This window comes from Micromonospora sp. NPDC005174, assembly GCF_040608495.1.
Lineage (GTDB): Bacteria > Actinomycetota > Actinomycetes > Mycobacteriales > Micromonosporaceae > Micromonospora.
The window spans coordinates 1-41,388 of sequence record NZ_JBEXIJ010000046.1 but is presented as its reverse complement, the minus strand read 5'-3'; the positions used below and the strand labels follow the sequence as shown (position 1 = coordinate 41,388).

36 protein-coding genes and 1 pseudogene are annotated in these 41,388 nt (G+C 71.0%); 23 read left to right on the top strand and 14 right to left on the bottom strand.

Annotated elements, in window-relative coordinates:
* Nucleotides 1-1,980: type VII secretion protein EccCb (gene eccCb, locus ABZU91_RS30825; protein WP_355248185.1), on the top strand; the 1,980-nt coding region annotated here is incomplete at its 5' end.
* A gap of 13 nt (nucleotides 1,981-1,993) precedes the next feature.
* Here eccCb and ABZU91_RS30820 read toward each other — a convergent pair.
* The 3 genes from ABZU91_RS30820 to ABZU91_RS30810 are packed head-to-tail and all read right to left on the bottom strand — an operon-like array spanning nucleotide 1,994 to nucleotide 3,103.
* On the bottom strand, nucleotides 1,994-2,518 hold the full coding sequence (locus ABZU91_RS30820) for a hypothetical protein (protein ID WP_355248182.1): 525 nt from the start codon (nucleotides 2,516-2,518) through the stop codon (nucleotides 1,994-1,996).
* Entirely contained in the window at nucleotides 2,515-2,784 is a 270-nt protein-coding gene (locus ABZU91_RS30815) for a hypothetical protein (RefSeq protein WP_355248179.1), read from the bottom strand. Before ABZU91_RS30815 ends, ABZU91_RS30820 begins: the two co-directional genes overlap by 4 nt.
* Before the next feature lie 52 nt (nucleotides 2,785-2,836).
* The gene (locus ABZU91_RS30810) at nucleotides 2,837-3,103 is read right to left on the bottom strand and encodes a helix-turn-helix transcriptional regulator (RefSeq protein ID WP_355248177.1); all 267 of its coding nucleotides are present in this window, start codon (nucleotides 3,101-3,103) and stop codon (nucleotides 2,837-2,839) included.
* Nucleotides 3,104-3,204: 101 nt separating this feature from the next.
* Here ABZU91_RS30810 and map point away from each other — a divergent pair, with 101 nt between their 5' ends.
* Entirely contained in the window at nucleotides 3,205-4,023 is an 819-nt protein-coding gene (gene map, locus ABZU91_RS30805; protein ID WP_355248174.1) for a type I methionyl aminopeptidase, read from the top strand.
* Between the two features lie 159 nt (nucleotides 4,024-4,182).
* Here the strand turns inward: map and ABZU91_RS30800 are convergent.
* Together ABZU91_RS30800 and ABZU91_RS30795 are read right to left on the bottom strand one after the other, a co-directional pair.
* Nucleotides 4,183-4,599 (bottom strand): annotated as a pseudogene (locus ABZU91_RS30800) (response regulator transcription factor); the annotation flags it as partial.
* Between the two features lie 43 nt (nucleotides 4,600-4,642).
* Nucleotides 4,643-5,470: a PIG-L family deacetylase gene (locus ABZU91_RS30795; protein ID WP_355248171.1), complete on the bottom strand. Its 828-nt coding sequence runs from the start codon at nucleotides 5,468-5,470 to the stop codon at nucleotides 4,643-4,645.
* Nucleotides 5,471-5,664: 194 nt separating this feature from the next.
* Here ABZU91_RS30795 and ABZU91_RS30790 point away from each other — a divergent pair, with 194 nt between their 5' ends.
* Nucleotides 5,665-6,558 (top strand): alpha/beta hydrolase, encoded by an 894-nt coding sequence (locus ABZU91_RS30790; RefSeq protein ID WP_355248168.1) that lies wholly within the window; start codon nucleotides 5,665-5,667, stop codon nucleotides 6,556-6,558.
* Nucleotides 6,559-6,602: 44 nt separating this feature from the next.
* Here the strand turns inward: ABZU91_RS30790 and ABZU91_RS30785 are convergent, their stop codons facing one another.
* From ABZU91_RS30785 to ABZU91_RS30775, 3 genes are all read right to left on the bottom strand, one after another.
* Nucleotides 6,603-7,988 (bottom strand): glycoside hydrolase family 43 protein, encoded by a 1,386-nt coding sequence (locus ABZU91_RS30785; RefSeq protein ID WP_355248165.1) that lies wholly within the window; start codon nucleotides 7,986-7,988, stop codon nucleotides 6,603-6,605.
* A gap of 135 nt (nucleotides 7,989-8,123) precedes the next feature.
* Entirely contained in the window at nucleotides 8,124-8,786 is a 663-nt protein-coding gene (gene prfH, locus ABZU91_RS30780) for a peptide chain release factor H (protein WP_355248162.1), read from the bottom strand.
* Nucleotides 8,783-9,964, bottom strand: a complete 1,182-nt coding sequence (locus tag ABZU91_RS30775; RefSeq protein ID WP_355248159.1) for an RNA ligase RtcB family protein — start codon at nucleotides 9,962-9,964, stop codon at nucleotides 8,783-8,785. The genes prfH and ABZU91_RS30775 overlap by 4 nt, the downstream gene beginning before the upstream one ends.
* Before the next feature lie 270 nt (nucleotides 9,965-10,234).
* Between ABZU91_RS30775 and ABZU91_RS30770 the strand changes: the two genes are divergently transcribed.
* Nucleotides 10,235-12,835, top strand: coding sequence for a LuxR C-terminal-related transcriptional regulator (locus ABZU91_RS30770; RefSeq protein WP_355248156.1), 2,601 nt, complete (start codon nucleotides 10,235-10,237; stop codon nucleotides 12,833-12,835).
* A 77-nt stretch (nucleotides 12,836-12,912) separates the two neighbouring features.
* Here ABZU91_RS30770 and ABZU91_RS30765 read toward each other — a convergent pair whose 3' ends face one another.
* Genes ABZU91_RS30765 through ABZU91_RS30755 form a run of 3 tightly spaced genes read right to left on the bottom strand, consistent with a single transcriptional unit; the run spans nucleotide 12,913 to nucleotide 15,471 of the window.
* Nucleotides 12,913-13,518, bottom strand: a complete 606-nt coding sequence (locus ABZU91_RS30765) for a hypothetical protein (protein ID WP_355248153.1) — start codon at nucleotides 13,516-13,518, stop codon at nucleotides 12,913-12,915.
* Nucleotides 13,519-13,522: 4 nt separating this feature from the next.
* The gene (locus ABZU91_RS30760) at nucleotides 13,523-14,131 is read right to left on the bottom strand and encodes a hypothetical protein (RefSeq protein WP_355248150.1); all 609 of its coding nucleotides are present in this window, start codon (nucleotides 14,129-14,131) and stop codon (nucleotides 13,523-13,525) included.
* Complete coding sequence (locus ABZU91_RS30755; RefSeq protein ID WP_355248148.1) at nucleotides 14,128-15,471, bottom strand: hypothetical protein; 1,344 nt, start codon at nucleotides 15,469-15,471, stop codon at nucleotides 14,128-14,130. The genes ABZU91_RS30760 and ABZU91_RS30755 overlap by 4 nt, the downstream gene beginning before the upstream one ends.
* A gap of 98 nt (nucleotides 15,472-15,569) precedes the next feature.
* On the opposite strand from ABZU91_RS30755, the gene ABZU91_RS30750 reads away from it, so the two are divergent.
* Together ABZU91_RS30750 and ABZU91_RS30745 are read left to right on the top strand one after the other, a co-directional pair.
* Nucleotides 15,570-15,743 (top strand): hypothetical protein, encoded by a 174-nt coding sequence (locus tag ABZU91_RS30750; protein ID WP_355248145.1) that lies wholly within the window; start codon nucleotides 15,570-15,572, stop codon nucleotides 15,741-15,743.
* A gap of 54 nt (nucleotides 15,744-15,797) precedes the next feature.
* Nucleotides 15,798-16,100: a hypothetical protein gene (locus ABZU91_RS30745; RefSeq protein ID WP_355248143.1), complete on the top strand. Its 303-nt coding sequence runs from the start codon at nucleotides 15,798-15,800 to the stop codon at nucleotides 16,098-16,100.
* A 7-nt stretch (nucleotides 16,101-16,107) separates the two neighbouring features.
* Here the strand turns inward: ABZU91_RS30745 and ABZU91_RS30740 are convergent, their stop codons facing one another.
* Complete coding sequence (locus ABZU91_RS30740; RefSeq protein ID WP_355248141.1) at nucleotides 16,108-16,758, bottom strand: methyltransferase domain-containing protein; 651 nt, start codon at nucleotides 16,756-16,758, stop codon at nucleotides 16,108-16,110.
* Between the two features lie 132 nt (nucleotides 16,759-16,890).
* Between ABZU91_RS30740 and ABZU91_RS30735 the strand changes: the two genes are divergently transcribed.
* Nucleotides 16,891-17,643 carry an NAD(P)H-binding protein gene (locus ABZU91_RS30735; RefSeq protein ID WP_355248138.1) on the top strand — a complete coding sequence of 251 codons (753 nt, stop codon included), beginning with the start codon at nucleotides 16,891-16,893 and terminating at the stop codon, nucleotides 17,641-17,643.
* Nucleotides 17,644-17,651: 8 nt separating this feature from the next.
* Here ABZU91_RS30735 and ABZU91_RS30730 read toward each other — a convergent pair whose 3' ends face one another.
* Nucleotides 17,652-19,847 (bottom strand): hypothetical protein, encoded by a 2,196-nt coding sequence (locus ABZU91_RS30730; RefSeq protein WP_355248137.1) that lies wholly within the window; start codon nucleotides 19,845-19,847, stop codon nucleotides 17,652-17,654.
* A 176-nt stretch (nucleotides 19,848-20,023) separates the two neighbouring features.
* The gene (locus ABZU91_RS30725) at nucleotides 20,024-20,950 is read right to left on the bottom strand and encodes an AraC family transcriptional regulator (RefSeq protein WP_355248135.1); all 927 of its coding nucleotides are present in this window, start codon (nucleotides 20,948-20,950) and stop codon (nucleotides 20,024-20,026) included.
* Nucleotides 20,951-21,033: 83 nt separating this feature from the next.
* On the opposite strand from ABZU91_RS30725, the gene ABZU91_RS30720 reads away from it, so the two are divergent.
* From ABZU91_RS30720 to chvE, 16 genes are all read left to right on the top strand, one after another.
* On the top strand, nucleotides 21,034-22,002 hold the full coding sequence (locus ABZU91_RS30720) for an SDR family NAD(P)-dependent oxidoreductase (RefSeq protein ID WP_355248132.1): 969 nt from the start codon (nucleotides 21,034-21,036) through the stop codon (nucleotides 22,000-22,002).
* A 95-nt stretch (nucleotides 22,003-22,097) separates the two neighbouring features.
* Nucleotides 22,098-23,297 carry an FUSC family protein gene (locus tag ABZU91_RS30715; protein ID WP_355248130.1) on the top strand — a complete coding sequence of 400 codons (1,200 nt, stop codon included), beginning with the start codon at nucleotides 22,098-22,100 and terminating at the stop codon, nucleotides 23,295-23,297.
* A gap of 79 nt (nucleotides 23,298-23,376) precedes the next feature.
* Nucleotides 23,377-23,904, top strand: a complete 528-nt coding sequence (locus ABZU91_RS30710; protein ID WP_355248127.1) for a hypothetical protein — start codon at nucleotides 23,377-23,379, stop codon at nucleotides 23,902-23,904.
* 56 nt (nucleotides 23,905-23,960) lie between these two features.
* Nucleotides 23,961-24,803, top strand: coding sequence for a DUF4097 family beta strand repeat-containing protein (locus tag ABZU91_RS30705; protein WP_355248124.1), 843 nt, complete (start codon nucleotides 23,961-23,963; stop codon nucleotides 24,801-24,803).
* A gap of 33 nt (nucleotides 24,804-24,836) precedes the next feature.
* Complete coding sequence (locus tag ABZU91_RS30700) at nucleotides 24,837-25,814, top strand: ATP-binding cassette domain-containing protein (RefSeq protein ID WP_355248121.1); 978 nt, start codon at nucleotides 24,837-24,839, stop codon at nucleotides 25,812-25,814.
* Nucleotides 25,811-26,599 carry an ABC transporter permease gene (locus ABZU91_RS30695; RefSeq protein ID WP_355248118.1) on the top strand — a complete coding sequence of 263 codons (789 nt, stop codon included), beginning with the start codon at nucleotides 25,811-25,813 and terminating at the stop codon, nucleotides 26,597-26,599. Before ABZU91_RS30700 ends, ABZU91_RS30695 begins: the two co-directional genes overlap by 4 nt.
* 651 nt (nucleotides 26,600-27,250) lie before the next feature.
* Entirely contained in the window at nucleotides 27,251-28,933 is a 1,683-nt protein-coding gene (araB, locus tag ABZU91_RS30690; protein ID WP_355248115.1) for a ribulokinase, read from the top strand.
* The gene (locus ABZU91_RS30685; RefSeq protein ID WP_355248112.1) at nucleotides 28,930-29,622 is read left to right on the top strand and encodes an L-ribulose-5-phosphate 4-epimerase; all 693 of its coding nucleotides are present in this window, start codon (nucleotides 28,930-28,932) and stop codon (nucleotides 29,620-29,622) included. Before araB ends, ABZU91_RS30685 begins: the two co-directional genes overlap by 4 nt.
* A gap of 120 nt (nucleotides 29,623-29,742) precedes the next feature.
* A complete protein-coding gene (locus ABZU91_RS30680; RefSeq protein ID WP_355248109.1) occupies nucleotides 29,743-30,735 on the top strand; it encodes an ABC transporter substrate-binding protein in 993 nt (330 codons plus the stop codon).
* A gap of 189 nt (nucleotides 30,736-30,924) precedes the next feature.
* Complete coding sequence (locus tag ABZU91_RS30675) at nucleotides 30,925-32,466, top strand: sugar ABC transporter ATP-binding protein (protein ID WP_355248106.1); 1,542 nt, start codon at nucleotides 30,925-30,927, stop codon at nucleotides 32,464-32,466.
* Entirely contained in the window at nucleotides 32,463-33,533 is a 1,071-nt protein-coding gene (locus tag ABZU91_RS30670) for an ABC transporter permease (protein ID WP_355248104.1), read from the top strand. Before ABZU91_RS30675 ends, ABZU91_RS30670 begins: the two co-directional genes overlap by 4 nt.
* Nucleotides 33,530-34,522 carry a galactofuranose ABC transporter, permease protein YjfF gene (gene yjfF, locus ABZU91_RS30665; RefSeq protein ID WP_355248101.1) on the top strand — a complete coding sequence of 331 codons (993 nt, stop codon included), beginning with the start codon at nucleotides 33,530-33,532 and terminating at the stop codon, nucleotides 34,520-34,522. Before ABZU91_RS30670 ends, yjfF begins: the two co-directional genes overlap by 4 nt.
* Nucleotides 34,523-34,548: 26 nt before the next feature.
* Nucleotides 34,549-36,051, top strand: coding sequence for an L-arabinose isomerase (araA, locus tag ABZU91_RS30660; protein ID WP_355248098.1), 1,503 nt, complete (start codon nucleotides 34,549-34,551; stop codon nucleotides 36,049-36,051).
* A gap of 357 nt (nucleotides 36,052-36,408) precedes the next feature.
* Nucleotides 36,409-38,544, top strand: coding sequence for a family 43 glycosylhydrolase (locus ABZU91_RS30655; protein WP_355248096.1), 2,136 nt, complete (start codon nucleotides 36,409-36,411; stop codon nucleotides 38,542-38,544).
* A gap of 391 nt (nucleotides 38,545-38,935) precedes the next feature.
* Complete coding sequence (locus ABZU91_RS30650) at nucleotides 38,936-39,925, top strand: LacI family DNA-binding transcriptional regulator (RefSeq protein ID WP_355248093.1); 990 nt, start codon at nucleotides 38,936-38,938, stop codon at nucleotides 39,923-39,925.
* A gap of 217 nt (nucleotides 39,926-40,142) precedes the next feature.
* Nucleotides 40,143-41,288 (top strand): multiple monosaccharide ABC transporter substrate-binding protein, encoded by a 1,146-nt coding sequence (gene chvE, locus ABZU91_RS30645; RefSeq protein WP_355248090.1) that lies wholly within the window; start codon nucleotides 40,143-40,145, stop codon nucleotides 41,286-41,288.
* Nucleotides 41,289-41,388: the final 100 nt, after the last annotated feature.

Sequence of the window (41,388 nt, the reverse complement as noted above, 5' to 3'; positions counted from 1 at the left end):
GAGGAGGGCAAGCTGCGCGGTCTGGACACGCACCTGTCGTACCGGATCGGGTTGCGGACCTTCTCGGCGGTGGAGAGCCGGATCGTGCTCGGCGTGCCGTACGCGTACGAGCTGCCCAACGCGCCGGGGCACGGCTACCTGAAGACCGAGAACTCCACGATGGTGCGGTTCCGGGCGACCTATGTGTCACGACCGCCCACGCTGGGCAATGCCGACCCGGGCACTGCCCTGGCGGAACCCGGTGCGACGGTGCTGGACCTGGTGGTGAACCAGCTTCGTGGCCGGGGGCTCCCGGCGCACCAGGTCTGGCTGCCGCCGCTGGCCGAGCCGCCGACCCTGGGTGAGCTGCTGCCAGCCCTGAGCCTGCACCCGCATTTCGGGCTGTGCACCGCGGAGTGGGCCGGCCGAGGTCGGCTCACCGTGCCGGTCGGCGTGGTCGACCGCCCCTACGAACAGCGCCGTGAGCCGATGATGGTGGACCTCGCCGGGTCGGGTGGCAACGTGGTGATCGTGGGCGGGCTGCTCAGCGGCAAGAGCACCCTGCTGCGGTCGATGATCGCGGCGCTCGCCCTCACCCACACCCCGCGCGAGGTGCAGTTCTTCTGCCTGGACTTCGGTGGTGGCGCGCTGCGCAGCCTGTCCGAGCTGCCGCATGTGGCCGGGGTGGCCGTGCGACGGGACACCGAGAGGGTTCGCCGGACGGTGGCCGAGGTGGTCGCCGCGCTCGACGACCGGGAGACGCGTTTCGCGCGCGAGGGCGTCGACTCGATGGCCGACTACCGGCGTCGGCGGGCGGCCGGCGAGTTCGCCGACGACCCGTTCGGTGACATCTTCCTGGTCGTCGACGGCTGGAACACCCTGCGTCAGGACTACGAGGAGCTGGAACAGACCATCACCTACCTGGCCAACCGCGGGTTGAGTTTCGGTATCCACGTGGTCGTCACCGCCGTGCGCTGGGCAGAGGTCAGGATCGCCATGCGCGATCTCCTCGGCACCAGACTCGAACTGCGACTCGGCGACGCGGCCGAGTCGGAGATCGACCGGCGCGCCGCTCAGAATGTGCCGGCCGGTTCGCCCGGTCGCGGCGTGACGCCCGACAAGATGCACTTCCTCGCGGCGCTTTCGCGCATCGACGCGCGGCGAGACATCGAGGACCTCGGCGAGGCGTCGGTGGCGCTGGCCCGGCAGGTGGCGGCGAGTTGGCCGGGCCCCGCGGCCCCGGAGGTACGTCTGCTGCCGCAGAAGCTGACCGTCGCCGAGCTGGCCAAGGTCGTCGACCGGTCCGCGCCGGGGCTGCCCATCGGCGTCAACGAGTCGGCGCTGGCACCGGTCAACCTCGACTTCGCCGTCGAGCCGCACCTGACCGTCTTCGGCGATGCCGAGTGTGGAAAGAGCAACCTGTTGTGGCTGATCGCCCGGGGCATCGTGGAGCGATACACGCCGGCCCAGGCCCGACTGGTGATCGCCGACTACCGACGGAGCCTGTTGGGCGCGGTCGAGGGGGAGCACCTGCTCGACTACGCCGCGTCGAACAAGGTGTTCGGCGAGAGCATGATGTCCATTCGCGGTGCCCTGCAGAACCGGCTGCCCGGCCCGGAGGTGACCCCCGCGCAGCTGCGCGAGCGGAGCTGGTGGAAGGGGCCGGACCTCTTCGTCCTCATCGACGACTACGACCTGGTCGCCTCGGGCGGCAGCAACCCGGTCAGCGCCCTGCTCGAACTGCTGCCCCAGGCCCGCGACATCGGCCTGCGTCTGATCGTCACGCGCCGGGTCGGTGGCGTGGCCCGCGCGCTCTACGAGCCGGTCCTGCAACGCCTGCGCGAACTCGACTCGCCGCTGCTGCTGATGTCCGGCAACCGGGAGGAGGGCGCCGTCGTGGGTAGTCTGCGGCCCAGCCCGCAGCCGCCGGGTCGTGGCACGCTGGTGCGCCGCAGCGACGGTCAGCAGCTCATCCAGACGGCGTTGGTCGGGCCGGTTTGACCACCTCCGCGCATCAGCGGGGGTGAGGCGCGGGAATGTCCGCGTACTCCTCGGATGCGCGCCGCTCGGCGGCCGCCGCCTGGTCCGTCGCGTCGGCGATCCGGGCGGTCAGCCGGCTCGCCGCCGCACGCACCGCCATCGGCGCGGTGGTGGCCGCATCGGACGCGGGGACGACCTCACCCTGAGGCGTGACCACCAGCCCCGCGAGGCGCGCGTCGGCGGCGGCCGCGAGAGCGAGCCGACGTGCCCGGCTCAGGTCGTCGTCGCGAGCCGTTACCGCGCCGGCGATCCGAGCGTACGCGTCGTGCGCGTCGTCGAGGTGGCGCGCCAGCCGCCGAAGGACCTCGTCGGTGTCCTGCTGGGCCGAGCCTGCCCGCCAGTGCCCGGCCAGCAGGCGATGCAGCCGCCGGAGTTCGTCGGCTGCCTCGCCGAGCGCCTGCGCGGCCTGGCTCCATCGCTCGCCCCGGTCCGCGTCGCCGGTCGGCGGCGCGGCCACCAACCGCGCGTAGGGCAGGGCCGCCGTGTCGTCGGTCGTCATCCGTCACCACGGTGCGCGAAACGGCGCGCCATCTCGTCGTCGGCGACCGAGACCGAAGCCACGACGGTACGGATGGCATCGGCGACCTGACGCAGGTCCTCGCTGATCCGCGGTAGCTCGTCGACCCACTCGAGGACGGCGGCAGGGGCCGTCTCGTCGGCGACCAGGGCTCCGACCGCGTGGATGCGGTTCGCGAGCGTGTCGATGTCGCGGGCGACGTCGCGGAGGTTCTCGGGATCCATGTCGAGGGCACTGCTGCTGCTCATCGGTCGCTCACCTCCCACGGCAGACGGCCACCGGCGTGCCCCGGTCGAGCGCTCAGGACGCTCTGCGGACGCCCAGGTCGGCGAGCCACACCTCGGCGAGGTCGCTGAGTGCGACACCGAGGACCTCGCTGAGGCAGACCACGGTGCCGAACGCCGGTGCCGGAAGCCGACCCACCTCGATCTTGCGCAGGGTCTCCGGTGAGATGCCGGCTGCCAGGGCCACCTCGACGAGGCTGCGGCTGCCTCGCGCGACCCGGAGCGCCGCGCCGAGGCGTTGCCCCGCGGCGATCTGTGCCGGAGTGAGTGGTGGCCGAACCATGTGAGCAGGATAGTTCCGCCCTCGTGGACCGGCAATGTCGACCCGCTGGTCGTCCGGACGACGTGGTATAAATATACCGCATCGGATGGGGAGGATTGATCGTGATCGAGCTGAAGTCCGCCGCGGAGATCGATCGGATGGCCGTGACCGGCCAGTTCGTCGGTGAGCTGCTGGCCGAGCTGCGGGCGGTCGCCGCCGTCGGCGTCAACCTGCTGGACATCGAGCACCACGCCCGCAGCCGCATCTCGGAGCAGGGTGCCGATTCCTGCTACTGGGACTACACACCGTCCTTCGGTCGTGGGCCCTTCCGCAACGTCCTGTGCCTCTCGGTCAACGACGCCGTGCTGCACGGCCTGCCGCACGACTACGTCCTGCGCGACGGTGACCTGCTGAGCATCGACATGGCGGTCCAGATCGACGGCTGGGCCGCCGATTCAGCGCTGTCCGTCGTCGTCGGCACCCCCGCCCCGGCCGACCTGAAGCTGATCGAGGCCACCGAGGTCGCGCTGGAGGCCGGCATCGGTGCCGCACGGCCGGGCAACCAGCTCGGCGACATCTCCGCCGCCATCGGCGAGGTCGCCCACCGCTACGGCTACCAGGTCAACAACGAGTTCGGTGGGCACGGCATCGGCCGCACCATGCACGAGGCCCCGCACGTGCCCAACAACGGCCGTCCCGGCCGGGGCATGACACTCAAGCCCGGCCTGACGGTGGCGATCGAGCCGTGGTTCTGCCGCACCACCGATAAGATCAAGTTCGACCAGGACGGCTGGACGATCCGATCCGCGGACGGCTCGCGCTCGGCCCACTCCGAGCACACCGTCGCGGTCACCGAGACCGGTCCCCGCGTACTGACGCCTCGGCCGGGGCAGGTCGCAGGGCCGGGCAGCCGCAGCGGACAGTCGGCCGTGACGTCCTGACGATGGGCGCGTGCCCGCGCCGATCATTCGGGCTCGATCGGAATCGTGACGGTGACCCGCGTCGGGCCGCCGACCGGGCTGTCGACCAACAGGCGGGCGTCGATGGCGTCGAGCCGGCCGGTGATACCGCGTAGGCCGGTGCCACCGGGTCCGGCTGTCGAGCAGCTTCGACACCACCGTGGGGTCGAGGGCGGTGCCACCCGCGGCGACCCGGCGGACCGCGTCGACGAACTCACCGAGGTCGGACACCCGGTCCTTGAGCAGGTAACCGATTCCGCCGTGGCCGTCGGCCAGCAGTTCCCGCGCGTACAGTCGCTCCACGTATGCCGAGAGCACCAGCACCGGAAGGCCCGGCACCTCGGCCCGCGCCGCGAGCGCGGCCCGCAGACCCTCGTCGGTGTACGTCGGAGGCAGCCGTACGTCGACCACTGCCACGTCGGGTCGACGGTTGACGAGTTCGGTCAGCAGATCCGGCCCGGTGCCCACGGCGGCGACGACCTCGAAACCGTGTGCCTCCAACAGCCGGATCAACCCGTCCCGCAACAGCACCAGGTCTTCCGCCACCACCACCCGCACACCGCAGACGGTAGCCGGCCGACCCGCCCGGCGTGGGAACGCGTCAGCGGAGGCCGGCGAAGAGGTCGTCCTCGGGAACGGGCGCGTCGGTGTTGTCCCGCACCCGGACGAAGGTCTCCACGCCCATCAGCTCGGTGAACCGCTCCTGGCCAAGTTGGAGGAAGAAGATGTTCTCGGTCTGGCTGGCGTGCGCGGCCAGGGCCTCGAACTTCTGGGCACCGTGGTCGCGGGTGTCGACCCAGGTGGTGATCTCGTCGTCGGGAAGACCCAACTCGGGCATGTCCGACGACTCGTCCGGGTCGGCCCACTCGATGCCGAGCTCCTTCATCACCCGGCCGAACTCCGCGAACGCCGTCCGGGGCACCGTCGTCCAGTAGACCTTCGCGGGGACGTCGGTCTGTGCCACGGCGGCCATGGTGATGCGGTGCGCCTGGATGTGGTCGGGGTGACCGTAGAACCCGTTCTCGTCGTAGGTGACGATGACGTCGGGTCGGTACCGTCGGATCAACTCGCCCAGCCGGTCCGCGGCCTCGGCCACCGGCGTGGTCCAGAAGGAGCCGGGCTGGTCGTTCGTCGACCAACCCATCATCCCGGAGTCGCCATAGCCGAGCGTCTCCAGGTGGGTGACCTTCAAGGTGGCGGCGCTGGCCTCCAGCTCGGCCTGGCGCATGGCCACGACGGCGGCCGGGTCGTGGCCGGGCTCGCCGGGCTTGACCCCGCCGGGCCCGTCGCCGCACCGCCCGTCGGTACAGGTCACGAGGACCGTGGTGACGCCCTCGGCGGCGTACCGGGCGAGGACGCCGCCGGTGCTCGTCGCCTCGTCGTCGGGGTGCGCGTGCACCGCCATCAGGGTCAGGGATCGCTCAGCCATGTCACCACCCTACGACCAGCGTCGCATCCGGTCTGGCAGCGACCGCATCCTAGCCATTCGCCGGACGGCCCTGACGTCCTTGCCGAAGCCGCTCGCGGGCGACTCGGGGCTCCCTACGCTTCTCCGGGGGCGGCGTCGGCGCACTCAGGGTGCGCCCGACAGCCTCGAACCAGGCGACGAAGGGGACCGGTTCCATGGCGGTGTTCGATGACGTGCGACAGATCGACGCCGGCGTCCTGAACGTCGGGTACGTCGATGCCGGGCCGCCGGACGGGCCCCCCGTGATCCTGCTGCACGGCTGGCCGTACGACATCCACAGCTTCGTCGACGTCGTGCCGCTGCTCACCGACGCCGGCCACCGGGTCGTGGTGCCGTACCTGCGGGGTTACGGCACGACGCGCCTCCTCGCCGACGACGCCGTCCGCAACGGCGAGCCGGCCGCGATGGGACTCGACCTCATCGCTCTCCTGGACGCCCTCGACATCGACAGCGCGAAGCTGGCCGGATTCGACTGGGGCGCGCGTACGGCCGACGTCGTGGCCGCGTTGTGGCCCGAGCGCTGTTCCGGTCTGGTGTCGGTCAGCGGCTATCTGATCGACGGTCAGGAGTCGGGCCGTACGCCGCTGCCGCCGAAGGCCGAGTTCTCCTGGTGGTACCAGTACTACTTCGCCACCGAGCGCGGCCGGCAGGGGTACGACCGCAACCGCCGCGACTTCGCCCGGCTGATCTGGCAGACGGCATCGCCGAGGTGGACGTTCGACGACGCGACGTTCGACCGTAGCGCGGCCGCGTTCGACAATCCCGACCACGTCGACATCGTGATCCACAACTACCGGTGGCGGCTCGCCCTGGCCGAGGGCGAACCGCAGTACGCCGAGGTGGAGGAGCGCCTGGCCGGCAAGCCGAAGATCACGGTTCCCAGCATCACCCTGGAGGGTGACGCCAACGGCGCGCCCCACCTGGACCCCAGCGTCTACGGCAAGCAGTTCGCCGGCCGGTACGAGCACCGGATCGTCGGCGGTGGCATCGGGCACAACCTGCCCCAGGAGGCGCCACGGGCGTTCGCCGACGCGATCCTGGAGGTGTGAGCCGTCTCCGGTGCCCCGTGCCGCGCGCCCCGGCCCGCGAGCCCCTACGAGGTGATCCGGAAGGTGGCGTCCTGTCGATCCGTGGCGCTGGAGCTGGCGCTCAGCGGGTCGATGCGCAGCACGTAGTTGTAGTGCCGGAGGTAGCGGGTCGGGTAGTTGTAGGAGCGGAACGACGTCCAGGACGCGTCGGCCAGGCCGGCGGTGCGGTAGAAGGTCGCGTCGGCCCGGAACGCCGAACTGTTGTCGTTGGCCTCCAGCCGTACCTCGTAGTTGTAGTGGCGCAGGAAGAGGCCGGGCTTGTTCACCGACTCGAACGACACCGCCGCGGCGTCGGCGAGACCGGGAACCATCCGCCACAACTGGTCCTGGTACGGATCGAACGGGTACGTGTCGACGCGGGCCACGTAGTTGTAGTGCCGCACGTAGCGGTCCGGCAGGTTGGAGGACTTCAGCCGGACCCAGTTCGGCGTTCCCCAACGCGCGACGAGACCGGCGTACTCGGCGTCGCTGATGCCGGTCATCGACCCGTGTTTCGCGTTCGACGGTGGGGTGTAGTCGCGCTGGTTCAGCGGCGTCCAGGAGTTGGCGCCGATGGCGGTTGTCGACCAGGCGTAGTAGTCGTTGTTGACCGGGCTGTACGAGTCGCCCCACAGTCGCCAGCCGCTGCCGTCGACGGCCTTGACCAGCAGCGGCGCCTCGATACCGCTGCCCTGTAGAAGCCCCGAGGTGTACGTGGTGAAGCTGTTCGGCGCGCCGCTGCCGGACCGGGCGCCGTAGAGGTTCCCGTTGGCGAGGTTCTTGTAGTACAGGTAGGTGGTGCCCCCGTCGACGACGACGTCGCCGTCGAGAACCCCGAAGCCGGGGCTGAAGAACACCTGCGGCGAGCTGACCGTCCGGAAGTCGCTGGTGTAGTTGACCAGGAACACGTCCTGACCGTTGTTCGCCGAGTAGACGATGGCGTACTGCCCCCGGGCCGCGTCCCAGAACGCGGTCGGCGCCCACGTGTGGGTGTTCAGCGTGTGCATCCGGATTCGGCGGTAGCCGGTGAGACTGGTCAGGTCGGCCGAGTCCCACACGTGCAGGTACTGGCTGGTCTGGTTCCAGTTGGTGCCCTTGAGATCCGTGGCCAGCACCACGAAGGTGCCGTCCTGCTTGCGGAGGACGAACGGGTCCCGCAGGCCCAACTGCCCGGCGGTCGGTGTGACGACGGGGTTGTTCTGGTTCAGCGGCGTCCAGTTGAGACCGTCGCGGCTGACGGCGAGGTGCAGTCCGTAGTCCGCGCCCAGGCCCTGTGGGGACTCGGTGAAGTAGGCCATGGCGTACGAGGTGTTCGGCGCGGCGAGGGCGGTGCGCGGCAGGCTCAGCGCGCCGGTGGCGGCAGCGGCGGTGGACAGCGCGCCCAGGGTGAACGCGCGTCGGGTCAGAGGCACGGTCGGTGGCCTTTCTGCGGCGGGACGGGTCGCGGCACCAGACGCTTTGCATCCGTGCTTATCGATGTGATCGCTAACGTACGACGTCGGCGACACGCCTGCAACCCCTCGTGACCGCCGACCCGAGGCCCGCTCTCACCGGCCGGAGGCCGCCCGCCCACGCCGTTGCCGACGCGGCGCGGACACCGGCTCCGGGCGTTCGACGCGGGTCGGGTCGCCCCGCACGAGGTCGTCGTGGATGCGCCAACGGGCGACGGCGACCGCGCGCCGGGCCGCCTCGTCGCCGCGCTCGACACGCTGGCGCAGCAGTTCGAGGGCGATACGCCGGTTCAGGCTGAACTGCCGTTCGTCGTCCACCACCACGACGAGGCCCGAGGGACGGTGGGTGGCGCGTACCGCCGTGCTGGCCTTGTTCCGGTGCTGGCCGCCGGGACCGCCGGTGCGGCAGCCGACGATCTCCACGTCGGCCTCGGCGAACGTCGTCGTCGGCGCGTCGCTCGGCGGCGGTTGCGCCGTCACGTACCAGTTCTTACGACCCACGCCCGCCCGGTAGGGGCTGGGCGCCTGCCAGCAGAGCGTCCCCGTCCAGGAGGCCGCGAACGCCTCGGCGTCGGCGCCGGACATCCGGATCAGCGCCGACCGACAGGTGCCGAGCCCGTCGCCAGGGGCCACCTGGACCCGCTGGACAGTCACGCCCTGCCGAACGGCGTCACCCTCCAGACGGCGCAGCAGCTCGGCCAGCGCCCACGCGCACTCCCGCGGCCCACGGCCGGCGGAGAGCAGCAGGTACGCGCTCACGACCGACCCCGCCCGCGACGCTGCTCACGCCGGTCCGACCGGGCCCCGACGTCCGGCGTCTTGTAGGTGACCAGGGGGATCGTGGTGGCCACCGGCGTGGCGAGCCGATGCTCGACGAGGTCGCCGATCACCTGCTCGATCCGCTTGTACGCCGTAGGCGCCTCCTCGAAGAGCAACTGGCGGTCGCCGCACACCACGAGCGAACCCACCGGGGTACGCCGCAGCTCCTCGACCGTGTGCTTGGCGCGGCCCCGGCGCAGGGCGTCGGCGCGGGACATCTTGCGACCCGCGCCGTGCGCCACCGAGTGGTTGGCGTCCGCCCCCGCGTGGGCCGCCACGAGGTAGGACGCGGTGCCCCGCGTACCGGCGACCAGCACGTCGCGGCCGTCACCGGGTGCCGCCCCCTTGCGGTGCAGGTAGACGCCGTCGCGCACCTCGACCAGGTTGTGGCACTGGTCGACGACCGGCTCGGTCGGCTCGGCGCCCAGAGCGTAGGCGACCCGGGCGGCCAGCAGCCGCCGGTTGAGCGAGCCCCAGCGCACCGCCTCGTCGTGTCGGGCCAGGTATGCGGCCGGGTCGGGAGCGGGACCCGCACCGTGCACCTCGGTGTGCGTACGCAGGATCCGCTCACCCAGACCCCGCGACCCGCTGTGCACGACGAGGACGAGGTCACCGGTCGCGAGCCCGAGACGCTGTGCGTGCTCCGGCGCGAAGACGGTGTCGACGCGGGCCAGCTCGACGAAGTGGTTACCGCGGCCGACCGTGCCGAGTCCGTCCCGATAGTCGCCAGGAACGTCACCCGCGACAACGGCCCACGCCGGGTCGTCGGCGCCCCGCTCGCTGTCGAGCGGACGGTCGAGGTCGGGGAACCGCGCGGCCAGCCGTTCGGGTACGACGCGCCGGAGTCGAATGGGGAACACGGCGATACCGCATCCGATGTCGGAGCCCACCAGGAACGGATACAGCACGGTCGACGCCATGGCCGCGCCGATGGGGGCACCCTTTCCGGGGTGCAGGTCCGGCATGCCGGCGACGTGGACCATGCCGTCGAGGGCGGCCACCTGCCGGCACTGGTCGAGCGCGGCGGACTCGATCCAACTCGCGGCGGACGCGAACACCGTGACGGTGGCGGGGGCGGGCGGGGACAGGGACTCCCGAGGGAGGTGGTACTCGGACAATGACGCTCACTTCTCGCTGGATCGCAAGGAACGGACGGAGGTACGGCACCGGGCGGCGCGAAGCGGCCTCGGCGCGGTGCTCGGATGGTGTCCGTCAGTACGTCATGGGCACCACTCTGGCGACGTCCGTCGCAGGCGGCAACCGATTAACGTGGGGCCGCGACACCCGAGGCCCCGGTGCGCGACGTCTGGTCGGCAACGATTGACGCCGTACGACATCTGTCGGATGGGCGATGGCCGGAGGGGCCGGTGTCCCGTCATCATCCGGGGATGCTGACGGGGCGTGACGGCATGCTCGCGCAGGCCCGCACCGCGCTGGTGCGGGCCGACGGCGCTGTCCTCATCGGTCCGGCGGGGGTCGGTCGCACGGCCCTCGCCCGGGCGGTCGTCGCCGAGTTACCGCCCCGACTGTTCGCCATGGTGTGGATCACCGCCACCGAGGCGAGCAACGAGGTGCCCTTCGGCGCGCTCGGGCAACTCCTCACCGGGGGTCACCCAGCCCTGCACCCGGCCCTGGTGCACAGCAGTGTGCGGGCCAGCCTGGTCGAGCGGTGCGGTCCTACCCGTACACCCGTCCTGGTCGTCGACGACGCGCACCTGCTCGACGGGCCGTCGGCCGGCGTGCTTCTCGGCCTCGTGCAGGCGCGTGCGGTCCGGGCCCTGGCCACCGTCCGGTCGGGAGTGCCGGCGCCGGACGCCGTCGTCGCGCTCTGGAAGGACGCGGGGCTCTGCCGGCTGGTGGTACCCGCCCTGACCGAGGCCCAGGTCGGCACGCTGGCGACCGAGCGGCTGGCCGGCCCGGTCAGCCGGTCCACCACCCACCTGCTGTGGCAGTGGACGGGCGGGTTACCGCATCTGGCGGTGGCGTTGGTCGACCACGGGCGCGAGGTCGGTTCGCTCGTGCGCGACAGCGACCAGTGGCGCTGGCGCGCCGGCTTGGCGGTGCCGGCGCAGGTGGCCGATCTGCTCGACCGGGAGCTGGACCGCGTCGGCCGCCCCGGCGAGGAGGCGCTGGCCGCCATGGCGCTCGGCGGGCCTCTGCCGCTGGCCGTGGCGGAGGCCGCCGCGTCGCCGGAGCTGCTCGCCGATCTCGAACAGCTCGGCATGATCCGCAGCGAGGAGCGCGGCGACCAGGTCCTGGTGCGGTTACGCGATCCGATGCTCGGCGCGGCGGTCCGTCGGCGGATGTCGCCCGCGCGGCGTCGACGCGTGTCCGCCGCGCTGCTGGCCGGTACCCGCCAGGCCAGCCCGCGCGGACCGCAGGGTGTGGCCAGCGCACTCTGGGCGGTGCACGCCGGCCAACCGGTCGGGCCGCCGGAGTTGATCAGGTCGGCCGGCCTCTGCCTGTACGTCGACCCGGCCGCCTCGGAACAGCTGGCCCGTCGCGCCTGGCACGAGGGTGGCGGCGCGCCGGCGGCGGTCGCGCTCGGTGCCGCGCTGGTCGAGCAGGGACGCGCCGTCGAGGCGTACGAGACGCTGGACACCGCCGCACGGGACGCGGAGGCGGCCGGTGACCGGACCGCCCGGGTGACGGTGGGCATGGCCGTGGCTGCGCACCGCCTCTGGGTCGGGCGCGAGCCCCGGCAGGCGTACGACGACCTGCGGCGGCTGCGCGCGGACGCCGCAGCGGCCGGTGACCTGGCCGGCCAGGCGGAGTTGGCGGCTCTCGGTGTGGTGGTCCAGTTGTTCAGCGGCGAGGCGGCGCAGGCGCTGACGAGCGCTCGCCAGCTGCTGGGGGAGGCACTTTCGCGCGGCGCGCGCCTGCGGGTCACCCTGGCGTCGGTTGCCGCGCTGGTGCTGGCCGGCCACACCGAGGAGGCGGTACGGGTGGGCCGCGCGGCTGTCGAGACGGTCGAGCGGTCCGGCTCGTCGGCGTTGCCGCAGGTCCGCGGAATGGCCGGCGCGGCGCTTGCACTGGCCGAGCTGTGGCGTCAGCCCACCCCGACCGGTCCGCTCACCGACCCGGCCGCCGGGCGGTGGCCGCTGCCGCCGGACCCGCTCGTCTCCGGGCTCTCCCACACCGCCTGGCCCCTGTTCGACGGCTACGCCCAGCGGGTCAGCGGGGATCGGGCGGGCGCCATCAGCCGGCTCCGGGACGCCGTCGCCCAGCAGGCCGGCGGCAACGGGATGTTCCGCTCCGAGGCCACCGGTTGGCTGGCCGTCACCCTTGCCGAGGACGGCCGCCCGGACGAGGCGGAGGCGGTGTTGCGGGACCACCGGGTCGACGCGGTCGCGCTGATACCGGGGCTGCGCCCATGGGCGCAGGCGGCGGTCGCTGCGGCGTCCGGCCGGCCGGCGCGAGCCGGCGGACTGATGGACGAGGCGATCGTCGTCGCCCACGCGTCCGGGAGTTGGCTGGTGGAGCTGGGCTACCTCATCTACGCCGCGCACCTGGACCCGGTCGCCGGTCCCGCCCGCTACGCGGACCGCATTGCCGAGGCCATCGGCCACGTGGACGCCGAGCGGCTCGTCGCGGCCGGGCGGGCGGTGATCGCGCTGGCCGGACGCGATCCGACCGTGATCCTGGAGCACGCGCACCGCCTCGTGGACATGAACATGACCGGTCAGGCGCTGAAGGTGGCCGGCGAGGCCGGTCGTCGATCCGGGGCGACCGACACCGGCGGGCTCGCCGTCGACCTGCGCGCCCGGCTGCGATCGGCGGTACACGACGGCCCGGCGAGGGTGGCGGGGCTGACCGCGCGCGAGAGGCAGATCGCCGGGTTCGCCGCCCGGGGCCTGTCCGACCGGGAGATCGCCGAGGCGTTGGTGCTGTCGGTGCGTACCGTGCAGACACACCTGGGACGGGCGTACCGCAAGCTGGCGGTGACCTCGCGGCGGGACCTGTCGGACGCGTTACGGCCGACCGGCTGAGGACGCGGCGGCGGCCGTGGCGCGACAAGCGCCACGGTCACCGCCGCGTCCTCGGCTCGACCGCCCTTATGAAACGGCTAGGAGTTCTTCGTGTAGCAGGTGACCCTGCCGTTGGAATCCTCGCGGCAGTCCGCGCCCTTGGCGCCGAGGACGTTGATCGTGCCGACCAGGAGGGTGAAACCCAACCCGGTCAGGATCGCCGTGCCCACCTTCTTGGCCACCTCGGCGAAGTTGGCCGTGACGTCGAGCCGGAAGCTGACCGGCGCGTACCGGATCTGCTCCCACAACTCGGCTATGCGCGGGTCGTGACCGGTGATGCTGAAGTCGTCGCTGCTGTGGTCATCGGTCACCCGGCCGGTGGCGATGGCCACGAACACGTTCCTGTGCTGGTCCACGACGTTCGGCCCGGCGGCGAAGCTCCAACTGTGGCTGAGGAAGCCGTTCTCGTGCACGTGCCCCTGGAACCAGTAGTGACCGTCGCTGGCCATCCGCAGCCAGGCCGTGCCCTTGACGCTCGACGGCAGCAGGCTGCCGGAGAACGTCTCGGTCCACTCCTGTTCCAGTCGGTCCATCGCCACCCTCGTCGACCCGCCGGAATGCCCGACCTGCGTACCCACCTGACGCAGCGTCAGCGGCGCACGGATGTCGAGGTACTGGGCGGCGGCGGTACGGACGCTGGTCATGACCTCACTCCCTCGACTTCCAGAAATGGGTGGTCCCGTTCTCGTCCTTGTACGCGTGGACCTTGCCCGGCTGGCCGAAGAACGCGATCCACCCGGCGACCACCGCGCCGAAGAGCACCACCGGGATCCACTTCAGGATGTTGCCGATCAGCTGCCCCACGTTCATCGTCACGCTCAGCCGGAAGTTCACGCTGGCGGTGCTGAGTTGATCCCAGTACTGCGCGATCCGCGGGTCCTGCCCGTGCTCGGAGAAGTCGTCGCTGCTGTGGTTGTCCGACACCTTGCCGCTCGCGGAGAAGACGAAGGCGTTGCCGTCGTCGTCCACGAAGCCCGGCGTGGCGACCATCGACCAACTGTGCGCGACGGCGCCGTTCTCGTGCACGTGCCCGTCGAACATGTAGCCGCCGTCGCTGAACAGCCGCAGCCACGCCGAACCCTTGACGCTGGAGGGCAGCAGGCTCCCGGAGAACCACTCGCTCGACGTCTGTTCGAGTTGCACGAGCAGCCGCCGGGTGGAGCCGGTGGGGTGGCCGAGCTCGGTGCCGACCTCCCGTACCGTCATGGGCGCCTCGAAGCGCAGGTACTTCCCGGCGGCCTGACGCAGACTGGTCATGACGTGGTCACCAGGATCGGCACCAGCGCCCGACCGGTCGGCAGCGGCCCGAGCGCCTTGCCCAGGATCGCCCCGACCGCCTTGAGCGGGTCGGCAACCCGCATCGCGTGCCCCCGGGTGGGGGACGTGGTCAGCAGGTCGCCGGGGCGCACCGCGCCGTGCGTCGCGTCGACCAGGCAGTAGACCTTGCCGGCCAGGGCCAGCGGGCGGCGCTGGTCACTGTCCGGACGGCGGTCCAGCACCATCGCCGGCGCGAAGCTGCCGGCCCCGGAGACCACGCCGGCCACCGCGCTGTCGTACGGCTTGTCGGCCAGCTCCAACGCGCCGGTCTCTCCGATCACGAGCACCGCGCCAGGGATCGCCGTGTGCAGGTGGTCGGCTGCGACGTCGAACTCCTCGGCCAGGTCCGCGTTGGCGAGCGAGATGTCGCCGTGCACACCGTCGATGACCACGGTGTACGCCCGGGTGTCGGGGTTGGCGAAGGACATCGAACTCTGGTCGCCGCTGATCGCGACCGTGTAGGTGCGGGTCTTGCTGTGGCAGAACTTGATGTGGTTGTTGACCCCGTCGAGGTCGACCTCGTTCGCCGCGACGACCTTCGAGTTGACCGCGTTCGTCGCGGACACGGTGGTCGCCGTGACAGTGGGGCTGTTGACGTTGTTGGCCGCCCACAGGTCACCCGTCGTGCCGTTGAGCAGCAGCTTGTACTGCCGGGTGTCGGGGTGGGCGAACGACATCGAACTGTGCTCGCCGTCGATGCCGACGGTGTACGTACGGGTCTTGCTGTGGCAGAACTTGACGTGGTTGTTCGGGCCGTCCAGGTCGACCTGGTTGGCGCTGAGGCTGCGGCTGTTGACGTTGTTGGCCGCCCACAGGTTGCCGTTCTGCCCGTCCAGGATCGTCGTGTAGGCGCGCTTGTCGTTCGCGAGGCTGATGGTGCTGGTGCCACCGTTCATCCCGATCGTGTACGCACGGGTCGTGAAGTTGGTGAGCACCAGCGCGTTGTCCGCGCCGTCGAGCACGACGGCGCGGGCGGCGACCGTGTCGGCGGTGATGGTCGTCGGCGGCGCCGGCGTGGGTGTGGCCGGTGCCGCCTGTGCGTCGCCCTTGGCCGCCGGCGTCGCCGTGTCGGGCGGCCCGTCGGCGCGCTGTGCCTGCTCCGCCTGGCGGTCCTGGGTGGGTGCCCGGACCGGCGGCGGTGCCGGTGCGGCGATGTCCGCTCGGGCCGGGGCGTCGTCCGTGGTGGTTCGCTGCGGTGGCGTGGTCGGTGGTGTGGTGGGCCGGGCGATCGCCTCGGCGCTGTCCGGGTTGCTGGCCTTCGCGGCCTCGTTGCTGGTCATGTGTCCATTGCAGCCGCCGGCCAGCCGTCGAGCGTCCGCAGTCACTACGTAGGTTGGCCGGCCCGACTACGTAGGCGCCGGCGGCGTACGCTGCCGCGATGACCGCACCGCGTCGCATCCTGGTCTACGGGGTGTACGGCGCGGGCAAGTCCACCCTCGCCGCGCGGCTGGCGCAGCGCCTCGGTGTGCCGTGGTATCCGGTGGACGACCTACTGTGGCTGCCGGGGTGGGTCGAGGTGCCGGTGGCCCAGCAGCGCAGCCGGATCGAGTAGATCTGCCGCCGGGACAGCTGGATCCTCGACGGCGCGTACCGCGGGTGGCGGGACGTGCCGCTGGCGCGCGCCGACCTGGTGGTGGCCCTGGACTACCCGCGGTGGCGCTCGTTCGGGCGTCTGCTGCGTCGTACGCTGCGTCGCCTGGGCACGGGCGAGGTGATCTGCAACGGCAACCGCGAGTCCCTCGGCAGCGTGCTGTCCCGCGACTCGATCCTGCTCTGGCACGTCGCCGCGTTCGGCCGGGCGCGGCGGCGGATGCGGGCCTGGCAGGCCGATCCGGACGGGCCGCCGGTGCTGCTGTTCACGCACCCCGCGGCTGTCAACGACTGGCTGGCGAGCCTGCCGCCCCGGTGAGCGGCGCTCAGCCCGCCTGCTGTTCCCGTCGGGTCGCCCGGCCCACGACGCACGGCGAGGAAGGGCTTGAGCTGCCGGCCGGGAACTGGAAACGTCGCAGCTCCTCGACGACGAACCCGGCTGCCTCGATGGCGGCCGTGGTGTCGCGGCCGGTGTGGCAGCCGGCGAACAGTTTCGGCCAGAGCGTGGCGTCGGAGAGCCGCTGGACCCGACGCAGGCGGCTGTGCTCCTCGGCCGCGACGTGCTCGAAGAAGCGCAGTTGCCCGCCGGGGCGCAGCACGCGGTGGATCTCGGCGAGTGCTGCCGCCTGGTCGGGCACCGTGCACAGCACCAGCGCGACCACGGCCGCGTCGAACTCGCCGTCAGCGGCGGGCAACGTCTCGGCCAGGCCGTCGACGACCGTGATCGGCACCGGTGCGGCCGTCGCCGCCCGGACGGCGGCGGTACGCAGGCGGCGTTCCGGCTCGACCGCGACGACCTCGGTCACGGCCGGAGGGTAGTGGGCGAACATGCGCCCGTTGCCGGCGCCGACCTCGATCACCCGGCCGGTCAGGTCGGCGGCCAGGTCGTGGCGGAACTCGGCGGTGCCGGCACGGTCCATGGCGACGCTGAGCCGTTCGTAGACCCGGGCGAACACCGGGTGGGACACAGCGGCCACGTCGACCTCCGGGATTCGCGGGCAACGACCACAATCATGAGCGGCGATGTCAACCGCGCCGGTGTGGCGTGCTCCGTAGGCTGGTTTTGTCCTGCGATTGTGCGCGTCGCCCCAGACGGGAAGTGTCCGCTCATGAAGATCGTCGTCATCGGCGGGAGTGGCCTCATCGGCTCCAAGGTCGTCCAGAACCTCGGTGGGCAGGGCCACGAGGCGGTGGCGGCGTCGCCGAGGACCGGCGTGAACACGCTGACCGGCGAGGGGGTGGCCCGGGCGCTCGACGGCGCCGCTGTCGTCGTGGACACCTCGAACTCCCCGTCATTCGAGGACACCGCCGTACGGGAGTTCTTCGAGACCTCGACGCGGAACCTCCTCGCCGCCGCCGTGACCGCCGGCGTGCGGCACTACGTGGTGCTCTCGATCGTGGGCTCCGACCGGCTCCCGGAGGGCGGGTACATGCGGGCCAAGGTCGCACAGGAGAGACTGGTGGCCGCATCCGGTCTGCCGTACTCGGTCGTTCAGGCGACCCAGTTCTTCGAGTTCGTCCAGGGCATCGTCGACGCCGCCACGGACGGCGACACGGCACGGCTGGCGCCGGTGCTCATCCAACCCATGGCAGCGGACGACGTCGCGTCCGAGGTGACAGCGGTCGCGCTCGGCGCACCGGTGGACGGCACCGTCGAGATCGCCGGCCCGGAGCAGTTCCGCCTCGACGAGTTGGGTCGGTCGTTCCTCGCCGCCCGCCACGACTCCCGTTCGGTGGTGACCGACCCCGGCGCGAGGTACTTCGGCGCCACCCTCAAGGAGCGCTCTCTCGTCCCCGCCGACGGCGCACGCATCCCCGGCACACGCCTGGACGACTGGCGTGCCTCCCAGCCGGCACGCTAGCCGTGGCGTCACCGGGGCGGCGCGTTCCGCAGGCGCCGCGCCAACTCCCGTACCGCGTCGATGTACCGCTCGTCGGACTCGGACGGCCAGTGCCCCTGTATGGGTGGGGGAACGCTGTCGCCCGGCGGGGTGACCACCGCGCTGGGGTCGACCTCGCGGCGGTCCACCGCCGTGGCCGGGTCACCGTCGGACCCCGCTGGCCCCCGGTCGGCGAAGACGCGCCCGCCGATCGGGTCGGTGTCCCGCCAGAGGTTGACCCACCGCCAGCCGACCCTCCTGCCGATCTCGTGCAGCACCGCGTCGTCGATGTACGCGGGGAACAGCCGAGCGTAGAGGCGGCGCAGTGGGGACCCGTACGTGAGCAGCGCGACCCGGCTGCTGATCCGAGGTGGCAGCTCAAGGACCGCCGCGGCGAGCAGAACCGACCCGTGGCTGTGCCCGGACAGCAGTACGGCGTTGCCACGTTCGACCAGGTAGGTGATGCGTCGCGTCAGCTCCGGCACCGCCCGTTCGGCGTAGCAGGGCGGCGCGAACGGGTGGGCGGCCCGGGGCCAGAAGGTCCCGAGGTCCCAGATGACGCCGACGTGCCGCCGGAACCCTTCCGTGCGGTAGGCGAAGATCCCTCCGAGGATCAGGCCGAGGAGGGCCACCGCTTTCACCCAGCTCGTGAACGCGATGCTGAAGGTGATCGCCTCGGCGGGTAACCGTGTGTACCGCTCGACGACGTCGCCCGGAAACAGCCCCAGCAGGCCGAGGCTGGTGGTGGCGGCACCGACGCCGGACAGGCAGCCGAAGATCACACCCAGCAGCACGAGGCGTTCGGTGAAGCTGGCCCGGGCCAGCGCGTCGCGCACCTGGCGCAGTCGCGGCCCGGCCTCCGGCGGGGCGTGCGGATAGTCGCGGGCCACGATCGCCGTCGCGCGACGGCGGCGACCGGGTCGGGAGATCACGACGACCAGGCCGGTGACGAGGACCGTGACCACCGCCGTACGGAGGAAGCCGAAGATCGCCCAGGTGAACGCCCGGGGTGGTCCGGTGGCTATTCCCTCCCCGGTCGGCAGGTCGCGGTCGAGGTAGTCCGCCACCCGGTAGACCAGTTCGGCGGAGTACCCCACCGCCGCGCTGATCGCCGCGGCCGTGATGACCAGCGCTCCCAACCCGAACAGAGGGCTGCCTCTGCGCCGCCAGAGCAGGGCCACGGCGAGGGCGACGAGCAGCGCCGTCTGGACGGCGAACAGCCAGGTGAGCGTCCTGTCGAAGCCGGGCAGCGCGCCGTCCTCGCGCCAGTTCGCAGGGCTTGTCACCAGGTGGACCGCGACCACGACGGTCAGGATCATCGCGGTCGTCCGCAGGGCGGTGGTGACCGCGTCCAGCCGCCGATCGGTGGGGGACCGGTCCATCAGCGCGGGCGTACAGAGCAGCGCCACGCAGGCCACCAGGACCACGCCGGTGACCACCGCCAACACGACCGTGACGACCGAGCCGCCCTTCGCGGCGCGGGCGGCGAGCAGGACGAGGCACAGCGTCCCGAACGCCGCGGCGACGTGCACGGACCGTAGCCGTCCGACCAGCGGTTCGGCGTCCCACGTACCGACCGTGCTGAGCCGATGCCCGGAAACCTCCTCGTCGGGCGCGCGGAACGCCTCGAACGACCGTCCAGGCCGGTTGCTGAGCCGCCAGACCAGGCCGATCGCGACGACCGGGACCAGCGCGAACACCGCCAGCCGCCGCCCGACCGGCTGCCCGCTGAACCAGGACAGCCAGCTGCGACCGGCCAGACAGCGGGGCGAGTTCAGGCAGTGCCAGGCGAGCAGGTCGAGGGCCACGCCGGCGATGGCGAGCACGTAGAGCACCGTGAGCGTCAGCGCCAGCAGGCGGCACAGGGACTTGACCACGCTCTCCGAGCGGGGGTTCGCCGGGCGCATCCAGATCGCCACGTTGACCAGCAGGAATGGCAGCAGCAGAACCAGCGCCAGGGTCCGGGCCACGGTCCCGGAGGGCAGATCACCCCAGCGGTACGCCTCCAGCGTCACACCCCGCGCCTCGGGCGTCGCCCAGCGGGGCCGGACCCGGACGAAGCCGCCCATGCGGTCGCCGGCGACCTGCACCGTGCGCGCCAGGCCGAGCACCTGCTCGGTGCTCGCGCCGGAGACACCGTGCACCCGCAGCTCCACGACGTCCGAGGCGGTCTCGGGCCCGCTCACCCGCGCTGATCCATCCGCCATCGCCCCCCGAGACACCTCGTCCGCCCGGGGCCGGCGATCCGGCCGCGGGTGGCCCACCACCGGTCTGTGGCGGACCGGGGTCTACCCCGCCGGGACGCGCCCAATCGCCCGGGGTGACGCCGCAGCCCCGGCGGTCGCCGGCGCTGCGGCGTCGCCTACCCGCTCGCGGCGCCCCCGGCCACCTGGCGGCGATACGCGCGTGGCGACACGCCGGTGACCCGTTTGAAGGCCACGCTGAGGGCGCTCTCCGAGCCGTATCCGACGGCCCGGGCGATGGCGGCGACGGAGTCGGAGCCGTGACGGATGCGGTCGGCCGCGAGTTCGATCCGCCATCCGGTGAGGTATTCCAGCGGACCCACGCCGACGACCCTGCGGAAGCGGGCGGCGAGCGTCGACCGGGAGACGGCGGCGGCGCGGGCGATCGCGTCCACCGTCCAGGGCTGTGCGGGTCGCGCGTGCATCGCCCGCAGCGCGGGGGCGACCACCGGGTCGGCGAGCCCGGCGAGCCAGCCGGACGTGTGCTGCGGGTCGCGGGCGAGGTGCACCCGCAGGACCTGGATCAGCAGCACGAGCGCCAGGTGTTCGGCGACGAGCCGCGACCCGAGCTGAGGCCGCCGCAGCTCGGTGTCGATCTCGTCGAGGGCCCACCGGATGGTGCCGGCCCCGGGGGCGTCGGCGGGTACGTGGATGACCGGCGGAAGGCTGTCGAGCAGGAGGCTGCGCCCCCTTTCGCCAAGCGAGAACGCGCCGCCGATGAGGAACATGTCGTCGCCCTCACCGGCGTGCGCCACGCCGTCGGCGGCGGCCGCGAAGATCGGGTACGCCGGCTGGACCGGCGCGTCGGAGTCGCTGAAGAGCGTGTACGCCACCGGCCGGGTCAACAGGTAGCAGTCGCCTTCGGCGAGGCCGATCGGCTCCGGCTCGCCCTCGACCTGGAGGAAGCAGCGGCCGCGTCGGATGGCGTTGAACTTGGGGCCGGCGGGCGGCTCGAACCGCACCGCCCAGCGCCCGCCGGCGACGAGGCCTGCGGACACGTGCGCGGTGGCGCCGAGCAGCGCCAGCACGTCTTCGAGAGGATCCATCCCGCCCTGTCCTGGACGCTGGCGAAAGTATCAAGGACTCCAGACTATAGGCAGTCCAGTACGACGAACATAGCGTGGTGGACATGACAGCGCACGCACGCCTCACCACTCCCTTCACCGCCCGCACCACCGCCGCCGAGATCCTCGATGGCGTGGACCTGACCGGGCGTCGAATGATCGTCACCGGTGGCACCTCCGGCATCGGGGTCGAAACGGTCCGCGCCCTGGCCAACGCCGGCGCGGAGATCACCGTCGCGGTCCGCGACCCGGCCCGGGCGACCGGGCTCGTCGAGGGATTCGCCGGCGACGCCACCCGGGGCGGCGTCCGGTCGGCCGTGCTCGACCTCGCCGACCTGGCGTCGGTCGACGCGTTCGTCGCCGCCTGGGACGGTCCGCTCGACGCGCTGGTCGCCAACGCCGGCATCATGGCGCTCCCGACCCGCCAGCTCTCCGCGCAGGGCTGGGAGCTCCAGCTCGCGACCAACTATCTGGGCCACTTCGCGCTGGCCGTCGGACTGCACGACAACCTGCGGGCGGCCGGCGCGGCGCGGGTCGTGGTGGTCAGCTCCGGAGCGCACCTGGGCGCCCCGTTCGACGTCGAGGATCCCCAGTTCGAGCGGCGGCCGTACGACCCGTGGTCGGCGTACGGGCAGTCGAAGACGGCGGACGTCCTGCTGGCGGTGGGTATCAGCCGGCGGTGGTCGGCGGACGGGATCACCGCGAACGCCCTGAACCCCGGGTACATCCACACCAATCTCCAGCGCCACCTCGACGACGACACGATGCGCGCGCTCGGCGCGATGGACGAGGCGGGCGACCTCGTGGTTCCGGACTACTACAAGACGCCCGCCCAGGGCGCGTCGACCACGGTCCTGCTCGCCGCGTCACCCCTGCTCGACGGCATCGGCGGCCGGTACTTCGTCGACAACCAGGAGATGGCTGTGGTTCCCGGTGGACCCGACGCCACCGACGGGGTCGCCGACCACGCGGTCGACCCGGTGGCGGCGGACCAGCTCTGGGCGTACGCCGAGAAGACGCTCGCCGCGCGCTGAGCGCGACCCGCCGTCGGACGCCGGCCCGGCACGGACCCGCGTGGTCGTGCCCGGCGGCCAGGATTGATCGGGGTACGGCGGGGTAGCCGCCCGCCATGGTCGCTGCCGGTCGACCCGGTACGGAGGGGGACGCGCCGGCACGCGCTGGCGCGGGAGCGCAGTCCGGCCCGACGTCGACCGGCGCCCGCCTGTGGGGCCGGCTGTCGGAGACGCTGCGGGCCCGGGGGCGGCGGGTTCGAGGCATCGGCGGTCTGGCCCTGCAGGCCGGCCTTGCCGCGGCGCTGTCCTGGCTGGTGGCGCACCAGGTGCTGCACGTCACGCAGCCGGTGTTCGCGCCGATCTCCGCGGTCTCCACCCTCGCGGCGTCGGTCGGTCAACGCCTGCGTCGCACCATCGAACTGATCATCGGTGTCACCGTGGGGGTGCTGGTCGGTGACCTGCTGCTCGGGGTGATCGGCACCGGGTGGTGGCAGCTCGCGCTGATGGTCGTGCTGGCGATCCTGGTCGCGTTGTTCCTCGCCGGCAGCGCGGCGGTGGTGATCCAGGCCGGGGCCACGGCCGTGCTCATCGCCACGTTGAGTCCGTCCGTGCGGGACCTGGAGATTCCCCGCTTCGTGGACGCCCTCGTCGGGGGCACGATGGCGCTGCTGGTCACCGCCGTCCTGTTGCCGTTGAGCCCGCTGCGGGTGCTCAACCGGGCCGCCCGGCCGGCGCTGGACCTGCTCAGCGACCAGCTCGAGGCCACCGCCGGCGCGTTGGCCGACCGTGACATCGCCCGCGCGCTGACGGCCCGGGCGAAGTTGCGCGACAACAAGGACGAGCTGGGGGCCCTCGTCGAGGCGACGCAGGGTGCCCGGGAGGCCAGCACCCTCTCGCCCGTGCACTGGCACGAGCGGCAGGGGCCGGTGGCCCGGTACGCGCACACGGCGGAGCCGATCGACCGGGCGATGCGCAACACGGGAACGCTCATCCGTCGGGTGGTGACACTCATCGAGGACGGTGAGTCCGTCCCGGAACGGATGCCCACGGCCGTCGCCGACCTTGCCGAGGCGGTACGCCTGCTCAAGCGGCAGTTCGCCGCCGGTCAGGAACCCGTTCAGGCGCGGGAGCGTGCTCTCGCGGCGGTCTGCGCCGCCGGTGACGCCTACCGCGAGGGGGTCGGTTTCTCCGGTGCCGTCGTGGTGGCGCAGGTGCGGACGACGACAAGTGACCTGCTGGTGGCCACCGGGCTGAGCCAGGAGGTCGCCAACCGCCTGGTCCGCCGCGCCTTCGGAGGGGCGGCGCACCGGCGGTGAACTGCGACGACGTTCGTCATGGCAGCAGAGTGAGCCATACCTGTTGCATCGTGAGCCAAAGTGGTGCCATGATGGTGCCATGGACTTGAGGCCGTACGTCGAGAATCTGCGCAACGAGTTCGCCGTGGCCGCCGAGGGCGTGGACCCGGAGGGTCGGGTGCTGGCCGAACGGCTCTTCACCCAACTCGAAGCGGCGACTCACCTCACGCTGCTCGAAGCGCTCTCCGACGCCGCCGACGAGATCACCCGTGATCTCGCCCCCGGATCGGTGCACGTCCGGCTGCGCGGACGCGAGCCCGACTTCGTGGTGGCACCCGCCACCCCGCCCACGGACGGGCCGGGCCAGGCCGGTGAACCGCCGGCGGCCCCGGCGCCGCTGGTGCCGCCCGAGGGTGACGAGGGCGGCACGTCCCGGATCAACCTCCGCCTTCCCGACCACCTCAAGGCGGGCGTCGACGAGGCCGCGAGCCGCGCCGGGCTGTCCGTCAACGCCTGGCTGGTGCGCGCCGTCGCCAGTGCCGTCGGGGCCGGCGGCCCCGACCGCCAGCCGCCACGCCGGCCGGAACCCCCGAGGTCCGGCCAGCACGTCACCGGCTGGGCGCGCTGAACCGCGCCTGTCCGCACCTCCTTCCGCCTTCGCTGACACCCTCCCGGGAGACCACCATGCCTGTTTTCGACACACCAGAACCGATCTCCGTCCAGGTCGAGCTGCCCATCGGGGACGCCTGGATCGCCGCGACCGACCGCACCGACACCGTGGTACGGGTACGGCCCCGCGACCCGTCGAGCAAGTCCGACGTGAGCGCGGCGGAGCAGACCACAGTCGAGTTCGCCGCCGGGCAGCTGCGCATCAGGGTGCCGAAGAGCTGGCGTCGGTACGGCTTCGGCTCCGGACCGTCCGTCGACGTGTTGATCGAGGTGCCGAGCGGCAGCCGGCTGCATGCCGAGGCGGCGTGGGCGGTCTTCCGCGGCGAGGGACGGCTCGGCGAGTGCCGCATCAAGACCGGGAGCACCATCCGCCTGGAGGAGGCCGGCTCGCTGGAGATCGACAGCAGTCACGGCGAGGTCGCGGTGGAGCGCGTCACCGGTTCCGCCCGGGTGAAGGCATCGTCCGGCAAGGTGCGCCTCGGCGCGGTCGACGGCAATGTCGAGATCAAGAACTCGTCCGGTGACTGCTGGATCGGCAGCAGCGGCGGTGACGTCCGGATCAACACCGCGTACGGCGACATCACCGTCGACGCGTCGACGGCCTCGGTGGTAGCACGGACCGCGTACGGCAACGTGCGGTTGGGCCAGGTCGTACGCGGGGCGATCGAGTCGCAGACCTCGTACGGGGCGATCGAGGTCGGGGTCCGGCGCGGCACCGCCGCCTGGCTCGACGTCAGCTCCCGACACGGCCGTGTACACAACGCCCTCGAGACGACCGACGGTCCGGCCGAGACCGACGAGACGGTCGAGATCCGTGCCAACACCTCGTACGGCGACATCACGATCCGCCGCGCCTGATCCGCCCCGACCCCCACCGCAAGCGAGGAGACCATGAACGGCAGCAGGAAGCCCGCGATCGTCACCACCGACCTACGCAAGTCCTACGGCGACAAGGTCGTGCTCGACGGCATCGACCTCATGATCACCGAGGGCACGATCTTCGCGCTGCTCGGCCCCAACGGCGCCGGCAAGACCACCACCGTGCAGATCCTCTCCACCCTCCTGCCGGCGGACGGCGGCCTCGCCCGCGTCCTCGGGCACGACGTGACCCGCGACGCCGACGCCGTACGCGAGTCGATCGGTGTCACCGGCCAGTTCTCCGCCGTGGACAACCTGCTCACCGGCCGGGAGAACCTGCACCTCATGACCGACCTGTGTCACCTGGACCGGGCGGCGGGTCGCCGACGGATCGCCGACCTGCTCGACCAGTTCGACCTGGGCGGAGCGGCGGACAAGCCGGCCGCGACGTACTCCGGCGGCATGCGCCGTCGACTCGACCTCGCGATGACGCTGGTCGGCAATCCCCGCGTCATCTTCCTCGACGAGCCGACGACAGGGCTCGACCCGCGCAGCCGCCGCGCCATGTGGCACATCATCAAGGCGCTCGTCGCCGAGGGCGTCACCATCCTGCTGACGACCCAGTACCTGGAGGAGGCCGATCAGCTCGCCGACCGCGTCGCCTTCCTCGACCACGGCCGACTGATCGCCGAGGGCACCCCGCACGAGCTGAAGCGGCTCATCCCGGGCGGTCACGTCGTCCTGCGCTTCGCCGACCAGGAGGGGCTCGACTCGGCGGCCCGTACGTTCACCGCCGCCACCCGGGACGACGCCGCGCTGACCCTCCAGGTGCCGAGCGACGGTGAAGTGGGCTCGCTGCGGTCCCTCCTCGACGACCTCGACCGGGACTCCATCACCGTGGCCGGCCTCGCCGTGCACACCCCCGACCTCGACGACGTCTTCCTCGCCCTCACCGGCCAACCCGACACCCGAGCCGGGCGGCTCGGCCACGAAAGGGCTTCAGCGCGATGAGCACCCTCACCCTCGCCCTGCGCGACTCCAACACCATGTTGCGGCGCAACCTGCTGCACATGCGCCGCTACCCCTCGCTGACCCTGATGCTCGTCGGCATCCCGGTCATCCTGCTGCTGCTCTTCGTCTACGTCTTCGGCGGCACACTCGGCGCCGGCCTCGGGCCTGCCGGCGGTCGGGCCGACTACGCCAACTACGTCACCCCCGGCATCCTGCTCATCACGGTGGCCAGCGCGGCGCAGGGCACCGCGATCTCGGTCGCCATGGACATGGCCGAGGGCATCATCGCCCGCTTCCGTACCATGCCGATCTTCCGACCGTCGGTCCTCACCGGCCATGTCCTGGGCAGCATGTTCCAGACGATGCTCGGCCTGGCGGGCGTCACCGGCGCGGCGCTGCTGGTCGGGTTCCGTCCCACCGCCAACGCCGTCGAATGGCTCGCCGCGATCGGCGTGCTGGTCATGGTCACCTTCGCCGTCACCTGGCTGTCGGTGGCTCTCGGCCTGGTCACCAAGAGCGTCGAGGCGGCCAGCAACCTGCCCATGCCGCTGGTGCTGCTGCCGTTCCTCGGCAGCGGTTTCGTCCCTACCGACTCGATGCCGACCCCGGTGCGCCTGTTCGCCGACTACCAGCCCTTCACCCCGGTCATGGAGACGCTCCGCGGCCTGCTGCTCGGCACGGGGATCGGTGCCAACGGGCTCCTCGCGGTCGCCTGGTGCGCCGTCATCACGGTGGCCTGCTTCTGGTGGGCCAGGGCGCTCTACAACCGCAGCCGGACGGTCTGACCCGACATCCGACGGCCCGGCCCAGGTGGGCCGGGCCATCGGCGTGCCCGGGCCTGGCTCGCCACATCGTCGACCTGGAGTCGATCACCACGCTCCGCGCGGTTCGCGCACGGCGGAACGTCGAATGTTATCGATAACATTCGATGGCGGTCGGCGGTCGGCGGTCGGCGGTCGGCGGTCGGCGGTCGGCGGTCGGCGGCCGGCGTCGAGTGCCGAGCACTGGAGCGCGGGTCATGGGCTCGGACGTGGCGACAGTCCGGTTGACAGGTCTGATCATGCGCGAGCATCGGCGCTGTCGATGTTATCGCTGACATTCCATCGGCGGGCCGATCGTGGTCGTGGGGTGACGCTGTCGCAGCCACGCGAGGATGACGCCGTCGTCACGCCACCTGCCCCGTCCGGGCCGCGCCGTCGCGTCCTCCGGCGGCGGGTGTGATCGTCGCCGCGCCCCGGCGGCGCCGGGGGCGCCGCGCAGCGGGAAGTCGGGACGGCTCGACGCTCGGGTCGGGTCGCGTCCTCTGCGGCGGTCCGCTATCGACGCGCCCGAGTCAGTGCGGCCTCCGCGTTCCGTTACGGAGCTGTTGCAGGTAGATGTCTTGACGAGGCTGGATGTGAGCGTTAACACTATCCCCGTTAACGGTGGAGGTGAACATGGAGCGTGTGGGCGGAGCTGCCGAAAGCTACGTCGTGGGTGTCGACTTCGGCACTCTCTCCGGGCGGGCCCTCGTGGTCCGGGTTCGTGACGGTGCCGAACTCGGGACCGCGGTGCACGAATACGGCGACGGGGTCATCAGCGAGACGTTGCCCGGAGGTAGACCACTGCCCCCGGACTGGGCGCTGCAAAATCCGGACGACTACCGCGACGTGCTGCGCTACGCCGTTCCCGCGGCGGTCTCCGCCGCGGGAGTGGACCCCGCCGCCGTGGTGGGCATCGGCATCGACTTCACCGCCTGCACCGTCCTACCGACGCGCGCCGACGGCACCCCGCTCTGCGAGGATCCCGAGCTGCGCGACCGGCCGCACTCGTGGGTCAAGCTGTGGAAGCACCACGCCGCGCAGCCGCACGCCGACCGGATCAACGCGCTGGCCCACGAGCGGGCGGAGCCGTGGATCGGCCGTTACGGCGGCAAGATCTCCGCTGAGTGGCAGTACGCCAAGGGTCTGCAGATCCTGGAGGAGGACCCGGAGATCTACCACCGGGCCGAGCGGTTCATCGAGGCCGCCGACTGGATCGTCTGGCAGCTCAGCGGCACCGAGACCCGCAACGTCTGCACCGCCGGCTACAAGGGCATCCTGCAGGACGGGCAGTATCCGTCCGAGAGTTTCCTGACCACGCTCAACCCCGACTTCGGCGACTTCGTGGCCAAGCTCGACGGCCCGCTGCTGCCACTCGGTGCCCGCGCCGGCACGCTCACCGCCCGCGCCTCCGCCTGGACCGGACTGCCGGAGGGGATCGCGGTAGCGGTCGGCAACGTCGACGCGCACGTCACCGCGGCCTCCGCGCAGGCCGTGCGGCCGGGTCGGCTCGTGGCCATCATGGGCACGTCCACCTGTCACGTGGTCAACGGCGAGCACCCGGCCGAGGTCGCCGGCATGTGCGGCGTGGTCGACGGCGGCATCAGCCCCGGGGCGTGGGGCTACGAGGCCGGCCAGAGCGGTGTCGGCGACATCTTCGGCTGGTTCGTCGAGCACGGCGCTCCCGCCGGGCTCGCCTCGCACGAACGCCTCACCGAGCTGGCCGCCAGCCAGCCGGTCGGCGCGCACGGCCTGGTCGCGCTGGACTGGTGGAACGGCAACCGCTCGTTGCTGGTCAACCACGACCTCAGCGGGATGGTCGTCGGGATGACCCTGGCCACCCGCCCGCAGGACATCTACCGCGCGCTGCTGGAGGCCACGGCGTACGGCACCAGGATGATCATCGACGCGTTCGTCGAGGCCGGCGTGCCGGTCAACGACCTGGTGATCGCTGGCGGTCTCACCAACAACAAGCTCCTGATGCAGATCTACGCCGACGTGACCAAGCGGCCGCTGAACATCATCGCGTCCGCGCAGGGGCCGGCGCTCGGCTCGGCGATCCACGCCGCCGTCGCCGCCGGGGCGTACCCGTCGATCCACGAGGCGTCCCAGGCGATGGGGCGGGTGCACGAGGCGGTCTACACGCCGGACCCCGAGCGGGCGCGCGCCTACGACGCGCTGTACGCCGAGTACCGGGCGCTGCACGACCACTTCGGTCGCGGCGGCAACGACGTGATGCTCCGCCTCCGGGCGATCCGCAACGCGGCGGTAGAGGCCGCCGTGGCCACGCACGAGGCCCCGCTGGAGGTCGTCGCATGAACGCAGAGCTGAACCGGCAGATCGGTGAGCTGCGCGAGACGGTTGCCCGCCTGCACAGCGAGCTGACCCGGTACAACCTGGTGGCCTGGACGTCCGGCAACGTCTCCGCGCGGGTGCCCGGCCAGGACCTCATGGTCATCAAGCCGAGCGGTGTGGGCTACGACGACCTCACGGCCGACACGATGGTGGTCTGCGACCTCGACGGGATCCTGGTCGAGGGAGACCTGACGCCGTCCAGCGACACGGCCGCCCACGCCTACGTCTACCGCGCCATGCCGGAGGTCGGCGGCGTGGTGCACACCCACAGCTCGTACGCGAGCGCCTGGGCCGCCTGCGGTGAGGCGATCCCCTGTCACCTCACCGCGCAGGCCGACGAGTTCGGCGGGGAGATCCCGCTGGGCCCGTTCGCGCTGATCGGCGGCGACGACATCGGCAAGGGCATCGTCGCCACGCTCGCCGGGCACCGCTCGCCCGCCGTGCTCATGCGCAACCACGGCGTCTTCACCATCGGCCGGGACGCCCGGGCGGCGGTCAAGGCGGCGGTCATGTGCGAGGACGTGGCCCGTACCTCGTACCTGGCGCGCACCCTCGGGCAGCCCGTGCCCATCGCGCAGGCCGACATCGACGCTCTCTACCACCGTTACCAGAACGTCTACGGCCAACAACCAGTCGCACCGGCGGGCTCCTGACCGTCTCCACACGGCCCGCCGGTCTGCTCCACCGACGCACCAGCACGCACCACCCGCGTACGCCACCTCTGCTCGTCGGCGGCTGACGCGGTCCCCACCACACCCAGCCAAGGAGATCTGATGAGAAAGATGCGAACGCAGCGCGCTATCGCGGTCCTCGCCAGTGTGCTGCTCATCGGCGGCGTGGCGGCCTGCGGCAACAGCGACACCGGCGGCGGCGGGTCCAAGGACGACGGCAAGATCACGATGGGCTTCTCCCAGGTCGGTGCCGAGAGCGGGTGGCGTACGGCGAACACCACCTCGATCAAGGAATCCGCTGCGGCGGCGGGCGTCGAGCTGAAGTTCGACGACGCGCAGCAGAAGCAGGAGAACCAGATCAAGGCCATCCGCAACTACATCCAGCAGAAGGTGGACGTCATCGCCTTCTCGCCGGTTGTGGAGTCCGGCTGGGACACCGTGCTCAAGGAGGCCAAGGACGCCGGCATCCCGGTCATCCTGACCGACCGCTCGGTCGACTCGGCCGACAAGAGCCTCTACAAGACCTTCCTCGGCTCGGACTTCGTCAAGGAGGGCAAGCTCGCGGGCGAGTGGCTGGTCGAGCAGAAGAAGGGCGCGACGGGCCCGGTCAACATCGTCGAGCTGCAGGGCAACACCGGTGCGGCACCGGCCAACGACCGCAAGAAGGGCTTCGGCGAGGCGATCGCCGCCAACCCGAACCTGAAGATCATCGCCTCTCAGCCGGGTGACTTCACCCGGGCGGGCGGCAAGCAGGTCATGGAGCAGTTCCTCAAGGCCAACCCGAAGATCGACGTGCTGTTCGCGCACAACGACGACATGGGTCTGGGCGCTCTCGAGGCCATCACCGCGGCCGGCAAGGTGCCCGGCAAGGACATCACCATCATCACGGTCGACGCCGTCAAGGACGGTATGCAGGCTCTCGCCGACGGGAAGTTCAACTTCATCGCGGAGTGCAGCCCGCTGCTCGGCCCACAGCTGATGGACCTGGCCAAGAAGGTCAAGGCGGGCGAGACGGTGCCGCCTCGGATCGAGACCGAGGAGACCACCTTCACGCAGGCGCAGGCCAAGGAGGCGCTGCCCACCCGCAAGTACTGATCGACGCGAGGGGGGTCGCCGCGCTCGCGTGGCGGCCCCGCCGTGTCGCCCCGTAAACCCGAACGGACCGGGCATGATCCGCGACGACCCGCGCCACGCCCGCCCGAGCCCCAGTGCAGGGGCCGGGCGAGCGCGGTGGGAGCGCAACGGCCCATCCGCGTCGACAACCCCCAGAAGAGGTCTGATGGGATGACGGATAGCCGTCCGGTCCTGACGATGACCGGGATCAGCAAGTCCTTCCCCGGGGTGCGTGCACTCCACGACGTCAACTTCCGACTCTTCCCCGGCGAGGTGCACGCCCTGATGGGCGAGAACGGCGCCGGGAAGTCGACCCTCATCAAGGTGCTGACCGGTGTCTACGACACCGACGAGGGCACGATCACCCTCGGCGACGAGCCGGTGTCCTTCAGTGGACCGATGCAGGCGACGGCCGCCGGGGTGAGCACCGTCTACCAGGAGGTCAATCTCTGCACCAACCTCTCGGTGGCGGAGAACATCTTCATCGGCCGTGAGCCGCGCCTGCTCGGCGCCGTGCGCTGGGGCGAGGTCCGCCGCCGCGCCCGCGCGCTGCTGTCCCGTCTCGACCTCGACCTCGACGTCAGCGCGCCGCTGGGCTCGTACTCGCTGGCGATCCAGCAGATGGTCGCGATCGCCCGCGCCATCGACATCCAGGCCCGGGTGCTGATCCTGGACGAGCCGACGTCCAGCCTCGACGCGGGTGAGGTCGCGCAGCTGTTCCGCATCATGCGGCAACTGCGCGACGAGGGCATCGCGATCCTGTTCGTGACGCACTTCCTCGACCAGGTCTACGAGATCGCGGACCGCATCACGGTGCTGCGCAACGGCGGGCTCGTCGGCGAGTACCTGACCTCCGAGCTGCCCCAACTCGGCCTCGTCGAGAAGATGATCGGCAAGGAGCTCGACGTCCTGGAGGGGATCGAGGAGCACTCGCGACGCGACCTGGCCGCGCTCGAGGAGGGCACCCCCCTGGTGGCGGTGTCGAACCTCGGCCGGGCCGGCGCTGTCGAGCCGTTCAGTCTGACCATCCACCCCGGTGAGGTGGTGGGCCTCGCGGGCCTGCTCGGCTCGGGGCGTACCGAGGTGGCACGGTTGTTCTTCGGGGCCGACCGGGCCGACGGCGGGCAGGTCGCGATCGACGGCACGGCCGGCAGTCTGCGTACCCCCGCGCAGGCCATCGACCAGGGCGTCGGCTTCTGTTCGGAGAACCGCCGCGCCGAGGGCATCGTCCCGGACCTGTCGGTCCGCGAGAACATCATCCTCGCCATGCAGGCCGCCCGTGGCTGGCTGCGGCCGATACCGCGCCGCCGCCAGGACGAACTGGTCGACAAGTACGTCAAGGCGCTCAACATCCGTCCGGCGGACCCGGAGGTGCCGGTACGCAACCTCTCCGGCGGCAACCAGCAGAAGGTCCTCCTCGCCCGGTGGCTGATCACCGAGCCCCGGCTGCTGATCCTGGACGAGCCGACCCGGGGCATCGACATCGGCGCGAAGACGGAGATCCAGCGGCTCGTGGCGCAACTCTCCGACGGCGGGATGGCGGTGCTGTTCATCTCGGCCGAGTTGGAGGAGGTGTTGCGCCTCAGCCACAAGGTGGCCGTCATGCGGGACCGGCAGATGGTCGCGCAGCTCGCCAACAACGAGGGTCTCGACGCGGAGCGCATCATGCAGACGATCGCGAGTGGATCCCAGCGGGAGGAGGCGGACCGATGAACGACACCACGAGCCGGTACCGAACGATGATCGGTCACCGGCTGTTCTGGCCCGTCGCCGTGCTGGTCGTCATGCTCGCGGCGAACACGATCTACCGCCCCGGGTTCCTGTCCATCGAGCTCAAGGACGGGCACCTGTACGGCACGCCGATCGACATCCTGCGGCTGAGCGCGCCACTGATCCTGGTGGCGCTGGGCATGACGCTGGTGATCTCGACCGGAGGCATCGACCTGTCGGTCGGCTCCCTCTGCGCCATCAGCGGCGCGGTCGCCTGCATGTACATCAGCAAGCAGCCCGACCAGAACAGCCTCGGCGTGGTGCTGACCGCGCTCGCGATGGCGTTCGGGCTCTCGCTGGTGCTCGGCGCCTGGAACGGGGTGCTGGTGGCCGTGATCGGTATCCAGCCGATCATCGCCACCCTGATCCTGATGGTGGCCGGTCGTGGCCTCGCCCAGCTCATCACGCAGGGTCAGATCATCACCATCAACTCGGGGCCGTTCCGGGCCATCGGGTTGGGTCACCTGCTCACCCTGCCGCTGGCCATCTTCATCGCGCTCGCCGCCGCCCTGCTCGTCGCCGCGTTCACCCGTCGCACCGCCCTCGGCATGATCGTCGAGTCGGTGGGCGGCAACGCCGAGGCGAGCCGGCTGGCGGGCATCCGCTCCAACCGTGTCATCTTCCTCGTGTACGTCCTCAGCGCCGCCTGCGCGGCGATCGCCGGGTTCATGATGACGGCCAACGTGTCGAGCGCCGACGGCAACGCCGTCGGCCTCTGGGTCGAGCTGGACGCCATCCTCGCGGTCGTCATCGGCGGTACGTCCCTCGCCGGCGGCCGGTTCTACCTCAGCGGCACCATCCTCGGCGCGCTGATCATCCAGACACTGACCACCACGGTGTACGCGATGAACATCTCGCCGCAGACGTCGCTGCTGTTCAAAGCGGTGGTCGTCATCGCCGTCTGCCTCATCCAGGCGCCGGCCTTCCGAGCCCGGTTCAGCCGGCGCCGGAAGAGCACCCCACCGCCGCGCCCCGTCGCCGACAAGCCGAAGGAGCAGGTGCCGGCATGACCACCGGATCGCTCACCGCCCCCCGCCGCACCCGGTTCCGGCTGCCCCGGCGACAGGTGCCGGTGCTGGCCACGCTCGCCCTGCTGCTGGTCATGTACGGCATCGGCGTGTCCCAGTACACGGCGTTCTCGAACGTGCAGGTCATCTTCAACGTCTTCATCGACAACGGCTTCCTGCTCGTCGTCGCGGTGGGCATGACCTTCGTGATCCTCACCGGTGGCATCGACCTGTCGGTCGGGTCCGTCGTCGCGATGACGGCGATGGTGTCGGCGGACCTGTTGAACAAGGGTCTGCCGGCGGGGCTCGTGCTCGTCGTCGCGTTGCTCATCGGCCCGACGCTCGGCCTGTTGATGGGCTGCGTCATCCACTTCTTCGAGATCCAGCCGTTCATCGTCACGCTCGCCGGGATGTTCTTCGCCCGAGGCATGTGCACGTTCATCTCGGACTCGTCCATCCCGATCACGGACGGTTTCTGGACCAGGATGTCGCAGGAGCGGATCGGTGATCCCCGGGGGAACTTCGTCTCGATCAGCGTGCTGATCGCCTTCGCCGTTGTGCTCGTCGCCGCGTACGTGCTGGCCTACACCCGGCTGGGACGCAACGTGTACGCGATCGGCGGCAATCCGCAGTCGGCGCTGCTGATGGGCCTGCCGCTGGGGCGGACCCGGATCGCCGTCTACACGATCAGCGGGCTCTGCTCGGCGATCGGCGGCATCCTGCTGTCCTTCTACACTCTCTCCGGCGCGCCGCTGATCGCCGTCGGCATGGAACTGGACGTCATCGCCGCCGTCGTCATCGGCGGCACCGTGCTCACCGGCGGCGCCGGATACATTTTCGGCACGGTGCTCGGCGTGCTGGTCCTGGGCGTGATCCAGACTCTCATCACGTTCGACGGCAGCCTGAACTCCTGGTGGACCAAGATCGTGATCGGCGGCCTGCTCTTCGCGTTCATCCTCCTGCAGCGACTCATCGGAATCCGTTACAAGTGACCGCCCCTCTCGCGGAAGGCAACCCCATGGCACCACACCCCGAACCCGAGATCTGGTTCCTCACCGGCAGCCAAGGCATGTACGGCGAGGAGACGCTCCGGCAGGTAGCCGAGCAGTCCCGCCAGATCGCGGCCACGCTCGACGACTCGCCGCAGATTCCCGCCCGGGTGGTCTGGAAGCCCGTCCTGACCAACAGCGGTGAGATCCTGCGGGTCTGCCGGGAGGCCGCCGCCCAGGGCGCGATCGGGGTCATCGCGTGGATGCACACGTTCTCGCCGGCGAAGATGTGGATCGCCGGACTGGACGCTCTGCAGACGCCGCTGCTGCACCTGCACACCCAGGCGAACGTCCTGCTGCCGTGGGACGACATCGACATGGACTTCATGAACCTGAACCAGGCCGCGCACGGCGACCGTGAGTTCGGGTACATCCAGACCCGCCTCGGTGTGGCCCGCAAGACGGTCGCCGGGCACGTCAGCGACCCGCGGGTGACCGCCCGGGTCGGCGCCTGGGCCCGCGCGGCGACCGGTTGGTCGGCGATGCGGTCGCTGCGGCTGGCCCGTTTCGGCGACAACATGCGCGACGTCGCGGTGACCGAGGGTGACAAGGTCGAGGCGGAGCTGCGCTTCGGCGTGTCGGTCAACACCTACGGCGTCAACGACCTGGTCGAGGTGGTCGGCGAGGTCGCCGACGCCGACGTGGACGAGCTGGTCAAGGAGTACGGCGACAGCTACCGCGTGGGTGCCGAGCTGCTTCCCGGGGGTGAGCGGCACGACTCGCTGCGCTACGCCGCCCGCCTGGAGCTGGGTATGCGCGCGTTCCTGGACGCCGGTGGGTTCCGGGCGTTCACCACGAACTTCGAGGACCTCGGCGGTCTGCGTCAGCTCCCCGGCATCGCCGTGCAACGGCTGATGGCCGACGGGTACGGCTTCGGCGGCGAGGGCGACTGGAAGACGTCGGTCCTGGTGCACACCATCAAGGCGATGTCCGTGGGTGTCCAGGGCGGTACCTCGTTCATGGAGGACTACACCTACGACCTCACCCCGGGCCAGGAGCTGGTCCTCGGCGCCCACATGCTCGAGGTCTGTCCGACCATCGCGTCCGACGTGCCCAACGTCGAGATCCACCCGCTGAGCATCGGTGGGCGGGAGGATCCGGTACGGCTCGTGTTCGACGCCGCGCCCGGTCCGGCGGTGGTGCTGGGGCTGGCCGACATGGGGGAGCGGTTCCGACTCGTGGCCAACGAGATCGACGTCGTGCCGCCGCCGCAGCCGCTACGCCGACTGCCGGTGGCCCGTGCCGTCTGGCGGCCGCGACCGGACCTGCCGGTCTCCGCCGAGTCCTGGATCACCGCCGGAGCGCCGCACCACACCGTGCTGTCGCAGGCGGTGGGCACCGAGGAGCTGCACGACCTGGCGGAGATGAGCCGGACCGAGCTCGTCGTCATCGACGCCGACACCAATGCGCGCCGCTTCGCGGACGAGATCCGGTGGAACCAGGCCTACTACCGGTTGGCCCGCGGCTTCTGAGCGGCGGCCGAAGCGTCCGGTGAAACGGGTGGTCCACCCCTGCCTGCGGGCCGGGGTGGACCACCCGTTCGTGCCTCCGCACCGGCTCTGCCACGCGTCCTAGCAGGCCCGCGAGCCGATCGTGTTACGCCTTGACTAAGAGCATGTTATCGCTCACAGTCTATAACCAAGGTGGTCGATGTCATTGCCTGGTCCGGCCGTGCGTCCGTCCTAACCCCTCGTCTTCGGCATCGTGCTGCCGCGGCGCTCGGGAAGTGCTGTTAGCGATCACATGGCCGGGCATGGTCAGTTCGGTGCCCCGCCCGGTGCCGCGGACGACGGCCCAGACCGCACGGTTCGCGTCAGCAGAGGAGGATCATGCTTTCCATCGGTCGGGTTCCCCGGGGTGCGCCACGCCGGCGCAGTTGGCTGTCGAGAGTCGCCATCGCGGCGACGGCGCTGGTGGTCGGTGGCGCGGCGGCGGCGGTGGCCGCGGCGCCCGCATCGGCGGCCACGGTCGACACCAGCGCGTGGTACGTCCTGGTGAACCGCAACAGTGGCAAGGCATTGGACGTGTACAACTCGGCCACGAACGACGGTGCGCGGATCACGCAGTGGACGCGTAACAACGGCAACCAGCAGCAGTGGCAGTTCGTGGACTCCGGCAGTGGCTACTACCGGGTCAAGTCGCGCTTGTCGGGCAAGGTGTTGGACGTTTCCGGCCGCTCGACCGCCAATGGTGGGGCGATCGTGCAGTGGTCCGACAACAGCGGGACCAACCAGCAGTTCCGGCTCGCCGACTCGGACGGCGGCTACGTCCGGCTGATCAACCGCAACAGCAACAAGGTCATGGAAGTCCAGAGCGCCTCGACCGCCGACGGCGGCAACATCGTGCAGTACGACGACTGGAACGGCACCAACCAGCAGTGGCAGCTCGTCCGCGTCGACGGCGGGGGCAACCCCACCACGCCGCCCCCCACCACGCCACCCCCGACGACACCGCCCCCGTCGAGCGGCACGTACTCGAACCCCGTGGTGTGGCAGGACTTCGCCGACGTCGACATCATCCGGGTGGACGACGTCTACTACATGTCGGCCTCCACCATGCACTACTCGCCGGGCGCTCCGGTGCTGCGCTCGTACGACCTGGTGAACTGGGAGTACGCCGGGCACTCCGTACCGCGCCTGGAGTTCGGCTCGAAGTACGACATGAGCGGTGGTAACGCGTACGTCGACGGGATCTGGGCCTCGACGTTGAACTACCGGCCGAGCAACCGCACGTACTACTGGGCCGGGTGCATCGACTTCTCGCAGACGCACATCTACACCGCGTCCGCCGTCGACGGCACCTGGAGCAAGCACACCACCATCCCGAACTGCTACTACGACGCCGGCATGCTGATCGACGACAACGACACCATGTACGTGGCGTACGGCAACACCACGATCAGCGTCGCCCAGCTGTCCGCCGACGGGAAGTCCCAGGTACGCGCCCAGCAGGTGTACCAGACCCCGTCGAGCATCGGCACCCTGGAGGGCGCGCGGTTCTACAAGCGCAACGGGGCCTACTACATCTGGCTCACCCGACCGGCCAACGGCCAGTACGTGCTGAAGTCGACCAACGGCCCGTTCGGCCCGTACGAGCAGCGTCAGGTGCTGCTCAACCTGCCCGGCCCGATCTCCGGCGGCGGTGTTCCGCACCAGGGTGGCCTCGTGCAGACCCAGAACGGCGACTGGTACTACATGTCGTTCGTCGACGCGTACCCCGGTGGTCGGATGCCGGCCATGGCACCGATCACCTGGACCAGCGACGGCTGGCCGGTGCTGCAGACCGTCAACGGCGCGTGGGGCAGCTCCTACCCGAAGCCGAACCTGCCCACACCGCCGCGTGCGGTGAAGCCGCTGACGGGCACCGACACGTTCGCCGGCACCACGCTCGGCCCGCAGTGGGAATGGAACCACAACCCGGACAACAGCAGGTGGTCGGTCAACAACGGGCTCAACCTGCAGACGGCCACGGTGACCGGTGACCTCTACGCGGCGCGCAACACGCTGACACACCGCATCCAGGGCCCCACCTCCACCGCCACCATCGAGCTGGACTACTCGACGATGCGCGACGGTGACCGCACCGGTCTGGCAGTGCTGCGCAACTCGTCCGCCTGGATCGGCATCAAGCGGGACAACGGATCCACCCGTCTGGTGATGCAGAACGGTCTCACGATGGACGGCAACTGGAACACCACCAGCACCGGCAGCGAGGCGGCGAGCACCGCCATCTCCGGTGGCCGGATCTGGTTGCGCGCCAACGCCGACATCAGACCGGGCTCGGGTCGACAGGCACGCTTCTCGTACAGCACGGACGGCGTCAACTTCACGTCGTTCGGCAACGCCCTGACGTTGGCGAACAACTGGCAGTTCTTCATGGGCTACCGGTTCGCCATCTTCAACCACGCCACCCAGGCGCTCGGTGGCGCGGTCACCGTCCGCCGCTTCGACCTGACCACACCGTGACGCCGGTCACACGACGAGTTATCTGACCGCGTCGCGACCGCACCACCAGCGCCGCCGGATCGGACCCGCCGCCGCCCTGTTCCACGCTCTGTCCAGGAGCTTGGAGCGGGGCGGCGGCTCGTTGCGGCCGTCGCCGGTCGAGGTGTCCGCGTGAACGGCGGGAGAGACCGCCGGCGCCACCTGGCACGCGCCGCGTTGTTCGCGTTCCGCCGTACCGTGTTGGAGGGGGCGGCTGGCGTAGACTGTCGGCGATCCAGCGCTGGTCACCTGCGATTCAGCACCGGCGTGGTGGCTGAGCGAGGGGGATCGGGCCGGGCCGCTCCAGTCGACGTCGACGGGCCGCGGGTCGGGTGAAGGCGGGGGGAGTGAAATGGCCGTGCACGGTCCCGCGATGACGGATGTCGCTCGTCTGGCCGGTGTCTCCCATCAGACGGTGTCGAGGGTGCTCAACGGGCATCCCAACGTGCGTGAGCAGACCCGGTTGCGGGTGCGGGCGGCGATCGCCGAGCTCGGCTACCGCCCGAATGGTGCCGCGCGCGCCCTGGTGACCGGCCGGTCCCAGGTCATCGGCGTGGTCGCACAGAACACCACCCTCTACGGTCCGGCGTCGCTGCTGGCCGCTCTGGAGCAGACCGCCGCTGCGGAGGGCTTCGCGGTCAGCGTCGGCAGCGTACGGGACCTGGACCACCGTTCCATCTCGGCCGCTGTCGAGCGGCATCTGGCGCACCGGGTCGCCGGCATCGTGGTCATCGCGCCGGTCGAGTCGGCCGGCGAGGCGTTGGAGCGGCTGCCCAAGGACGTTCCACTGGTGACGGTCGACGGCGACCCCCACCGTCCGGTGCCGTTGGTGACTGTCGACCAGGTGGCGGGCGCGCGGGCCGTGACGCAGCATCTCCTCGACGCGGGGCACCGCACCGTCTGGCACGTGTCGGGGCCGTCGGACTGGTTCGACAGCGCCGGTCGTATCGAGGGCTGGCGGGAGGCGCTGCTGGCCGCGGGGATCGTCCCACCACCCCTGATGCACGGGGACTGGTCGGCGGCCTCGGGCTACCGGTGCGGGCAGATGCTCGCTCGGATGCCGGAGGTGACCGCGATCTTCACGGCGAACGACCACCTCGCCCTGGGCGTGCTGCGGGCGCTGCACGAGTTCGGGCGGAAGGTGCCCGCCGAGATCAGCGTCGTCGGGTTCGACGACGTGCCGGAGGCGGCGTACTTCATCCCGCCGCTGACGACCGTGCGACCGGACTTCGACGCCGTCGCGCGGGCGAGCCTGCAGATGCTGCTGACCCAGATCGTGTCCGGCAACGGTGGCGGCGCCCTGCGCCAGACGATCGCCCCGACTCTGGTCGCGCGCGACAGCGTCGCCCCGCCGCGCGGCTGACGCCACGGACACCATCGATGCCTCGTGACCTGCGGCCCCCGATCAACCGTCCCCGAGGGTTGCGCGTGGTCGTGTGGGTGGAGAAGTCTCCGTTACGAGACCGTGACACCGGTATTTCGGATCAAGTGTTGACGTGCTCTATGTGAGCGCTAACACTACCCGAAAGATGACAGGTGGCCCCGGCGGTCGGCGGGGGGAATCGGGAGAGGAGAAGCCCGTGAGCAGGAAATTCCTGGTTGCTCTCGGTAGCGCGGCGCTGGCGCTGAGCCTGGCGGCGTGCAGTGGTGGAGGTGCCGGCAGCGGCGGCGACACCAGCGACAAGAAGCCGGGGGACCTGACGATCGGCGTCTCGATGCCGACGCAGACGTCGGAGCGCTGGATCGCCGACGGCAACGCGGTGAAGTCGAAGCTGGAGTCCAAGGGCTACAAGGTCGACCTGCAGTACGCGGGCGACGACATCCCGACCCAGTCGCAGCAGGTTGACCAGATGATCACCCAGGGCGCGGACGTCCTGGTCATCGCCGCCATCGACGGTACGGCGCTCAGCAGCCAGCTGCAGGCCGCCGCCGCCGCGAAGATCCCGGTCATCTCGTACGACCGGCTGATCCGTGGCAGCAAGGACGTAGCCTTCTACGTCAGCTTCGACAACTACAAGGTCGGCGTCGCGCAGGGCACCGCGCTCCTGGTCGGTCTCGGCCTGCTGAACAAGGACGGCTCGAAGGGCACGGCCAAGGGCCCGTTCAACGTCGAGCTGTTCGCCGGCTCGCTGGACGACAACAACACGCAGTACTTCTTCGGCGGCGCGATGGACACCCTCAAGCCGTTCATCGAGGCGGGCACGCTGAAGGTGAAGTCGAAGCAGACCACCAAGGAGCAGGTGGCCATCCTGCGCTGGCAGCAGGAGACCGCGCAGAAGCGCATGGAGGACCTGCTGACGTCCAGCTACAACGACGGCTCGGTCGTCGACGGGGTCCTGTCGCCGTACGACGGCATCTCCCGGGGCATCATCACCGCCCTGCAGAACGCGGGCTACGGCGGTGCGGGCAAGAAGAAGATGCCGGTCGTGACCGGTCAGGACGCCGAGATCGCCTCGATCAAGCTGATCAACGACGGCGTGCAGAGCTCGACCGTCTTCAAGGACACCCGCCTGCTGGCCGACCAGGCCGCCAACGCGGCGGAGGCGTTCCTGCAGGACAAGCAGCCGCAGGCGAACGACACCGAGACGTACAACAACGGCGTCAAGGTCGTCCCGTCCTACCTGCTGCCGATCGCGACCGTCTACAAGGACGACATCAAGGCGACGCTGATCGACTCCGGCTACTGGACGGCGGAAGAGGTCGCCGCCGGTCAGGCCAAGAAGTAGGTCACCTCGTCGGGCTCGGCGGGCGACCGCCGAGCCTGGGCGGCGGTTCCAGCCCGAGCGCCCGCACCGACCGGTCCGCGTACGGACCGATGTAGAGGCC

Coding starts and splice junctions, on each gene's coding strand:
- ABZU91_RS30810 (WP_355248177.1), bottom strand. CDS start 3,103: ATGGTTCGGCCACCACTCACTCCGGCACAGATCGCCGCGGGGCAACGC.
- ABZU91_RS30765 (WP_355248153.1), bottom strand. CDS start 13,518: ATGACCAGCGTCCGTACCGCCGCCGCCCAGTACCTCGACATCCGTGCG.
- ABZU91_RS30705 (WP_355248124.1), top strand. CDS start 23,961: ATGCCTGTTTTCGACACACCAGAACCGATCTCCGTCCAGGTCGAGCTG.
- ABZU91_RS30820 (WP_355248182.1), bottom strand. CDS start 2,518: ATGACGACCGACGACACGGCGGCCCTGCCCTACGCGCGGTTGGTGGCC.
- ABZU91_RS30700 (WP_355248121.1), top strand. CDS start 24,837: ATGAACGGCAGCAGGAAGCCCGCGATCGTCACCACCGACCTACGCAAG.
- ABZU91_RS30725 (WP_355248135.1), bottom strand. CDS start 20,950: ATGGATCCTCTCGAAGACGTGCTGGCGCTGCTCGGCGCCACCGCGCAC.
- ABZU91_RS30750 (WP_355248145.1), top strand. CDS start 15,570: ATGACCGCACCGCGTCGCATCCTGGTCTACGGGGTGTACGGCGCGGGC.
- ABZU91_RS30680 (WP_355248109.1), top strand. CDS start 29,743: ATGAGAAAGATGCGAACGCAGCGCGCTATCGCGGTCCTCGCCAGTGTG.
- ABZU91_RS30655 (WP_355248096.1), top strand. CDS start 36,409: ATGCTTTCCATCGGTCGGGTTCCCCGGGGTGCGCCACGCCGGCGCAGT.
- ABZU91_RS30790 (WP_355248168.1), top strand. CDS start 5,665: ATGGCGGTGTTCGATGACGTGCGACAGATCGACGCCGGCGTCCTGAAC.
- ABZU91_RS30710 (WP_355248127.1), top strand. CDS start 23,377: ATGGACTTGAGGCCGTACGTCGAGAATCTGCGCAACGAGTTCGCCGTG.
- araA (WP_355248098.1), top strand. CDS start 34,549: ATGGCACCACACCCCGAACCCGAGATCTGGTTCCTCACCGGCAGCCAA.
- ABZU91_RS30760 (WP_355248150.1), bottom strand. CDS start 14,131: ATGACCAGTCTGCGTCAGGCCGCCGGGAAGTACCTGCGCTTCGAGGCG.
- ABZU91_RS30650 (WP_355248093.1), top strand. CDS start 38,936: ATGACGGATGTCGCTCGTCTGGCCGGTGTCTCCCATCAGACGGTGTCG.
- ABZU91_RS30695 (WP_355248118.1), top strand. CDS start 25,811: ATGAGCACCCTCACCCTCGCCCTGCGCGACTCCAACACCATGTTGCGG.
- ABZU91_RS30675 (WP_355248106.1), top strand. CDS start 30,925: ATGACGGATAGCCGTCCGGTCCTGACGATGACCGGGATCAGCAAGTCC.
- ABZU91_RS30755 (WP_355248148.1), bottom strand. CDS start 15,471: ATGACCAGCAACGAGGCCGCGAAGGCCAGCAACCCGGACAGCGCCGAG.
- ABZU91_RS30720 (WP_355248132.1), top strand. CDS start 21,034: ATGACAGCGCACGCACGCCTCACCACTCCCTTCACCGCCCGCACCACC.
- ABZU91_RS30670 (WP_355248104.1), top strand. CDS start 32,463: ATGAACGACACCACGAGCCGGTACCGAACGATGATCGGTCACCGGCTG.
- ABZU91_RS30795 (WP_355248171.1), bottom strand. CDS start 5,470: ATGGCTGAGCGATCCCTGACCCTGATGGCGGTGCACGCGCACCCCGAC.
- ABZU91_RS30815 (WP_355248179.1), bottom strand. CDS start 2,784: ATGAGCAGCAGCAGTGCCCTCGACATGGATCCCGAGAACCTCCGCGAC.
- ABZU91_RS30770 (WP_355248156.1), top strand. CDS start 10,235: ATGCTGACGGGGCGTGACGGCATGCTCGCGCAGGCCCGCACCGCGCTG.
- ABZU91_RS30735 (WP_355248138.1), top strand. CDS start 16,891: ATGAAGATCGTCGTCATCGGCGGGAGTGGCCTCATCGGCTCCAAGGTC.
- ABZU91_RS30685 (WP_355248112.1), top strand. CDS start 28,930: ATGAACGCAGAGCTGAACCGGCAGATCGGTGAGCTGCGCGAGACGGTT.
- yjfF (WP_355248101.1), top strand. CDS start 33,530: ATGACCACCGGATCGCTCACCGCCCCCCGCCGCACCCGGTTCCGGCTG.
- araB (WP_355248115.1), top strand. CDS start 27,251: ATGGAGCGTGTGGGCGGAGCTGCCGAAAGCTACGTCGTGGGTGTCGAC.
- ABZU91_RS30715 (WP_355248130.1), top strand. CDS start 22,098: ATGGTCGCTGCCGGTCGACCCGGTACGGAGGGGGACGCGCCGGCACGC.